This window comes from Candidatus Binataceae bacterium, from assembly GCA_035294265.1.
Classification (GTDB): domain Bacteria; phylum Desulfobacterota; class Binatia; order Binatales; family Binataceae; genus DATGLK01.
Genome location: DATGLK010000104.1, coordinates 1 through 57,671, shown reverse-complemented (window position 1 = coordinate 57,671; position 57,671 = coordinate 1). Strand labels below are relative to the sequence as shown.

General features: G+C 60.8%; 50 protein-coding genes, 1 tRNA gene and 1 pseudogene (1 of these 52 running past the window's edge). 43 read left to right on the top strand and 9 right to left on the bottom strand.

Annotation, left to right across the window (positions count from 1 at the left end; genetic code table 11):
- The 4 genes from VKV28_16735 to VKV28_16720 form a co-directional block, all read left to right on the top strand.
- Nucleotides 1-571: the final stretch of a hypothetical protein gene (locus VKV28_16735; protein ID HLH78448.1), read on the top strand. Its footprint begins 1,130 nt before the window's first position; 571 of the gene's 1,701 nt are visible here — the last part of the coding sequence; its start codon lies beyond the left edge, outside the window; the stop codon is at nucleotides 569-571.
- A gap of 95 nt (nucleotides 572-666) precedes the next feature.
- Nucleotides 667-945 (top strand): hypothetical protein, encoded by a 279-nt coding sequence (locus tag VKV28_16730; protein ID HLH78447.1) that lies wholly within the window; start codon nucleotides 667-669, stop codon nucleotides 943-945.
- Complete coding sequence (locus tag VKV28_16725) at nucleotides 946-1,296, top strand: hypothetical protein (protein ID HLH78446.1); 351 nt, start codon at nucleotides 946-948, stop codon at nucleotides 1,294-1,296. It abuts the gene before it with no gap.
- Between the two features lie 327 nt (nucleotides 1,297-1,623).
- Nucleotides 1,624-2,889, top strand: coding sequence for a Rieske 2Fe-2S domain-containing protein (locus VKV28_16720; protein ID HLH78445.1), 1,266 nt, complete (start codon nucleotides 1,624-1,626; stop codon nucleotides 2,887-2,889).
- Nucleotides 2,890-3,140: 251 nt separating this feature from the next.
- Here the strand turns inward: VKV28_16720 and VKV28_16715 are convergent, their stop codons facing one another.
- Entirely contained in the window at nucleotides 3,141-4,529 is a 1,389-nt protein-coding gene (locus VKV28_16715; GenBank protein ID HLH78444.1) for a dihydrolipoyl dehydrogenase, read from the bottom strand.
- A gap of 339 nt (nucleotides 4,530-4,868) precedes the next feature.
- On the opposite strand from VKV28_16715, the gene VKV28_16710 reads away from it, so the two are divergent.
- The 8 genes from VKV28_16710 (at nucleotide 4,869) to trxA (ending at nucleotide 12,329) form a co-directional block, all read left to right on the top strand.
- Nucleotides 4,869-6,269: a Rieske 2Fe-2S domain-containing protein gene (locus VKV28_16710; GenBank protein HLH78443.1), complete on the top strand. Its 1,401-nt coding sequence runs from the start codon at nucleotides 4,869-4,871 to the stop codon at nucleotides 6,267-6,269.
- Nucleotides 6,270-6,272: 3 nt separating this feature from the next.
- Nucleotides 6,273-7,316: an aromatic ring-hydroxylating dioxygenase subunit alpha gene (locus tag VKV28_16705; protein ID HLH78442.1), complete on the top strand. Its 1,044-nt coding sequence runs from the start codon at nucleotides 6,273-6,275 to the stop codon at nucleotides 7,314-7,316.
- Nucleotides 7,317-7,545: 229 nt separating this feature from the next.
- The gene (pstS, locus tag VKV28_16700) at nucleotides 7,546-8,589 is read left to right on the top strand and encodes a phosphate ABC transporter substrate-binding protein PstS (GenBank protein HLH78441.1); all 1,044 of its coding nucleotides are present in this window, start codon (nucleotides 7,546-7,548) and stop codon (nucleotides 8,587-8,589) included.
- Nucleotides 8,492-9,643 carry a phosphate ABC transporter permease subunit PstC gene (pstC, locus tag VKV28_16695; GenBank protein ID HLH78440.1) on the top strand — a complete coding sequence of 384 codons (1,152 nt, stop codon included), beginning with the start codon at nucleotides 8,492-8,494 and terminating at the stop codon, nucleotides 9,641-9,643. The genes pstS and pstC overlap by 98 nt, the downstream gene beginning before the upstream one ends.
- Nucleotides 9,644-9,660: 17 nt before the next feature.
- A complete protein-coding gene (pstA, locus tag VKV28_16690; GenBank protein ID HLH78439.1) occupies nucleotides 9,661-10,509 on the top strand; it encodes a phosphate ABC transporter permease PstA in 849 nt (282 codons plus the stop codon).
- A gap of 167 nt (nucleotides 10,510-10,676) precedes the next feature.
- Nucleotides 10,677-10,768 (top strand) — tRNA-Ser (locus VKV28_16685).
- 220 nt (nucleotides 10,769-10,988) lie between these two features.
- Entirely contained in the window at nucleotides 10,989-11,924 is a 936-nt protein-coding gene (locus VKV28_16680; protein HLH78438.1) for a lysylphosphatidylglycerol synthase transmembrane domain-containing protein, read from the top strand.
- 72 nt (nucleotides 11,925-11,996) lie between these two features.
- Nucleotides 11,997-12,329, top strand: coding sequence for a thioredoxin (trxA, locus tag VKV28_16675; GenBank protein ID HLH78437.1), 333 nt, complete (start codon nucleotides 11,997-11,999; stop codon nucleotides 12,327-12,329).
- A gap of 67 nt (nucleotides 12,330-12,396) precedes the next feature.
- Here the strand turns inward: trxA and VKV28_16670 are convergent, their stop codons facing one another.
- Entirely contained in the window at nucleotides 12,397-13,665 is a 1,269-nt protein-coding gene (locus VKV28_16670) for an MFS transporter (GenBank protein ID HLH78436.1), read from the bottom strand.
- Nucleotides 13,666-13,727: 62 nt separating this feature from the next.
- Nucleotides 13,728-14,942 (bottom strand): aminotransferase class I/II-fold pyridoxal phosphate-dependent enzyme, encoded by a 1,215-nt coding sequence (locus tag VKV28_16665; protein ID HLH78435.1) that lies wholly within the window; start codon nucleotides 14,940-14,942, stop codon nucleotides 13,728-13,730.
- A 220-nt stretch (nucleotides 14,943-15,162) separates the two neighbouring features.
- Here VKV28_16665 and VKV28_16660 point away from each other — a divergent pair, with 220 nt between their 5' ends.
- The 14 genes from VKV28_16660 to ilvD all read left to right on the top strand — a co-directional run bounded on the left by VKV28_16660 (nucleotide 15,163) and on the right by ilvD (nucleotide 33,868).
- On the top strand, nucleotides 15,163-16,425 hold the full coding sequence (locus VKV28_16660) for a Rieske 2Fe-2S domain-containing protein (GenBank protein ID HLH78434.1): 1,263 nt from the start codon (nucleotides 15,163-15,165) through the stop codon (nucleotides 16,423-16,425).
- 64 nt (nucleotides 16,426-16,489) lie between these two features.
- On the top strand, nucleotides 16,490-17,728 hold the full coding sequence (locus tag VKV28_16655) for a Rieske 2Fe-2S domain-containing protein (protein ID HLH78433.1): 1,239 nt from the start codon (nucleotides 16,490-16,492) through the stop codon (nucleotides 17,726-17,728).
- Between the two features lie 76 nt (nucleotides 17,729-17,804).
- The gene (locus VKV28_16650) at nucleotides 17,805-19,052 is read left to right on the top strand and encodes a Rieske 2Fe-2S domain-containing protein (GenBank protein HLH78432.1); all 1,248 of its coding nucleotides are present in this window, start codon (nucleotides 17,805-17,807) and stop codon (nucleotides 19,050-19,052) included.
- Nucleotides 19,053-19,075: 23 nt separating this feature from the next.
- Entirely contained in the window at nucleotides 19,076-20,329 is a 1,254-nt protein-coding gene (locus VKV28_16645) for a Rieske 2Fe-2S domain-containing protein (GenBank protein ID HLH78431.1), read from the top strand.
- Nucleotides 20,330-20,360: 31 nt separating this feature from the next.
- Nucleotides 20,361-21,617, top strand: a complete 1,257-nt coding sequence (locus VKV28_16640; protein HLH78430.1) for a Rieske 2Fe-2S domain-containing protein — start codon at nucleotides 20,361-20,363, stop codon at nucleotides 21,615-21,617.
- 48 nt (nucleotides 21,618-21,665) lie between these two features.
- Complete coding sequence (locus tag VKV28_16635) at nucleotides 21,666-22,907, top strand: Rieske 2Fe-2S domain-containing protein (protein ID HLH78429.1); 1,242 nt, start codon at nucleotides 21,666-21,668, stop codon at nucleotides 22,905-22,907.
- A gap of 28 nt (nucleotides 22,908-22,935) precedes the next feature.
- On the top strand, nucleotides 22,936-24,183 hold the full coding sequence (locus tag VKV28_16630) for a Rieske 2Fe-2S domain-containing protein (protein HLH78428.1): 1,248 nt from the start codon (nucleotides 22,936-22,938) through the stop codon (nucleotides 24,181-24,183).
- 150 nt (nucleotides 24,184-24,333) lie between these two features.
- The gene (locus VKV28_16625) at nucleotides 24,334-25,581 is read left to right on the top strand and encodes a Rieske 2Fe-2S domain-containing protein (protein ID HLH78427.1); all 1,248 of its coding nucleotides are present in this window, start codon (nucleotides 24,334-24,336) and stop codon (nucleotides 25,579-25,581) included.
- A gap of 61 nt (nucleotides 25,582-25,642) precedes the next feature.
- Nucleotides 25,643-26,896 carry a Rieske 2Fe-2S domain-containing protein gene (locus VKV28_16620; GenBank protein HLH78426.1) on the top strand — a complete coding sequence of 418 codons (1,254 nt, stop codon included), beginning with the start codon at nucleotides 25,643-25,645 and terminating at the stop codon, nucleotides 26,894-26,896.
- Between the two features lie 47 nt (nucleotides 26,897-26,943).
- The gene (locus tag VKV28_16615; protein ID HLH78425.1) at nucleotides 26,944-28,200 is read left to right on the top strand and encodes a Rieske 2Fe-2S domain-containing protein; all 1,257 of its coding nucleotides are present in this window, start codon (nucleotides 26,944-26,946) and stop codon (nucleotides 28,198-28,200) included.
- A gap of 20 nt (nucleotides 28,201-28,220) precedes the next feature.
- Nucleotides 28,221-29,483 (top strand): Rieske 2Fe-2S domain-containing protein, encoded by a 1,263-nt coding sequence (locus tag VKV28_16610; GenBank protein HLH78424.1) that lies wholly within the window; start codon nucleotides 28,221-28,223, stop codon nucleotides 29,481-29,483.
- 26 nt (nucleotides 29,484-29,509) lie between these two features.
- Nucleotides 29,510-30,784 (top strand): Rieske 2Fe-2S domain-containing protein, encoded by a 1,275-nt coding sequence (locus tag VKV28_16605; protein HLH78423.1) that lies wholly within the window; start codon nucleotides 29,510-29,512, stop codon nucleotides 30,782-30,784.
- A gap of 89 nt (nucleotides 30,785-30,873) precedes the next feature.
- Entirely contained in the window at nucleotides 30,874-32,157 is a 1,284-nt protein-coding gene (locus VKV28_16600) for a Rieske 2Fe-2S domain-containing protein (protein HLH78422.1), read from the top strand.
- Nucleotides 32,158-32,200: 43 nt separating this feature from the next.
- Complete coding sequence (ilvD, locus tag VKV28_16595) at nucleotides 32,201-33,868, top strand: dihydroxy-acid dehydratase (GenBank protein ID HLH78421.1); 1,668 nt, start codon at nucleotides 32,201-32,203, stop codon at nucleotides 33,866-33,868.
- A 78-nt stretch (nucleotides 33,869-33,946) separates the two neighbouring features.
- Here ilvD and VKV28_16590 read toward each other — a convergent pair whose 3' ends face one another.
- The gene (locus VKV28_16590) at nucleotides 33,947-34,807 is read right to left on the bottom strand and encodes an aldolase/citrate lyase family protein (GenBank protein HLH78420.1); all 861 of its coding nucleotides are present in this window, start codon (nucleotides 34,805-34,807) and stop codon (nucleotides 33,947-33,949) included.
- Between the two features lie 254 nt (nucleotides 34,808-35,061).
- On the opposite strand from VKV28_16590, the gene VKV28_16585 reads away from it, so the two are divergent.
- The gene (locus VKV28_16585) at nucleotides 35,062-36,081 is read left to right on the top strand and encodes an amidohydrolase family protein (GenBank protein ID HLH78419.1); all 1,020 of its coding nucleotides are present in this window, start codon (nucleotides 35,062-35,064) and stop codon (nucleotides 36,079-36,081) included.
- A 201-nt stretch (nucleotides 36,082-36,282) separates the two neighbouring features.
- On the opposite strand, the gene VKV28_16580 is transcribed toward VKV28_16585, so the two are convergent.
- The 3 genes from VKV28_16580 to VKV28_16570 form a co-directional block, all read right to left on the bottom strand.
- Complete coding sequence (locus VKV28_16580) at nucleotides 36,283-37,284, bottom strand: hypothetical protein (protein HLH78418.1); 1,002 nt, start codon at nucleotides 37,282-37,284, stop codon at nucleotides 36,283-36,285.
- A 201-nt stretch (nucleotides 37,285-37,485) separates the two neighbouring features.
- Complete coding sequence (locus tag VKV28_16575) at nucleotides 37,486-38,436, bottom strand: aldo/keto reductase (protein HLH78417.1); 951 nt, start codon at nucleotides 38,434-38,436, stop codon at nucleotides 37,486-37,488.
- Entirely contained in the window at nucleotides 38,437-39,762 is a 1,326-nt protein-coding gene (locus tag VKV28_16570; protein ID HLH78416.1) for a hypothetical protein, read from the bottom strand.
- Between the two features lie 211 nt (nucleotides 39,763-39,973).
- Here VKV28_16570 and VKV28_16565 point away from each other — a divergent pair, with 211 nt between their 5' ends.
- Both VKV28_16565 and VKV28_16560 read left to right on the top strand, forming a co-directional pair.
- Nucleotides 39,974-41,218, top strand: coding sequence for an MFS transporter (locus tag VKV28_16565; protein ID HLH78415.1), 1,245 nt, complete (start codon nucleotides 39,974-39,976; stop codon nucleotides 41,216-41,218).
- Between the two features lie 128 nt (nucleotides 41,219-41,346).
- Nucleotides 41,347-42,078, top strand: coding sequence for a hypothetical protein (locus VKV28_16560; protein ID HLH78414.1), 732 nt, complete (start codon nucleotides 41,347-41,349; stop codon nucleotides 42,076-42,078).
- Between the two features lie 83 nt (nucleotides 42,079-42,161).
- Here VKV28_16560 and VKV28_16555 read toward each other — a convergent pair whose 3' ends face one another.
- Nucleotides 42,162-43,472, bottom strand: coding sequence for a DUF1329 domain-containing protein (locus VKV28_16555; GenBank protein HLH78413.1), 1,311 nt, complete (start codon nucleotides 43,470-43,472; stop codon nucleotides 42,162-42,164).
- Nucleotides 43,473-43,741: 269 nt separating this feature from the next.
- On the opposite strand from VKV28_16555, the gene VKV28_16550 reads away from it, so the two are divergent.
- The 13 genes and pseudogenes from VKV28_16550 (at nucleotide 43,742) to VKV28_16490 (ending at nucleotide 56,580) form a co-directional block, all read left to right on the top strand.
- Nucleotides 43,742-45,358, top strand: a complete 1,617-nt coding sequence (locus tag VKV28_16550) for an FAD-dependent monooxygenase (protein HLH78412.1) — start codon at nucleotides 43,742-43,744, stop codon at nucleotides 45,356-45,358.
- A 46-nt stretch (nucleotides 45,359-45,404) separates the two neighbouring features.
- Nucleotides 45,405-46,118 carry a class II aldolase/adducin family protein gene (locus VKV28_16545; GenBank protein HLH78411.1) on the top strand — a complete coding sequence of 238 codons (714 nt, stop codon included), beginning with the start codon at nucleotides 45,405-45,407 and terminating at the stop codon, nucleotides 46,116-46,118.
- 39 nt (nucleotides 46,119-46,157) lie between these two features.
- Nucleotides 46,158-47,018 carry a hypothetical protein gene (locus tag VKV28_16540; GenBank protein ID HLH78410.1) on the top strand — a complete coding sequence of 287 codons (861 nt, stop codon included), beginning with the start codon at nucleotides 46,158-46,160 and terminating at the stop codon, nucleotides 47,016-47,018.
- Between the two features lie 368 nt (nucleotides 47,019-47,386).
- A complete protein-coding gene (locus VKV28_16535; protein HLH78409.1) occupies nucleotides 47,387-48,025 on the top strand; it encodes a peroxiredoxin in 639 nt (212 codons plus the stop codon).
- 683 nt (nucleotides 48,026-48,708) lie between these two features.
- Nucleotides 48,709-50,196 carry a trehalose-6-phosphate synthase gene (locus VKV28_16530; protein HLH78408.1) on the top strand — a complete coding sequence of 496 codons (1,488 nt, stop codon included), beginning with the start codon at nucleotides 48,709-48,711 and terminating at the stop codon, nucleotides 50,194-50,196.
- Nucleotides 50,180-50,980, top strand: a complete 801-nt coding sequence (otsB, locus tag VKV28_16525; protein HLH78407.1) for a trehalose-phosphatase — start codon at nucleotides 50,180-50,182, stop codon at nucleotides 50,978-50,980. The genes VKV28_16530 and otsB overlap by 17 nt, the downstream gene beginning before the upstream one ends.
- A 79-nt stretch (nucleotides 50,981-51,059) precedes the next feature.
- Nucleotides 51,060-51,254: a DNA-directed RNA polymerase subunit omega gene (gene rpoZ / locus VKV28_16520; GenBank protein ID HLH78406.1), complete on the top strand. Its 195-nt coding sequence runs from the start codon at nucleotides 51,060-51,062 to the stop codon at nucleotides 51,252-51,254.
- A 69-nt stretch (nucleotides 51,255-51,323) separates the two neighbouring features.
- Nucleotides 51,324-52,394 (top strand): RNA polymerase factor sigma-32, encoded by a 1,071-nt coding sequence (locus VKV28_16515; GenBank protein ID HLH78405.1) that lies wholly within the window; start codon nucleotides 51,324-51,326, stop codon nucleotides 52,392-52,394.
- Nucleotides 52,395-52,493: 99 nt separating this feature from the next.
- Nucleotides 52,494-53,231: a competence/damage-inducible protein A gene (locus VKV28_16510; protein HLH78404.1), complete on the top strand. Its 738-nt coding sequence runs from the start codon at nucleotides 52,494-52,496 to the stop codon at nucleotides 53,229-53,231.
- 40 nt (nucleotides 53,232-53,271) lie between these two features.
- Nucleotides 53,272-53,841, top strand: coding sequence for a hypothetical protein (locus VKV28_16505; protein HLH78403.1), 570 nt, complete (start codon nucleotides 53,272-53,274; stop codon nucleotides 53,839-53,841).
- Between the two features lie 49 nt (nucleotides 53,842-53,890).
- Nucleotides 53,891-54,193, top strand: a pseudogene (locus VKV28_16500) (ArsC/Spx/MgsR family protein).
- Nucleotides 54,194-54,345: 152 nt separating this feature from the next.
- Nucleotides 54,346-55,455: a cobalamin-independent methionine synthase II family protein gene (locus VKV28_16495; protein ID HLH78402.1), complete on the top strand. Its 1,110-nt coding sequence runs from the start codon at nucleotides 54,346-54,348 to the stop codon at nucleotides 55,453-55,455.
- A 468-nt stretch (nucleotides 55,456-55,923) separates the two neighbouring features.
- Nucleotides 55,924-56,580: a YceI family protein gene (locus VKV28_16490; protein HLH78401.1), complete on the top strand. Its 657-nt coding sequence runs from the start codon at nucleotides 55,924-55,926 to the stop codon at nucleotides 56,578-56,580.
- 9 nt (nucleotides 56,581-56,589) lie between these two features.
- Here VKV28_16490 and VKV28_16485 read toward each other — a convergent pair whose 3' ends face one another.
- Nucleotides 56,590-56,823, bottom strand: coding sequence for a hypothetical protein (locus tag VKV28_16485; GenBank protein HLH78400.1), 234 nt, complete (start codon nucleotides 56,821-56,823; stop codon nucleotides 56,590-56,592).
- Nucleotides 56,824-57,094: 271 nt separating this feature from the next.
- Here VKV28_16485 and VKV28_16480 point away from each other — a divergent pair, with 271 nt between their 5' ends.
- Nucleotides 57,095-57,436 carry a hypothetical protein gene (locus VKV28_16480; protein ID HLH78399.1) on the top strand — a complete coding sequence of 114 codons (342 nt, stop codon included), beginning with the start codon at nucleotides 57,095-57,097 and terminating at the stop codon, nucleotides 57,434-57,436.
- Nucleotides 57,437-57,671: the final 235 nt, after the last annotated feature.

Sequence of the window (57,671 nt, the reverse complement as noted above, 5' to 3'; positions counted from 1 at the left end):
CAACGCCGAAATCGAGCGCTTTGCGGAGATTGTTCATTATACAGCGGAAACCTGGGGCATTGCCTTCGAATATGATTGGGGCCGCAATGCCTGGAGCCCTGGCAACATGTTCTCGGCCTCTGGCCCGGCGGCCGTATTCGGACTTACTCCTAACCTGCCGGCACCGCTGGCCCTCAATTATGCAGCCTATTCCAACCTGGCCAATGCGCTACTCAATAACGGACGCTCATATCAGCAAGGTTTCAATTTCTTCGGCCATTACCATATCCCCAATAGCCGGGTGACTTTGTTCGGCTGGCTTGAACAATGGAATCCAAACACTAGTGTAAACACCAATCCGTTCGACTTCTACCGCGTTATCTTAGGTGCAGCTTATCAGTGGAATGAGTACCTGCGCTTCGCGATAGATACCCAAAACACGCTGTTTTTCCATAATCAGTACAACTTCCCTGTCAGCTACGCCAAGTCGTTCGGGTTTACCCCGCCAACCGGTTTTACCAGCGGGTCGATTCCCAACGTGGTGACGCGAGATACCCACGTCTTCATGCTTAACGTCGAGTATGTGTTCTAAGGTAATCGGCAATGGGTAACCACAATTTGTCGCATGTACAATCCGCGTCGAGTCGCTTAAGCAAGCGGCTCGGCCTAGGAAGGGCGACGCTGGGCGTGATACTTGGCGCGAGCCTGGCCGGCTGCGGCACCCTCGTGCCCTGGACGCCGCTAGGCCAGCCCACCGCGCCGCCGCAGGGCGGGGTTATAGCGCCGTCGGCTTTCATAGGAATGAAGATGAAAGACGTGATCGCCAAGCTGGGCCAGCCTACCAGCGTACAACCGCTGCAGGAAACCACTGGTAACCTCATGATCTATGCCCACGAGGGTGAACCCCATTACGTGTTCGAAACCGGCTCGCGGGGCGACGTCGTGAGCGCGACGGGAGGCGACTAGATGTCATATCCACCAATTCAGGGCGCAATCGTGCCGTCCTCTGCTGACCGCGGGCGCCGAGGTGCCAAAGCCTCGATCTTTCGCGGACTGCGCGCCGCCATCTTGATCGCCGGCGTGCTTGGCTGCCTGGTCACGCCGTTGGCGGCGGCCAGCGCCAAGCAACAGAACGCCAAATTCTGGATGGGCAAGAACATTGGCCAGGCAGTAAAGGCTCTGGGGCAGCCTACGCAAATGGTGCCAATCATCGAGACCGGCGGTGCGATGTACATCTATGCCAAGAAGAACGAACGCCACATGGTGTTCGAAACTGGTCCCGATGGGGTGATCAGCAAAGCAGTCAACGTGCAGTAAAACAGGGGCCGATTTCAAGTCGGCCGGCCCCTGTTTTCCCCCGGTGCGATTGGGTAACCGAGGTCGCGATAACACACGAGTTGGAGTGGGTGGCCGGCCTTGGCTCCGCTCGAGGTTCATCGTGGCATCTAGCGCAGAAGATCGATTTCCGCCGCGACCGACGGCGAAGCGTTCGCGGGTGCAAGCCGCTTAATCGTTCGGCGATCGCCGGTGGGTTGACCGCGGGCTCGTTGCCTCACGCCTGAGTGAACGGCGAAGAAATACTTTACGACGCAAACAAATCTCGGCTATACCTAAGCGGACTGCGCCATTAGTGAGGGTAAAGCGATGTTGAGCCGGGAAGACAACGAGCTATTGTGCCGGGTTGGGCCGGGCGCCCCGATGGGCGACCTGCTGCGCGAATTTTGGACCGTCGCTGTGCGCTCCCAGGCCTTGGAGGCCGACGGTGCTCCGGTACGGGTACGCCTGTTTGGCGAGAATTTCGTGGCTTTCCGCGCAAGTGACGGACGGGTAGGCTTCTTCGACGAAGGTTGCCCTCATCGTTGCACCTCGCTGGCCCTGGCCCGCAACGAAGACAATGCGCTTACCTGCATCTTTCACGGCTGGAAGATCGACGTCTCGGGTAAAGTGGTCGAAGTGCCCTCCGAGCCGCCCGAGCGACGCGCCGAGTTTGCCGCCAAGGTGCGGGTGCGCCATTACCCGGTACGTGAGGCCGCAGGCGCGGTGTGGGTCTATCTGGGGCGCAGCGAGCAGCCCCCGCAGTTCTACAACTTCGAGTTCGCCAAGCTCCCCGCCAGCCATTGCGTGCCGATGCGCGCGGTCGTTCACTGCAACTGGTTTCAGGCCTTCGAGCAGGTTTTGGACTCCGCCCATCTGGGCATCCTGCATCAGTCCTGGCTCAAGCAGATCGGAACCACGATGCGGCTGGCGACCCTGACCAGCCCCGTCTTCGAGACTTTGAAAAAGCCCTACGGCTTCCGCGAGGGGGCAATTCGCGACCTGGGCGATGGCACTTATTACGCGCGCATCCGCGAAGTGGTATTTCCCTACTTTTCCTTTATTCCCAACGATCCCCCGCAGCCCAACTTCATGATGTGCGCAGTCCCGATCGACGACGAATGGAACGCTCAATGGCTGTTCTGGTATGATCCTCATCAGCCGCTGGCCAGCTTTGACCATGTTCCCCATTCGCAAACCCAACGTGCGTCAGGGGCCAACCTCGACAACTTCTGCACCGATATGGGCGGTCCCGAAAACATGTGGAATCAGGATCGCAAGGCGATGAAGGAGGGGCACTTCACCGGCATCACCAAGAATTTCATCTACGAAGACTTTGCGATCGAGGAGGCGATGGGTCCGATCATGGACCGCAGCCGTGAGTTTTTGGGACGTAGCGACACCATTATTCTTACCGTCCGGCGGGCTCTCCTGCAGGCCGCGCGCGATTTTCGCCAAGGCAAACAGCCGAGCTTCATGGACCGCGCGATTGATTATGGCAGCGTGCGTGCGGCCGCCGTGCGCTACGATAAGTCGGTAGATTGGCGCGCCATGGATCCGCTCAATCCGCCGCCCGGCTTGTCAGTCCAATGGTAGGGCTTTTAAGCCCAGCTGGTCAGGCGGAGAGCAAGGCCTTTCCTACCCGCGAAGTTGTGTACAAGTTCGCTGGCAGCCGCTGCCAGTTGGCGTTGTCTGTCCAGGGCGTCGGGCGAGGTGCTTACCAGCTGGCGCAGGGCAGCAGGACGAAACCTTTCCCTCCGGTGGAAACTGCTAAAGTTGTCGTAGCGCCCACCGCGAATTGGGTCGAGCCGCGCTGCACGCTCGGGTAGGTAGGCGGGGGATTTCAGTCAGAGCACCGAACGAGCAGCCTTGGCGATGCTTTCGCTCGCCATCGGATGTTGACCGGGGAACTCAGCCAAGTCGCGCGCGGTCAAGCCGCGGGCGACCGCGAGCCCGATTTCACTGATCAAGTTTTCGGCATCCAATCCGACCACCCAGGCTCCTATCAGCCGCAGGTTCCCTGGGCTGAAAAAGAGGCGGACTTCGCCGCCCGTTTCGTCGAGAATCTGTGCGCGTGAGTCCTCACTTAGCGACGCCGCCGCTTCGATCAGCTTCACCCCCAACGGCGATGCGCTTGCTGGCACGATTCCCACGAAGGCGGCCGCGGGGAGCGTGAAGACCGTAAAAGGTACCGACCCGCGATCGAAATGGTCTACTGCCCTGCCCGCCAAGATGTTTGCTGCGGCGACCAGGGATTGACGCACCGCGGCGTGAAACAGTGGCGACTGGTTGTTAACGTCGCCACAGGCATATATCCCCGGAAGGTTGGTTCGCTCAGCCTCGTCCGCCTTGATCGCGCCGCCCTCCAGTTCAAGCCCGACGCGCTCGCAACCCTCGGGGATGACCGGGGTTCTTCCAACCGCCAGCAAGACCTGTTCACTTTCCGCGGATTTCTGGCGCCCGTCGTGCCGATACCAAATTTTGAAACCGCGCGCCGTCCGCTCGACGGCCTCGACTTTGGCTTTAAGCGTGATCGTAATTTCAGGATCTAGTAGCCGCTCGAGTTCTCCAACCATCCGCGGATCGAAACCGGGTAAAAGCTGATCGGTCATCTCAAGGACGTGAACGCGGGACCCAAAGGATCTGAAAAAGCTCGCCGTTTCCAGGCCAACATAACCGCCGCCCACCACCAACAACGTGTCAGGTAGCGAGCGAACGCTTGGATTGAGCTTGAAGATGCTCCGGCTGGTCAGACAATCCTTGGCGCCGGGAATCGGAGGAAGCGCAACATCGGCGCCGCTGGCAATGATAATCTGCTGCGCGCGGTACTCGCGATCGATGTTTGGCCCCTCGACCTTCAGCCTTCGTAGATCAAGGAAGCGGGCTACCCCTTTGACCAACTCCAGCCTGCCGCCGAGCGCTTTTAACTCCTCCTCATGCTGGGCGTAGCGGAGCCGCTGAACGGCGTCCTTATGAGCGACTACCTCGCCATAGTCAACTGCGGGTTTCCGCTGAATTCCAAAGCGGGCGAAGCGTTGCGCGCGATTCCACAATGCCGCGGCCTCGCGCACTGCCTTTGATGGCACGCAACCCTCCGCTAGACAGTTACCGCTCATGACTCCCTTTGGATCGACCATCACCACCTTACGTCCCGCACCCGCCAGCCGGAACGCCGCCGGATATGCGCCGCCGCCCGCGCCAATACAGATGACATCCACGTCTACGGTCGCGCTCATGGCCTCGCTCCCATCGGGCTTTCTTTCAACTTTTTTAGCAGGGTTGCCTCGAAGCGCCGGTGATAAGCCACAGCCGGCTCCTGTCTGCCTTTGTTCTTGAGGTGGACCAGTGCAGCCTCAGTGTACTCCATTTCACAGGCGGCTTGGCAAAGAGGCAGATTCGCTCTTGTGAGGCAGGGGCCAGGGGTGCTAGTCGATGGTAGCGAAAACTTGGTCGCGCCGGCCCGCTTGAAACAGCACCCTGCGTACGGGAGGGCGTGTTCCGCCGTGCTAACGCAGCCGTGCGCCTATGTAGCCTTCTGCCAGCGCGGCCACAACAGGTTGCGGACGTGAGGGCCGATGCTGTCGCATGATGACAACGAACTGTTGACGCGCGTGGGACGCGGCACGCCGATGGGCGAGTTGTTTCGGCGCTTTTGGCTGCCCGCGGCGCTCAGCTCGGAGTTGCCTGCGCCCGATTGTCCACCCCTGCGGCTACGCATTTTGGGCGAAGATCTGGTGGCGTTTCGCGATACCTTGGGTAGGGTCGGAATCCTTGAGGCCTACTGCTCGCACAAGCTGGCCCCGTTGTTTTTCGGCCGCAATGAGGAGTGCGGTCTGCGCTGCGTTTACCACGGCTGGAAGTTCGACGTCCATGGCCACTGCGTGGATGTGCCTAATGTGCCCAATCCCAAAGATGCCGAAAGCCTCAAGGCCAAGGTTGGGGTGACCGCCTATCCCGCCCGGGAAGCTGGCGGTGTCATCTGGATACACATGGGGCCACCCGACCAAGCAGCGCAACTGCCCGACTTTGAATGGGCCCGCCTGCCGGCCGGCTATCAGCACGTCACGCGCTGGCTCCAGCGCAGCAACTATGCCCAGGGGATGGAAGGTGAGATCGACACCTCACACATCGGATTTCTACACAGCTATCTCTCCGGTCAGCGCCCCGACAATCTTTGGCGCCAAGGGGTGCGCCCGGTGACCGACCCGGCTCCCGTGCTGACCCTGCGTCGCACCGATTACGGCTTGACCTATGGAGCTCGGCGCACCGCCGGGCCGGGTCAATATTACTGGCGGGTGACTCAGTGGCTGATGCCGATGTACAGCCTGATCGCTACGCCGGCCTTTCCCTTGCACGGACGGGCCTGGGTGCCGGTGGACGATTATCACACGACGACCTGGGGCATTCTTTACCGCAGCGATCGTCCCTTCAGTGCCCAAGAGCACGACTTCATCATGGAAGGCGCGTTCTTTCCGCCGCGCATGAAGGCGGGCGCGGTCGAGTTGCCGCACGGCTATGTAATTGACACCTTCGTGCCGAGCGCGAACCGCGGCAACGATTACCTGATCGACCGCCAGATGCAACGCCAGTACAACTTCACGGGAATCGCCGGCGTTAACGAGCAGGATCGCGCTCTGCAAGAAAACATGCCCAGCCGACAAGCCATGGCGTGCAGCCTGGTGGACCGCACGCGCGAACATCTGGTCTCCTCCGACGTACCGGTTATCACCGTCCGCCGGCTCCTGCTCGACCTCGCCCGTGACCTACGGCGTGGGCGTGGGCCGCGACCGGCCGCCGAGGGCAAGCTTTATGCGGTCCGCGCGCTCGACGTGCTATCGCCAATCGCCGAGTTCGACGAATTGATGCGCGTGCATGCCACGCAAGTCCGTGCCCCGCTGTACGACGGTACTCCGACCCCGGCGCAGTCAGCGCCGGCATCTATAACCGAGCCTTCGGTTCGAGAGGAGAGGTCTTAAGCGATGTTTGTAAACAATGCATGGTATGTAGCCGCTTATGCCGATGAATTGACCGACAAACCGCTGGCGCGGCGGATTCTCAACCAGCCGGTGGTTTTGTTCCGTTCTCCCGAGGGCACGGTGGCCGCCCTGGAGGATCGCTGCTGCCATCGTGGCGCGCCGCTGAGCTACGGCGCGCTGTGCGCCCAAGGGATCGAGTGCGGCTATCACGGATTGATCTACGACGTCCAGGGGCGATGCGTGCTGGTGCCCGGCGGCCATCGCATTCCGCCCAATGCGCGGGTGCGTAGCTATCCGGTGGTGGAAAAGGATGGATTCGTCTGGCTATGGACTGGCGACCCCACTTTAGCCCAGCGTATTCAGCCGATGGACTATCCCTGGTCTCACGATCCCGCTTGGTCGGAGCGCCATGACATGTATCCGATCCGCTCCAGTTACCTGATGATGGTGGACAATCTGATGGACCTGACCCATCTAGGCTACGTTCATGGGCGTACCATTGGCGGCACGCCGTCGGCGCATGTGGAGGCCCGGATGCGGGTGGAAAAGACCCCCGATGGGGTGCGCTTCGTGCGCTGGATGCTCAATTCGCCCCCGCCTCCAACTTACGTCAAGGCTGGCGGCTTTACCGGTCTTGTCGACCGCTGCCAGGAATTTCGTTTCGTCGCTCCCAGCACGGTTTTGCAATGGACGGGGGCGGTTGACGCCGGCGTGGGCGCCTATCAGCCCGCTAGTCCGCAGGTGAAATTCGCTTTCCGCCTCTTCCACGGCATGACCCCGGAGACCGAGACCAGCTGCTTCTATTTTTGGTCGATGGCGCTGCTTTCGCCCGACCGCCAACCCTGGGATGAGTTGTTCAATGACGTTGCCGCCACCTTCAAGGAGGACCAGGCGATCGTCGAAGCCCAGCAGGCACGCCTCAGCGAGTTGCCCGATCCCCCTTTAGTCGAAATTCATGGCGACGGGGCTACCCTTCAGGCGCGCGCCTTGATCGAGCGGCTGATCGCGCAGGAGCGCGCTCAACCACCCACCGCCGCGGTAGGCTGAGAGCTCGCTGTCGGGGCGGTCGCGCCAATTGATTTATTGTCGCCCCTCGGGGGCACTGCTAGGTCATGCCGGCAGCCCTTGGTAACCAGACGTACCGGTGTTGAGCATGGCTGCTCGATAAGCCGCGCAAGTTTAACAGTTTCGTAACAAACGAGACTCCTACGAGTAAAGTGCCGCTGCTACAGTTCGACGCGATCGATTTCGTGTCGGCTCGGGGAGGTACTTACACATGTGCGTCCGCTCCTATGCCCGCGTTGCCCTGCTCGCGGTCCTATCCGTAATAATCCCTATCGCGTCGCAGGTCGGCGCAGCCACCCAACTGACCGGAGCTGGATCGACGTTTGATTATCCCTTCTTTTCGCGGGCCTTCTATGACTACAGCCAACAGAACAACGACGTGACGGTAAATTATCAATCGATCGGCAGCGGTGGCGGAATTCAGCAATTTATCGCTAAAACTGTTGATTTTGGTGCGAGCGATGTTCCTGCTGATGAAAACGAGCTGAAACAGGCAGGACAGCCGGTCCTGCAGATTCCGGTGACCTTGGGAAGCGAGGCTATCGGCTATAATCTGCCAGGAATCGGCAAGGGCCTGCGCCTGACCCGGGAGTCGATTGCCGCAATCTATCTGGGTAAAATCACCCAATGGAATGATGCCGAACTCCAAAAGCTCAACCCTGATTTGAAGCTGCCGGCCCTGCCGATCGTGGTGGTCCATCGCTCGGATGGCTCGGGGACGACTTATATTTTCACCGATTTCCTCAGCGCGGTATCGCCCGAATGGAAGGAGAAAGTCGGGATTGGTAAAAGCGTGCAATGGCCGGTTGGAATTGGCGGCAAGGGCAACGAAGGCGTGGCCGGCCAAGTCCGCCAGACGCCGGGCGCGATCGGTTACGTCGAGCTTGCCTACGTCCTGCAGAATGATATGCCCTATGCTCAAGTTCGCAATCGGGCAGGCAGGTACCTGTATCCCTCGCTGGCCACGACCAGGGCGGCGGCAGCGACCAAGCCCAACGTAAGCTCCACCGATTTTTCGATTGTTGATGCTCCGGGCGCTAATGCTTATCCCATCGCGGGTTATTCTTGGGTGATGCTATATGAGACATCAAGCGATCCTAAGCGCGCCGCTTTGGTGAAGGCGGTCATGACTTGGCTGGTGACCAAGGGGCAGGCGGATGCGGCGGCGGTCGACTATGTGCCGCTGCCCGACAACGTGCAGCGACAGGCGCTCAAGATCCTCGGCGATACGAAAAGCGAGGGTGCTGTCCAATAAAATTTTGATGGCTAAGTCCGAGGAACTTCGGTCAGGCAGCGATCTCGGGTGTGCGCGCGTCTCGAAAGGCGCCGAGACGGCGCGCGCCATCGTTACGACCGCGCCGGTCCAGCCCCCGCCAAGCCGGTTGCCTGCGACCCGTCCGGCAGCCCATCGCGGGAGAGGATTTGCGGCCTGCGTCTACAGCGCGACCGCGATTTTTCTTGCCCTGGTGCTTGCTCTGTTCGTGGAGTTGTCGTGGAAATCGCGGTTGGCGATTGAAACCTTTGGCCTATCATTCCTGTGGACCAGCGCCTGGAACCCGGTTACCAACCAGTTCGGCGCCCTTACCTTTATCTACGGTACCGTGGTCAGCTCTTCGATTGCGATTGTGTTGGCCGCAGTTGTGGGAATCTTGGCTGGGGCTTTTCTGGCCGAGTTTGGTCCGGCTTGGTTTACCACTCCGCTCAGCTTTCTAATCGAGCTGCTGGCGGCGATTCCCAGCGTGGTTTACGGCCTGTGGGGTCTGTTTGTGCTGGCCCCAGTCATGCGCGACTACCTGGAGCCGTGGCTGCAAAAGTATCTGGGCTTCCTGCCGTTTTTTACCGGCGCGATCTATGGGATAGGCATGCTCACGGCCGGCGTGGTTCTAGCGATCATGATCGTCCCGACAGTCACCGCCATCTCCCGCGATGTGATGGCGGCGATCCCTCAAAGTCAGCGTGAAGCCATTTGGGCGCTGGGAGCGAGCCGCTGGCAAGGCTTCTGGATGGTGGTGCTGCCGGGCGCGCGCGCCGGGGTTTTCGGCGCTTGCGCGCTTGCGCTGGGGCGCGCGCTGGGCGAGACCATCGCGACCACCATGGTGATCGGCAATCGGCCCGCTATTTCAGTCTCCTGGTTTGCTCCCGCCTACAGCCTTTCCAGCGTCATCGCCAACGAGTTCACCGAAGCAACCAGTCAACTCTATCTGAGCGCGTTGATCGAGTTGGGATTGTTGCTGTTTGTCATAAGCGTGATCGTCAATGGACTGGCCCGGCTGTTGCTGTGGACCGTCTTCCGGCCGGCGGAAGACTGAGGCGGGAAGGCGCTGGGATGCATCGCTTGCGCAGTGCTTGCGGGATCTTCGCCACGGCTTTTTGCGCCGCCGGGGTAGCTATCGTGCTGCTGGTGATCCTGGGTTATGTGGTTCGCGAAGGCATCGGGGCGCTCTCGCTGGCTTTTGCCACCCAGCTCCCGCGTCCGGTTGGAATCCCCGGCGGCGGCGTTGGCAATGGCATTGTCGGTAGCGCGATCATCGTGGGATTGGCGGCCGTGGCCGCCATTCCTATCGGAGCCCTGACGGGAGTCTTCCTAACCTATTTCGGCCATGGTCCCTTGGCGGCTACGGTGCGCTTTCTCTCCGACGTGCTCGCCGGAATTCCGAGCATTGCGATAGGCCTGTTTGCCTACACACTTTTGGTCGCCCCCATGGGCCATTTCTCGGCCTGGTCGGCGTCTTTTGCCTTTGCCATCCTGATGTTGCCAGTGATTATCACGACCACCGAATCGGCGATAAAAGGCGTAGCGCGTGAACTCTACGAGTCGGCCATTGCGCTGGGCATCCCACCGCATCGGGCGATTGTGCACGTCATACTGCCTTCGGCGCGTGCCGGGATCACCACGGGAATGGTGCTGGCAATTGCACGCGTTACCGGGGAAACCGCGCCGCTGCTGTTCACCGCCTTTGGCAGTCAGTTTTGGGAATTCAACCCGAACAACCCGATGGCGGAGTTATCGTTGCAAGTCTTCACCTATGCGATTTCTCCCTATCGCTCCTGGCATCAACAGGCCTGGGGTGGGGCCCTGATCTTGATCTTTGTGGTGGTATTCATGAACCTGGCTGCCCGCGTGCTGCTCAGGCCTGGGATCGGTCGCCGGGTGCGCGCTCCGCTAGGCTCGTAAGTCGCCGCTGAAGGCCAAGCCTCACTCACAACGCATCAGCTTCCTTTTCCCCAATCTCTGCTCCGCGGGGGGGTGGGCGTCATCCCGCCGGTGGCGAGGCCGGTGTGAGCGTGGCATACTGCCTTGGGCGCAAATTTCCTCAGCTTTCGTGGCGCGCAACCCCGCGCGGAGAGGTGGCCGAGCCCGGTTTAAGGCGCACGCCTGGAGAGCGTGTAGACTCGAAAGGGTCTCGGGGGTTCAAATCCCCCCCTCTCCGCCAGCAGCTAAGGTCCAAGCCTATCCCGCCGAGCCAGCTGGGGGTCGTCCGCAATGATTTAGGGTTCGCGATGGGGTTCGAAGGGGCGACCCTGCTTAGGTACGGTCCGGTGAATTTAGGGCATAATGGGAGGATGCAACGCTTTTCTTGGCGGCCTCTGTCGACGGACCGCCTCCGGACCTGGACTCGCAACCCATGGATTCAAAATCTGGCGATTTATGGGTTGGCTTTCGGAATCATCTATTATTTGGCCCGTGATGTTCCAATCGACCAGCTTTTAGCCAATTTCCGCCTGGCGCATTTGTGGATTTTTATCCCAGCTTGCGTGGGTTCCTTTGCGATCTGGTTCGTGGGCGAGACCGTGCTTTATTCTCGTCTTTTTACCTATTTTCATTCCAAGACCACCTTCCGCGAAATGATCTGGCCCAATGCAGCGCAATACTTTCTACAGCTCGTTAATCTGGCGGTAGCCGGTAGCGCGCTGGTGCTCTTCGTTCATCGGCGTAAGGCGGTGCCCTGGCTGGCCGCCGGAATGACCTTGCTTTTTCAAGCCTTTATCGACCTGCAAATCCTGCTGTTCTTTGGCCTGATGGCGGGCGTCGCCGACCGTTATCCGCTGGTGCTGAAATATTGGTTCGTTCCTACCGCGCTGCTTGCTCTGATGTGGCTTGTCGCGTGGTTTTTCTCTCGCGGTCGACCGGCGTGGCGACCGTTGCGCTGGGTGTACGATCGTCCCTCGCTGGTGAGCTTCCGACAGGCAGGTTGGGCGGAATATGGCAAGTTGGCTGCAATTCGCGCACCGATCTTCGCCGGGCAGGGGGTGATGCTTTATTTTCAGATGATGGGTTTCGGCATTGCCGCGCCGGTCGCCAAGGTCCTCAGCTATACCCCAATTGTGCTTTTGCTGGGCGGGTTGCCGATAACGCCGGTGGGCTTAGGGCCCTTGCAGGCGGTTTTGGTCAGCGGTTTCCATGCCTTTGCCACCAAGGCCAACCTGCTTGCGATGGCCTTGTCGATAAGCTTCATGAACATCATTTTCCGTATTCCGATGGGGCTTAGTTCGGCCGGCAGCTTTGCGCGCGAGGTGGTGGAAAGCGAGCGCGAAGGGTTTACCGAAAAGGATTGGCCAGGCCAATGCCGGCAGGTTCGCCGCCAGTGAAGATTTGCCTTGACTAGGCGAGTAGGCGTACTTATGTTGCTTCAATAGGCTAGCTCTAAGAGGAAAAGCTAAATGGCCAGCGACAAGGTCTCTCATATCAGCGATGCTGATTTCGAACGCGAAGTGCTTAAATCCGAGACCCCGGTCTTGATTGACTTCTGGGCTCCGTGGTGCGGCCCCTGCCGAGCGATTGCGCCGCTGGTGGACGAAGTGGCCAACGATTATGCCGGTCGCCTGAAAGTGGTCAAAATCAACGTCGATGACAACCCGCAAACGCCCTCGCGTTACGGCGTGCGCGGCATTCCCAATCTGCTCATCATCAAGGGTGGTCAGGTCAAGGATCAAATTGTCGGGGCGGTTCCCAAGGGGCACTTGGTCCGCGCGGTTGACGCCGCGCTCGCCTGATCTGGGTTGACGTGGACTAGCTGAAGCGGCGCCGGCTGTGGGCCGGCGCCGCCTTTTTATCCCTGCTTCAGGGCGGCAGGGGCCGGAAAGCGCTCTCGCGCAAACTCAGGGTAAAGCCGGCCGACAGTAGCGCGGCACCCATCAGATACCAGGCGGGAATCAGTGCGCTGCCACTGCGCGCGATCAGAAAAGTGGCCGCCATCGGAGCAGTACCACCGAGTATGGCCATGCACAGGTTGTGGCTTATCGCTACTGCGCTACAGCGTACGCTGGCCGGGAAGGCCTCGGCCATCGCGGCGGGCGAGACACCGTCGAAAGTTCCCATAATCACGGCGAAGCCGAGTTGGGCGAGCAGCGGCGCGGTGAAGCCGCCCAGGCGAAAGAGCCCAAATAGCGGTCGCGCCAACAGCAGCGCCAGCAACGCGGAGCCCAGCAGCAGAGGCTTGCGCCCGCTCCAATCCGACAGCGCTCCCGCTGCTGGCAACACCATGAATAACAGCGCCATTCCCAGCGTATTGATCGCCAAGGCGGAGCCGTGGGCGAGGCCGCAAAACTGGGTTAGGTAGGTCACGCCGTAAATGAAGGCAAGATAAAAGCCCACTGCGTCGAGTGCTTTGAAGGCCGCGATTTGCAGCATCCCGGGCCAGTGGCGGCGCAGGATTGCGCCCAGCGCAGGAGCGCCAGAGGGAGCGGCGCGGTAATCACGTCGCAACCAATAGCCGATTAGCCCCACCACGATGCCGGTCAGAAAGGCGGCGCGCCAGCTATAGCGTGCCAGCTCAGCAGGCATCAGCCAGGCCAGCAGAGCGCTGACCGCCGAGCCGAGAAAGATGCCCACGAACGCACCGGCCGAGCCGAAGGCGCCGATCAGGCCGCGCCGATGCTGGGCGCAGCGCTCGATCATGAAGACCACCGAGGTGGTGTACTCTCCCCCCACCGCCAGCCCTTGGATTAGGCGCATTGCTACCATCAATACGGCGGCGGTCAATCCCCAGCGCTGATAAGAGGGCAACAAACCCATCGCGCAGGTAGGCAGCGCCATCGCCAGCACCGAGACTATCAGGGCGCGCTCGCGCCCGGCACGATCGCCCAGGTAGCCCAACAGCAATCCGCCCACTGGGCGCATCAGGAAGCCCACGGCAAAGACCGCGAAAGCCTCCAACAGGGAGGTGGCGGGATTGTGAGCGGGAAAGAAGGTTTTTGCGATAGTGGGAGCGAAGCAGCCGTAAACCGAAAAGTCGTACCATTCCAGAACATTTCCCGCCATTCCGGCCAACACCAGGCGGTGGGCCTGGGCGGAGGACGGGGAGGCGAACGAACTGGCGACTGCGCTCAAGCTAAAGGCTCCGCGACCTGCCCCCTGTGCTTAGCAGATGGCGGCGCGGCGCACGAGAGCGGCTAGCAGTGGTCGAGGGCCTGGAGGAAATCTTTCAATAGATCGCGCCAATGCTCGGTACCGATGGAAAGCCGTACCAGGTCCTCGCCGATCCCGAAGGCTTGCAGCTCCGCCGGCGCCATTTCGCTGTGAGTGGTGGTACGCGGATGGCACACCAGAGTTTCAATCCCACCCAAGCTGACTGCGTTTTTCGCGATAGTTAGATGGCGTAAAAACTCAAAGGCTGCGGCTTTGCCGCCGCGCAATTGCAGGCTTATCACGGAACCGGGAAAGTCGGTCTGCGCGTCGCGGATTCGGCATTGAGCGGGATCGCTGAACAGGCTGGGGTAATGCACCCGGGCCACGGCTGGGTGCTCAACCAGGCGCTGAGCGATACGCTGGCCATTTTTGCTTTGACGGTTCATTCGCAGATGCACGGTGGGCAGGCGCGAATCCAAAATCCAGCATTCGTCGGCCTGCAGAATGTTGCCCAACAGGCTGCGCAGTCCCATCAGCCGATCAATTAAGCCCTTCTCGGCCGCCAGCACCGCGCCAGCTAGCAAATCACTCATGCCGCCCAAGAATTTGGTCGCGGAGTAAATCACTAGGTCGGCGCCATGGTTGAGCGGATGCTGAAAAGTAGGACCCAAAAAGGTGTTGTCCACTGCCAGTAGCGGCCGCTCGGGATGACTGCGCACCGCCCGCGCGGCGGCGGCGATATCGGTCATCACCAAGGTAGGATTGGCCGGCGTCTCGATCAGCACCAGACGTGGCTGGACTGCCTGTGCCACTGCTTGCACCAGCCCCTCGGTGTCGCCCGCGGCAACCGGCTGCAACGCGACTCCCAACGGCTTGAGGAGGGTATGGAGCAAAGCATGCGTGCCGCCATAGATCGGCTCGGTATAGATTATCGTGCTCCCTGGCGACAGCGACGCTAGCGCCACCGTGGAGATCGCGGCCATTCCGGAATTGAAGACCGCGGCCGCCTGTGCGCCTTGTTCCAGCGGAATCAACTGCGCTTCCAGAATTTCGGCGTTGGGGTGGGATAAGCGGGCATAGATCAGCTCTCCGCCTGCCCCCGCGCTCCTGCCCAAGGCAACCGCGAAGGCCTGTTCAGCCGCCTCGGGACTGGAGAAAACGTAAGTCGAGCTGCGATAAACCGGGGGTCGAGCCGAGCCCACCGACAGGCGCGGGTCGAAGCCCCGAATCAAGATGGCGGTTTCGGGTCTCAGGTCCATCACAATTTAAATTGTACCGCGCCCGGATCGCTCCTCACTAGCCCCAAAAGTTTCCGCGGCCGCGCTCGATGTTCCCGCTGCTCCGACCCGGCCCTCCGCACGGCGGTTATCTTGTGCTAACTTTCGCGCTGGTAATTTGTCTTCCGAGTAAGTAACATGTTGCTTGGGCTCTGGCCCTGCGACAATCATCATTATATGTCGACTCTGATGGAGAACGGCGATGCTGACGCATGAAGACAACACACTGCTGACAAGAGTCGGGGCTGGCACGCCGATGGGGGAGCTGTTGCGCGAGTACTGGGCACCGGTGCTGCGCGCTGACGCGCTAGAGGCCGACGGGGCTCCAGTGAGGGTGCGGTTATTGGGAGAAAACTTTATCGCGTTTCGCGCGACCGACGGACGGGTCGGGTTTTTCGACGAAGGTTGCCCCCATCGCTGCACCTCGCTGGCGCTGGCGCGTAACGAAGACAACGCTCTTACGTGCATCTTTCACGGCTGGAAGATCGACGTCTCGGGCAAAGTCGTCGAGGTGCCTTCAGAGCCCGCCGAGCGACGGGCGGAGTTTGCCGCCAAGGTGCGCGTGCGTCATTATCCGGTGCGCGAGGCAGGCGGCGTGATCTGGGTCTATGTCGGGCGACGCGAACAGCCGCCCAAGTTTTATAACTTCGAGTTTAACGAGCTGCCTGCAAGCCACAGCTTTCCGATGCGTGCGGTAATGCATTGCAACTGGTTCCAGGGACTGGAAGCGGTACTTGACTCCGCCCACTTGGGAATTTTGCACGCCTCCTGGCTGCGGGGTAACGCGACCCCTGGCGCCAGCACCCTAGCCACCGCCAACACCGGCCCGGTGTTTGAAGTGGAGCCGCGGCCCTACGGTTTTCGCGAGGGTGCGCTGCGCGATTTGTTCGATGGCACCTGCTACGCGCGAATCCGCGAAGTCGTGCTGCCCTACTATTCCTTCATCCCCAGCGCGGTGACCCGGCCCAACTTCATGATCTGCGCCATCCCGATCGACGACGAATGGACCGCGCAGTGGTACTTCCATTACAACCCGGCCGCACCCCTGACTGCGGCGCAGCGGGCGGAATTGATGGAGGGCAGTTCGGGCGATCCGAACAACTTCTGCTCCGACATGGGTTCGATCGACAATCTCTGGCATCAGGACCGCAAGCTGATGCGCGAGGGCAACTGGACCGGTATTGCCCGCTGCATTCCGTTTGAAGATTTCGTGGTCGAGGAATCGATGGGCCCGATCGTCGATCGCAGCCGCGAGTACCTGGGTTCCAGCGATGTGATCATCATACGCGCCCGGCGCATGCTGCTGCAGGCAGTGCGCGAGCATGCCGCGGGTAAGGTGCCCTTTGGGGCAACCGAAAATTTGGACTACAGTCAGATACGGGCGTTGGCGATTCGCTACGACCAACAACTCAATTGGCGCCAGCTCGATCCACTCCGGCCGCCGCCCTCGCTGCCCACCAACTGATGCTGGCTTGCGCGAAACTGGGGCCGCGCACACAAACAGTTGTCCGTCCAGGGGAGACACCAAGATGATGACGCGCGAAGAAAACGAGCTGATGTGTCGAGTGGCGCCGGGCACGCCGATGGGACAGATGTTGCGCGAGTATTGGGCCCCGGCGCTACGCTCGCAGGCCCTGGAGGCCGACGGTGCGCCGGTGCGGGTGCGGATGTTGGGCGAGAACTACATCGCCTTCCGCGCCAGCGACGGGCGGGTCGGCTTTTTCGATGAAGGCTGTCCCCATCGCTGCACCTCGCTGGCACTGGCGCGCAACGAGGACAACGCGCTGACCTGCATTTTCCATGGCTGGAAAATTGATGTCTCGGGCAAAGTCGTAGAGGTTCCCTCCGAGCCGCCCGAGCGGCGGGCGGAATTCGCAACCAAGGTGCGGGTGCGCCATTATCCGGTGCGCGAGGCGGGTGACACCATCTGGGTGTACCTGGGCCAGCGCGAGACTCCGCCCAAGTTCTACAATTTCGAGTTCAACCTGCTGCCCTCCAATCAACTCGACGTCTACCGCGCCGTGATGCATTGCAACTGGGTGCAGGGGTTGGAGGCGGTGCTCGATTCCGCTCATATCGGCCTGATGCACAGGTCGTGGTTGCGCAATTTCAACCGCGGCAACGAGACCATGGCCAATAATTCCCCGATTTTCGAAGTCGTAGCCAAGCCCTACGGTTTTTGCGAGGGTGCCCTGCGTGACCTGTGGGATGGCACCTCCTACGCCCGCATCCGCGAAGTCGTAATGCCCTACTACTCATTTATCCCCACCGATCCGGGCGATCCCAATTTCATGATTTGCGCGATACCGATCGACGACGAATGGACCGCCCAGTGGTATTACTTTTACGACCTCAAGCAGCCGCTTAAAGGTGATTGCCTGGTCGGCCATTCCGGTGACAAAAACAACTTCTGCTCCAGCATGGGCAGCATCGATAACATGTGGAAGCAGGATCGCAAAGCCATGAAGGAAGGGCACTGGACCGGCATCACCAGTATCCTGCAGTTCGAGGACTTCGTCGCCGAGGAATCGATGGGTGCAATCGTTGATCGCAGCCGCGAATACCTGGGCTCCAGCGACAGCATCATCATTCGGGCGCGGCGGATGCTTTTGCAGGCTGTGCGGGAGTATCAACGCAGTGGCATCCCCCCCTTCGGCCTGCTCGACGAGGTCGATTACACCAAAGTCCGGGCCCTGGGCATCCGCTTCAAGAATGACATTTCCTGGAAGCAGATCGACACGCTCAATCCGCCGACCTGGGTGGAATAGCTTATGCCGGCGGCCGAGCCTTCGATGGCAAAACGCCGGCGCAGGTGAGCACGCAATTTGACCGCAACGAGATGGCATGCTGACGCGCGAAGACAACGAGCTGCTCTGCCGGGTGGGGCCGGGCACTCCGATGGGAATGCTGGGCCGCGAATACTGGGTTCCGGCGCTGCGCGCGGCCACCCTACAAGCTGACGGCGCGCCGATGCGGGTGCGGTTGTTCGGCGACAATTTCGTCGCCTTTCGGGCAACCGACGGGCGGCTCGGGTTTTTCGACGAGGGCTGTCCTCATCGCTGCACCTCGTTGGCGCTGGCCCGTAATGAAGACAATGCGCTGACCTGTATTTTCCATGGCTGGAAAATCGATGTTTCGGGCAAGGTGGTCGATGTCCCCTCCGAGCCACCCGAGCGACGGACCGAATTCGCCGCCAAGGTGCGGGTGCGCCACTATCCGGTGCGCGAGGCTGGTGGGGTGGTGTGGGTTTATCTAGGCCGCCGTCAGCCGCCGCCGCGCTTCTATGACTTCGAGTTCAATCGCCTACCTGCCAGCCATCTGATGCCTTTGCGCGCGCTGCTCCATTGCAACTGGTTGCAGGGTTTCGAAGCGGTGCTGGATGCCGCCCATGTTGGGATCCTTCACAAGTCGTGGTTGGTTCAGCCCGCTGGTAAGCTGGCCGGCCTGGCCGCGGTTACCGCGCCGACCTTCGAGCTGCTGGCCAAGCCCTACGGCTTTCGCGAAGCGGCGCTGCGCGATCTGCGCGACGGTACTTGCTATGCGCGGATCCGCGAGGTGGTGCTACCCTTTTTCTCGTTCATCCCCAACGATCCGCCGCTGCAAAGCTTGTGCATTGCCGCCATTCCAATCGATGACGAATGGACCGCGCAGTGGTACTTCTGGTACGACCCCGCCGCGCCGATCCAGCCGCCCGCGCGTGACTGGCAGCTCAGCCGGACTTCGGGCGATCCCGACAATTTTTGCTCGACCCTTGGCAGTGCCGAGAACAACTGGGGCCAAGACCGCGCCAAAATGAAGGACGGCCACTGGAGCGGGATGTGGACCTTCCATTACGAAGACTTTGTCACCCAGCTCTCGATGGGAACGCTGGTCGATCGCAGCCGGGAGTATCTGGGTTCGAGCGATAGCATCATCATTCGGGTACGACGGATGTTACTGGAGGGGATCCGGGCTTTTGAAGCTGGCCGCGCGGCGCCCGGATTCGATCAAGAGGTGGATTACCGCCAGATCCGCGCGCTGGGCATCCGGTATCCCAGGGAGCAGGACTGGCGCTGCTTGGGTGTCGCCAATCCGCCGACCCTGCCAGACTGAAGCTCGAAGAGGGAAAGCAAGCGATGCTGACACGCGAGGAAAACGAACTACTGACCCGGGTCGGGCCGGGTTCGGTGATGGGCGAATACCTGCGCGAACATTGGGTGCCCGCGGTGCGTTGCGCCAGCTTGGAGGCCGATGGCGCGCCGGTGCGGGTACGGCTGTTCGGCGAGAACTTTATCGCCTTTCGCGCCACTGATGGGCGGGTGGGTTTTTTCGACGAGGGCTGCCCCCATCGCTGCACTTCGCTGGCGCTGGCGCGCAACGAGGACAACGCGCTTACCTGCATCTTCCACGGCTGGAAGATTGATGTCTCGGGCAAGGTGGTCGACGTTCCTTCCGAGCCACCCGAGCGGCGGGCGGAATTCGCGGCCAAGGTGCGGGTGCGCCATTATCCGGTGCGCGAGGCCGCGGGCGCGGTCTGGGTATATTTGGGCAAGCGCACGCCGGCGCCGCCGCTGCCCAACTACGAATGCAATACCCTGCCGATGGAAAATACGCTGCCCCAGCGTGCGGTCTTGCATTGCAACTGGTTTCAGGGGCTGGAGGCGGTGCTGGACGCGGCTCACGTCGGTGTGCTTCATCGTTCCACTGTCCCCACCCTGGGCAACGCCGCCCAAATGGCGACCCGCAATACTGGGCCGGTGTTCGAGTTGATCATGCGCCCCTACGGGTTTCGCGAAGGCGCGCTGCGGGACTTGGGTGACGGTACCTATTACGCGCGCATTCGCGAGGTGGTGCTGCCCTTCTTCTCCTTCATCCCGCACGATCCCGGTGAGCAATGCCTGATGATCGGGGCGGTGCCGATCGACGACGAATGGAACGCGCAGTGGTACATCCGCTACCACCCCAGCGAGGTCCTGGCCGGCAAGCCGCGCCATCGCGACATGACCGACGCCTCGCCCAACCTCGACAACTTCTGTGATGACATGGGCAGCCTGGACAACCTCTGGCATCAGAATCGTCAGAAAATGAAGGAAGGGCATTGGACTGGCATCAAGGCCTTCCCCTATGAAGACTTCGTAGTGGAAGAGGCAATGGGGCCGATCTGCGATCGGACCAAGGAGTATCTGGGCTCCAGCGATACCATCATCATTAAGGTACGGCGCATGCTGTTTGACGCGTTGCGTGAGTTCCAGCGCAGCGGCCGGCTGTCTTTCGGAGTCGAGGAAAACATGGATTTCAGCAAGGTGCGGGCACTCAGCATTCGCTCTGCCAACACCCTCAATTGGAAGGACATCGATTCATTCAACCCACCGCGTCACCTCGCTGATTGAAGACTGGCCGCGCTGTTGAGGAGATGCAGCCATGCTGACACGCGAAGAAAACGAGCTGATTTGTCGGGTCGGGCCGGGCTCCGCGATGGGGGAATATCTACGCGAGCATTGGGTGCCCGCGATGCGTGCTGCCAGCCTGCAACCCGATGGCGCTCCGATGCGGGTGCGGCTGTTCGGCGAAAACTTTGTCGTCTTCCGCGCAACCGACGGCCGGGTGGGTTTCTTCGACGAGGGCTGTCCTCATCGCTGCACCTCGCTGGCGCTGGCGCGCAACGAAGATAACGCGCTGACCTGCATCTTTCACGGCTGGAAGATCGATGTTTCGGGCAAGGTGGTCGACGTTCCTTCCGAGCCGCCCGAGCGGCGGGCCGAATTCGCGACCAAGGTACGCGTGCGCCATTACCCGGTGCGCGAGGGCGCGGCGATGGTGTGGGTCTACTTGGGCAAACGCACGCTGCCTCCCGAATTTCCCAACTTCGAGTTCAATCAGCTTCCTGCGCAAAACTGTCGGCCGATGCGGGCGCTGCTGCATTGCAACTGGTTTCAGGGAATGGAAGCGGTGCTCGACGCGGCCCACGTCGGCGTACTGCATCGCTCCAACATCCCCAACATGGGCGATGAGATTAAGCTTGCCAGCCGCAACACTGGGCCGGTCTTCGAACTTTTAATGCGTCCCTACGGTTTTCGCGAAGGCGCGCTGCGCGACTTGGGCGATGGCACCTTCTACGCCCGCATCCGCGAGGTCGTGCTACCCTTCTTCTCCTTCATTCCCAACGATCCGCCGATGCCCAACCTGATGATCTGCGCCATTCCGATCGACGACGAATGGAATGCTCAGTGGTACGTCTGGTACAACCCCCAGGGGGGGATCGATGACGCGGTGATCCTGCGCATTTTGGGCAACCATGCGCAAAATGATGACAATTTCTGCGAAGACATGGGCAGTTTGGACAACTTTTGGCATCAGGATCGGCTCCGGATGAAGGAGGGACACTGGACCGGCGTGCGCTGTTTCGCCTACGAGGACTTCGTAGTGGAAGAGGCGATGGGGCCGATCTGCGATCGGACCAAGGAGTACCTGGGCTCTAGCGACACCATCATCATTCGGGTCCGACGTCTGCTACTGAATGGCCTGCGCCAATTCCAACAAACCGGCCGTTTGTCCTACGGCATGGAGGAGGGCTTCGATTACAGCCATGTGCGCGCGATTGGGATCCGTTATCGCAAGGAGCTGGATTGGCGCGAGATCGACTCCTTCAATCCGCCCGCCCGCTTGCAGGCCGACTGAGCGGCCGACACACAAACCGCATTTGGCGAGGCAGAGTGGGACCAGGAAATGCTGACACGCGAGGAAAACGAATTGCTCAGCCGGGTCGGGCCCGGCAGCGCGATGGGCGATTTTCTGCGTCAATACTGGATGCCGGCCGTCCGCGGCGTCGCGCTGCAACCCGACGGCGCGCCAGTGCGAATCAAGATGTTTGGTGAAAGTTTCGTGGCGTTTCGTACCGGCGATGGGCGAGTAGGCTTTTTCGACGAAGGTTGTCCCCATCGCTGCACCTCGCTGGCGCTGGCCCGCAACGAGGACAATGCGCTGACCTGCATCTTCCACGGCTGGAAGATTGATGTCTCGGGCAAGGTGGTCGAAGTGCCCTCCGAGCCACCCGAGCGACGGGCCGAATTCGCCGCCAAGGTGCGGGTCAAGCATTATCCCGTGCGCGAGGCGGGCGGCGCGGTGTGGGTCTATCTGGGCAAGCGCGAGAGCCCGCCGCCGTTTTATAACTTCGAGTTCAACGACCTGCCACCGGAGCGTCTGCTCCCGATGCGTGCGGTTATGCACTGCAACTGGTTTCAGGGCTTCGAAGCGGTGCTGGATTCCGCTCATGTCGGCTTCCTGCATCGCGCCTCGATGGCTAATTCGTCCAACGACAACCGCTTCGCCACCACTACCAGTCCGGTGTTCGAGTTGATGATGCGTCCGTGCGGTTTTCGCGAGGGCGCGTTGCGCGACCTGGGCGATGGCACCTTCTACGCTCGCATCCGTGAAGTGGTGATGCCGATGTTCTCCTTCATTCCGATGGTGTGGCCCGCGCCCTACCTGATGATCTGCGCGGTCCCGATTGACGACCAGTGGTGCGCCCAATGGTACTTTTGGTACGACCCAGACAAGGCCGTGCCGGCGGTGCCCTTCAGCATGGAGAACACCTCGGGTGACCTTGATAACTTCTGCTCAGACATGGGCAATTTCGGCAACCTGTGGAATCAGGATCGGCGCAAGATGCGCGAGGGGCATTGGAGCGGCCTGCGCAGCTTCGCTTACGAGGACTTTGTTTGCGAGGAGGCGATGGGGCCGATCGTCGATCGCACCCGTGAGTATCTGGGGACCAGCGATTCAATCATCATCCGGGTGCGGCGAATGCTGCTGGCGGCGCTGGCCGATTATCGACGTACTGGCAAACTTGCCTTTGGCCTGGACGACAACCTCGATTACAGCCGCATTCGCGCCCTGGCCATCCGCTATCGCAAGGAAATAAGTTGGCGCGATATCGATTCATTTAACCCGCCGCCTCCAGTGGAATAGTGCCGCGGATGATGGGTAGCCAAGTATCATGTTGACCAAGGAAGAAAACGAATTGCTGTGCCGGGTCGGGCCTGGCACACCGATGGGTGAATTTTTGCGCGAGTACTGGGTTCCGGCCCTGCGCTCGGAGGCGCTGGTCGCCGATGGCGCGCCGGTGCGGGTGAGGCTGTTTGGCGAGAACTTCGTGGCTTTCCGCTCAACCGACGGTCGGGTGGGTTTCTTTGACGAGGGCTGCCCCCATCGTTGTACTTCGCTGGCGCTGGCGCGCAATGAAGACAACGCGCTGACCTGCATCTTCCACGGCTGGAAGATCGATGTCTCGGGCAAAGTCGTAGAGGTGCCTTCCGAGCCACCTGAGCGGCGTGCCGAGTTCGCGGCCAAGGTGCGGGTGCGCCATTATCCAATCCGCGAGGGTGGCGGCGCGGTGTGGGTCTATCTGGGCAAGCGCGAGCGCCCACCTAAGTTCTACAACTTCGAGCTCAATATTCTGCCCGCCGATCGCGCCATCGGCCATCGCGGCCTGCTCCATTGCAACTGGCTGCAGGGTCTGGAGGCGGTGCTGGATTCCGCTCATGTGGGCTTTTTGCATCGCGCCTGGCTGGGTCAGGACGGTTCGCTGGATATGCGTTTTGCCGCAGCAGCCGCTCCCGTTTTCGAACTCTTGATGCGGCCCTACGGCTTTCGCGAAGGCGCGATTCGAGACCTGGGCGACGGTACTTATTACGCGCGTATCCGTGAAATGGTAATGCCCTTCTATTCCTTCATCCCTAACGATACTCCGCGTAACAACCTGATGATTTGCGCGATTCCGATCGACGATGAGTGGAACGCCCAATGGTATTTCTGGTACGACGCTCGCAAGCCGCTGGCCGCGGTGCAGCGCAGCATGCAGGGCAGCTCGGGTGATCCCGACAACTTCTGCTCCGATATGGGCAGCTTCGACAATCTATGGCATCAGGACCGCAAAAAGATGCGCGAGGGTAATTGGAGCGGGCTGCGCTGCTTCGTGTACGAGGACTTCGTGGTGGAGGAATCGATGGGTCCGATCGTCGATCGCACCACCGAATACCTGGGCTCCAGCGATACCATCATCATTCGCGTCCGGCGCTGGCTGCTCCAGGCGGTGCGAGAGTTTCAAAAGACCGGCCGGCTGGCCTTCGGCGCCGAACAGGATCTCGACTACAGCCGGATTCGTGCCTTGGGCGTGCGCTCGCGCAAAGAACTCGACTGGAAACAGATCGATTCGATGAATCCGCCGGCGCCCATTCCCGATTAAGGTTCGGTCTTGGCAAATCAGGCGCTCCGGAGTTATGATAGCCTGCGTCGATGTTTAGTCAAATGGTTAGAGATTGAAAAACGCCTCGGTCGCCTTAAGTGCCTGGGCATGCTAGACCGAAAATTAAGGTAACGGCGAGGAATACGCATCATGCTGACACGGGAAGAAAACGAGCTGTTAAGCCGGGTTGGGCCTGGGACTCCAATGGGCGAGTTGCTGCGCGAATACTGGACCATTGCCTGCCGCTCGGGTGCCCTGGAGGCCGACGGAGCGCCGGTACGAGTGCGTTTGATGGGCGAAAATTATGTTGCCTTTCGCGCCACCGACGGCCGGGTCGGCTTCTTTGATGAGGGCTGCCCTCATCGCTGCACCTCGCTGGCGCTGGCCCGCAACGAGGACAACGCGCTGACCTGCATCTTCCACGGCTGGAAGATCGACGTCTCGGGCAAAGTGGTCGAGGTTCCCTCCGAGCCGCCCGAACGGCGAGCCGAGTTCGCGGCCAAGGTGCGGGTGCGCCATTATCCGGTACGCGAGGCGGGTGGGGTGGTCTGGGTTTACCTGGGTAAGCGCGAGCAGCCCCCGGCCTTCACCAATTTCGAATTTGGCGACTTGCCGGCCAGTCACATTGTCGTGATGCGGGCCGTCATGCACTGCAATTGGTTTCAAGGCGCCGAGGCGGTATTGGATTCCGCCCACCTGGGTATCCTGCACAGCTCCTGGCTGAAGCGGGCCGAGGGTGGCGGGCGTCTCGCCACGGTGACCGCGCCGGTCTTTCAGATTATCGACCAGCCCTACGGCTTTCGCGAAGGGGCGCTGCGCGATCTCGGCGACGGTACCAGCTACGCCCGCATCCGCGAATATGTCTATCCCTACCACAGCTTTATTCCGTCCGACCCGCCCTTGCCGCCGGGCTTCCTGATAAGCGCCATTCCGATTGACGACGAGTGGACCGCGCAGTGGTACTTTTATTACGACCCCGAAAAGCCGCTCGATGAGGCCTGGGTCAAACAGCTATGGGCTGGGACTTCGGGCAATCCCGATAATTTCTGCTCCGACATGGGCGGCTGGGACAATATGTGGCATCAGGACCGCAAAGCCATGCGCGAGGGCAACTGGACCGGGCTGTCTCGTTGCATCCCCTTCGAGGATTTCGTGGTCGAGGAATCGATGGGCCCGATTGTCGACCGCACGCGCGAGTACCTGGGCTCCAGCGACCAAATCATTATCCGGGTGCGACGCACGATGCTGCAGGCGGCGCGCGACTATCAGCAGGGCAAACCGCCGCTGGGTTTGGCGCAGCGACTGGACTACAGCCGCATTCGCGCGCTTGCGATCCGCTTCAACAATCAGCGCGATTGGCGCGACCTGGATTCGATGAACCCTCCGCCGCGCCTGTAGTGCAGCTGTAGGGCGAATCGGCGGCGGCATTGTGCCGCCGCCGGTGGAAAGGAAGGTCCATTTGCTTACCCACGAAGAAAACCAGCTGTTGTGCCAAGTCGGCCCCGGCACGCCGATGGGTGAATTATTGCGCGAATATTGGGCCCCCGTGCTGCGCTCTCAAACCCTGGAAGCCGATGGCGCGCCGCAACGGGTCCGCCTGTTGGGCGAGAACTTCATCGCCTTTCGCGCCACTGACGGCCGCGTCGGCTTTTTCGACGAGGGCTGTCCCCATCGCTGCACCTCGCTGGCGCTGGCCCGCAACGAGGACAACGCGCTGACCTGCATCTTCCACGGCTGGAAGATCGATGTCTCGGGCAAAGTAGTAGAGGTTCCCTCCGAGCCACCCGAGCGACGGGCCGAATTCGCCGCCAAGGTGCGGGTCAAGCATTATCCCGTGCGCGAGGCGGGTGGGGTGGTGTGGGTATACATTGGCCGGCGCGAACAGCCGCCCAAATTCTACAATTTCGAATTCAATTCACTTCCCGCCGAGCAGACCTTTCCCCTTCGCGCGGTGATGCACTGCAACTGGTTTCAGGGCATGGAGGCGGTGCTCGATTCCGCTCACTTGGGGATTTTGCACAAGTCGTGGATGCAGGTGCACGGCGGCAGCCGTTTGGCCGGACTGCAAAGCCCGTTTTTCGAGATCGTCAATCAGCCCTACGGCCTGCGCGAAGCGGCACTGCGTGATCTGGGGGACGGCACGATGTACGCACGCATCCGAGAAGTAGTATTCCCCTACTTTTCGTTTATTCCCAGCGATCGGCCCTACCCGCATTTCATGATCTGCGCCATTCCGATCGATGACGAGTGGAACGCGCAATGGTACATCTATTACGACGACGAAAAGCCGATCGACGAGAAGTGGCGTGCCGAGCGGATGGAGGGTACTAGCGGCAGCTACGATAATTTTTACGACGATCAGGGTGGCTTTGCCACCATGTGGGGCCAAGACCGCAAGAAGATGCGCGAGGGTCACTGGACCGGTCTGCGCACTTTGCAGTACGAAGATTTCGTCGCCGAAGAGTCGATGGGTGCCATCGTTGATCGCAGCCGCGAATACCTGGGCTCCAGCGACAGCATCATCATTCGTTCTCGCCGCTTGATGTTGCAGGCCGCCCGCGCCCATCAGCGCGACGGCACGCTTGCCTTCGGCTTGGATACCAACCTGGATTACAGCCGAGTGCGCGCGCTGGCGATTCGCTATCCTCGCCAGCATGATTGGCACCAATTCGATTTGATTCATCCCCCGCCAACCTTGCCGCTGTACGAGTAGCGCGGTGTGAGGGGTGCGGCTGACTCACCGGGTGAGAGGTGCGTGGCATGTTGACGCGCGAGGAAAATGAATTGCTCTGCCGAGTCGGGCCCGGCACTCCGATGGGTGAAATGCTGCGCGAGTACTGGACGCCCGCGCTCCGCTCGCAGGCGCTGCAGGCCGATGGCGCGCCGCAACGAGTGCGCTTGCTCGGGGAAAACTTTGTCGCCTTTCGCTCAAGCGACGGCCGCGTGGGTTTCTTCGACGAGGGCTGTCCTCATCGCTGTACCTCGCTGGCGCTGGCCCGCAACGAAGACAACGCGCTTACCTGCATCTTCCACGGCTGGAAGATTGATGTCTCGGGCAAAGTGGTCGAGGTTCCCTCCGAGCCGCCCGAGCGGCGGGCCGAGTTTGCGGCCAAGGTGAGGGTACGCCATTATCCGGTGCGCGAGGGTGCCGGGATCGTTTGGGTTTATCTGGGCCGGCGCGCCAGCCCGCCGCAATTCTATGATTTTGAATGCAACAGTCTGGCGCCCAGCCATTATTTTTCCATTCGAGCTGTGATGCATTGCAACTGGTTCCAGGGATTGGAGGCCGTGCTTGACTCGGCCCACCTGGGCATTTTGCATCAATCGTGGATGCGCCGCGATGACGGCACGCGGCGGGTGGCAGCGCGCAACAACGGTCCGCGCTTCGAGGTGCTGTCCCGACCCTACGGCTTGCGCGAGGCGGCCCTGCGCGAGTTGGCCGACGGCACCTGCTACGCCCGCATCCGCGAGGTCGTGCTGCCCTACTTCTCCTTCATTCCGGCCGAACGGCCGCGCCCCTACTACATCATTTGCGCCATCCCCATCGACGACGAATGGAATGCGCAGTGGTACATCTACTACGACCCCGACAAACCGATTAGCCAGGAATTCATCGACGCCCGGATGAAAGACACGTCGGGCGATTTCGATAACCATTGCTCCAATATGGGCAACGCCGAAAACCTGTGGCACCAGGATCGGAATAAAATGAAGGAAGGGCACTGGACCGGCCTACGCACCTTGCAGTTTGAGGACTTCATCGTTGAAGAAGCGATGGGCCCGATGGTCGATCGTTCGCGCGAATATCTGGGCTCCAGCGACTCGATTATCATCAGAGTGCGGCGCATGATGCTCCAGGCCTTGCGCGATTACCGCGCGGGCAAAGTTAGCTTCGGTCCGGACCAGGACATCGATTATCGCCGCGTGCGCGCCTTGGCGATTCGCTATCCAGCGCGGGAGGATTGGCGTCAAATGGATACGTGCAACCCGCCCGCGACGCTGCCGCTCAACGAATAAGCGCGCAGGAGGTACGTTCCATGCTGACGCGCGAAGACAACGAGCTGATTTGCCGGGTCGGAGCAGGTACCCCGATGGGAACCTTCCTGCGCGAGTACTGGATTCCCGCTTTTCGTGCCGCGGGCCTGGAGGCCGACGGCGCACCTCAGCGCGTACGCCTATTGGGAGAGAACTTTATCGCCTTTCGCGCCACCGACGGGCGGGTGGGCTTCTTCGACGAGGGTTGCCCTCATCGCTGCACCTCGCTGGCGCTGGCGCGCAACGAAGACAACGCGCTGACCTGCATCTTTCACGGCTGGAAAATCGACGTCTCGGGCAAGGTGGTCGAAGTCCCTTCCGAACCGCCCGAGCGGCGGGCCGAATTTGCGGCCAAAGTGCGGGTGCGCCATTATCCCGTGCGCGAGGCGGGTGGCGTGATCTGGGTTTACCTGGGCCAGCGCGAGACTCCGCCCAGCTTCTATAATTTCGAGTTCAACGTTGCGCCGCCCAGCTATGGAATGGCTCAGCGGGCGGTGATGCATTGCAACTGGATTCAGGGGTTGGAAGCGGTGCTGGATTCCGCCCACTTGGGTATCCTGCATACCTCGTGGTTGCGTAAGTCCAGCGGTAGCGCCGCCTTGTCGATGGTCGATACCGGACCGGTGTTCGAGACCGTCATGAAGCCTTATGGCTTTCGCGAAGCTGCTTTGCGCAACATGGGTGACGGTACCTTCTACGGTCGCATCCGCGAGGTCGTGCTGCCCTATTATTCGTTCATCCCTAACGATTCGCCGCTGCCTCAGTTCCTGATTTGCGCCACTCCGATCGATGACGAATGGACCGCGCAGTGGTACTTCCACTACTATCCCGACCGGCCGATGGACGACGAAATGCGCAAGTATCGCGATCGGGGCCATTCCGGCGATTGGGACAATTTCTGCTCCGACATGGGCAATGAGAGCAACCTTTGGCGTCAGGATCGCAAGGCGATGAAGGAAGGACACTGGACCGGGATTACCCAGTGCCTGCATTACGAGGATTTTGCGGTGGAAGAGTCGATGGGCCCGATCGTCGATCGCACCCGCGAATACCTCGGCGCCAGTGATACCATTATTATTCGGGTCCGTCGCATGCTACTAAGTGCCGTGCGTGAGCATCAGCGCAGCGGCAAGCTCGCCTTTGGCGTCGACCAGGAGATCGATTATAGCAAGGTGCGAGCGGTCGCGATCCGCTTCTCGCCCAAGGACTTCAATTGGAAGGAAATTGATTTCACCGATCGGCAGGCGGCTGTGCCGCTAGTCTGATTGCGCGCACGCGGTTGGAGTAAGTAATGCTATCGACCGAGGATAACGAAACGCTGTGCCGGGTTGGCGCGGACACGCCGATGGGCCGGATGTTGCGCGAGTACTGGACCCCGGCGCTGCGCTCCGAGACCCTGGAGGCCGACGGTGCTCCGCGACGAGTGCGGCTTTTGGGCGACAACTTCGTCGCCTTTCGCGCAAGCGACGGGCGGGTAGGCTTCTTCGACGAAGGCTGCCCTCATCGCTGCACCTCGCTGGCGCTGGCGCGTAACGAAGACAACGCGCTTACCTGCATCTTTCACGGCTGGAAGATCGACGTTTCGGGCAAAGTGGTCGAGGTGCCCTCCGAGCCACCCGAGCGACGGGCCGAATTCGCCGCCAAGGTGCGGGTACGTCATTATCCAGTGCGTGAAGCGGGCGGGATTGTGTGGGTTTACCTAGGCGTCCGTGCGCAACCGCCACGGTTTTTCGATTTTGAGTTCACCCATCTTCCGCCCAGCCATGTGATGGTGCGCAAAGCGGTGATCCGACACAACTGGTTCCAAGGGATGGAAGGTCAATTGGACTCCGCCCACGTCGGCATCATGCACAAGAGCTGGGTGGAACTGCGAGGCGCGCGGCTGAAGACCGCCGACATGCCGCTGTCGCGAGTCAATACCGGTCCTAGCTTCGAGTTCATGCCGCGCCCTTACGGCTTTCGCGAGGGCGCCCTGCGGCCGCTGCCCGACGGCAGCGTGTACGCGCGCATCCGCGAAGTCGTGCTGCCCTACTTCTCCTTCATTCCGGTCAATCCCAATCGCTCGCAATTCCTGGTCTGCTCGATTCCGGTGGACGACGAATGGAACGCTCAATGGTATATCCATTACGATCCTTTCCGCCCTCTCGACGAGGAGACGCGTAGCCAAATCATGCGCGGCTGCGCCCCGGACTTGGACAATTTCGCCGCCAATCTGGGCGAGCTTGACACCATGTGGGGCCAGGATCGCAAGGCGATGAGGGAAGGACACTGGACTGGAATCGTCAAATCGGTCCAACACGAGGATTTCGCGGTCGAGTTGTCGATGGGCGTGATCGTCGATCGCAGCCGGGAGTATTTGGGTTCCAGCGACAGCGTGATTATTCGCGTGCGCCGCGCGCTGCTTAACGCGGTGCGCGATTTCGCCCAGGGCAAGCCCGCGCTGGGGCAGGAGGAAGACGTCGATTACAGCCGCATCCGCCCGTTGGCGATCCATCTCCCGGTGGGAACCGATTGGCGCACTGTAGACTCCTTCGATCCGCCCAATTTGGGCGAAGGATTGGCTTAAGCGGTGTGCCGCGGAATTTTCCCGCAGTGCGTTAGCTAAAACAGTTAATGCCGGTGGGCGGCTTAAGCCTGCCAGGAAGCGAGGCCATCGTGCTGCCACGCGAAGACAACGAGATTCTGGTACGCACAGGTCCGGGTACGCCGATGGGCGAGCTGTTGCGTGAGTACTGGACCCCTGCGCTGCGCTCGCAGACTCTGGAGGCCGACGGCGCCCCGGTGCGGGTGCGACTGCTGGGCGAAAACTTTGTGGCCTTCCGCGCCACCGACGGCCGGGTCGGCTTCTTCGACGAGGGTTGCCCCCATCGCTGCACCTCGCTGGCGTTGGCGCGCAACGAAGACAACGCACTTACCTGCATCTTTCATGGCTGGAAAATCGATGTTTCGGGCAAAGTGGTCGAAGTCCCCTCCGAACCACCCGAGCGGCGTGCCGAATTCGCCGCCAAGGTGCGGGTGCGCCATTATCCGGTCAGCGAACGTTCGGGGATTGTGTGGGTATACCTGGGCAAGCGCGAGCAGCCGCCAGCGTTTTTCGATTTCGAGTTTACCCGCCTGCCTGCCACCCATCTCAACATCGTGCGCGGCTTGATGCACGCGAACTGGTTCCAGGCCTTCGAGGGGCAACTGGATTCGGCCCATGTCGGCATCCTGCATTCTTCCTGGGTGCGTGGGCGGGAAGGACGCGGCGGGCGGCCCGACAACAATTTCGGCCAAATCCTGACCACCGTGACGGGCCCCAGCTTCGAGATGGTGCCCAAGCCCTACGGCTTTCGCGAAGGCGCGCTGCGCCCGCTGCCCGACGGCAGCGCTTACGCGCGAATCCGCGACGTGGTTCTGCCCTACTTCTCTTTTATTCCTAACGAAGCCGATTTTCTCTGTACCCTGGTGGCTTGCGTGCCAGTGGACGATGAATGGAGCGCGCAGTGGTATATCGCCTACCATCCTGACCGGCCGGTACCGCAGGAGTACCGCGATTTCCGTTTGCGGGGCACCTCGGGCGATTGGAATGATTTCGCTTCGGACCTGGGCGGTCCTGAGAAGATGTGGAGTCAGAACCGGGCGGCGATGAAAGAGGGGCATTGGAGCGGAATCGATCGCGGCTCCATCCCGTTGGAGGATTTCGCCGTCACCGAGTCGATGGGTCCGATTGTCGATCGCACGCGCGAATACCTGGGTTCCACCGATGCCGTCATCTTGCGCACCCGGCGAATGCTGCTCAAGGCGGTGCGCGATTTCCAGCAGGGGCTACCTCCTTTCGGCCAGGAGCAAGGGGTCGATTACGGCCAAATCCGCTCAATCGCGGTGCTGGTGCCGCGCGGGATGAGCTGGCGCGACGTGGATCCGTTTCACCCCCCGCAGCCCGCGCCACAAGTATAAGCTCGAAGTGGCGCGCGCGCGTGCGCTGCGCTATGAAAATGGCATGGCGCTAAGAAGCTCGCGTATTACCCAAGGCGTGGAGCGTACCCCCAATCGTTCGATGCTGCGCGCGGTGGGGTTCGCCGACGCTGATTTCAACAAACCGATCGTCGGGGTGGCCAACGGCTACAGCAATCTAACCCCTTGCAATCTCAGCCTTCAGTTGCTCGCCGAGCGGGCTCAGGCGGCCCTGCGGCGCGCCGGCGCGATGCCGCAGGTGTTCGGCACGGTCACGGTGAGTGACGGAATTGCGATGGGCACCGAGGGGATGAAATATTCCCTGGTTTCGCGCGAAGTGATCGCCGATTCGATTGAAACCGCTTGCAACGCCGAGTCGATGGACGGCGTTGTTGCCCTGGGCGGCTGCGACAAGAACATGCCCGGTGCCATGATTGCGATCGCCAGGCTCAACATCCCCGCCATTTTCGTTTATGGCGGCACGATCAAGCCCGGCCGTCTGAACGGGCGCGATCTGACCATCGTCAGCGCGTTCGAGGCAGTTGGTGAGTTTAGTGCCGGCAAGATCAGCGAGCAGGAGCTGCTCGAAGTCGAGCGCCATGCCTGCCCAGGGGCTGGCTCGTGCGGCGGGATGTACACCGCCAACACCATGTCCTCGGCGATCGAAGCCATGGGCATGAGTCTGCCCTATTCCTCGACCATGGCGGCCGAAGATCGAGAAAAGGCCGACAGTGCGGCGCAATCCGCGCAGCTCCTGGTCGAGGCGATCGCGGCTCAGCGCTTGCCCCGTCAGATCATGACCCGCAAGGCCTTCGAAAACGCTATCGCGGTGGTAATGGCCACCGGGGGCTCGACCAACGCCGTCCTTCATCTACTCGCGATTGCGCATGCCGCCGAGGTGCCGCTTACACTTGACGACTTCGACGCGATGCGCGGGCGGGTTCCGGTTCTATGCGACCTCAAGCCCTCGGGCCGTTTTGTTACCGTCGATCTGCACCGTCAGGGCGGAATTCCACAGGTGATGAAGATTCTGCTCGAACACGGCGTGCTACACGGTGACGCGCTCACGATCAGCGGTAAAACTGTGGCGGAGGTCCTCGCAGACGTGCCCTCCGAGCCGCCGGCCGGACAGGAGGTCATTCGTTCCTGGCATCAGCCGGTTTATAAAGAGGGGCATTTGGCAATTTTGCGCGGCAACCTGGCCCCTGAAGGCGCGGTGGCCAAAGTCAGTGGCCTCAAGCTGCCAGTCATGACTGGTCGAGCGCGGGTGTTCGAGAATGAAGAGCAAGCCTTGAGCGCGATCCTGGCCGATCGCATCCAGGCCGGCGACGTGCTGGTGATTCGCTATGAAGGGCCCAAGGGCGGACCGGGAATGCGTGAGATGCTCTCGCCGACCTCGGCGATTATCGGTAAAGGGCTGGGTGAGGCGGTGGGGCTGATCACTGACGGCCGTTTCTCCGGCGGCACCTACGGCATGGTCGTGGGTCACGTCGCCCCGGAGGCGCAGGTCGGCGGGCCGCTGGCTCTGGTCCACGAAGGCGACTCGATCACTATTGACGCCCATCGACGGCTGCTGCAGCTCAACATCAGCGAAGACGAAATGGCACGCCGGCGTGCTGCTTGGCGCGCGCCCCAACCCCGTTATCGGCGCGGCGTGCTAGCCAAGTACGCGGCCCAGGTTAGCTCGGCCAGCCTGGGTGCCGTCACCGACTGATCCGACACGCCAGCGAACGTATGGCGCTGCTGGCGTCCGGCCAGCAGCGCTTCGCATTGCTTTGAGCGATTCGGGCCGTCAGACGCGGCCAGCGAGCTTCAGCCCTTTGTCCAGCGCGGCATAGCTGCGCGTAGGTGCGGCCATCAGGAAGCGATAGCCTTGCTGAAGAATGCGCTCCACGTTGTTGGAATCGACGTGCGGATGGCCTACCGGGACGTTGTGCTCCTTGCAGGTCTTCACGATCTGCGCCATCGCCTCGACTACCACCGGATGCTCGTATTGGCGGGGATAGCCCAACTCCTGGCTCAAGTCGCCCTCGCCGATCAGGATCACGCCCACGCCCGGTACTTTCTTGAGAATGTCGGGCAGGTTGGCGATCCCCTGGGTATCTTCGATCATCAAAATGACCAAAATCTCGCCCTTGGGATCCAAGGGCCAGACGTCGGCACGGCTGTAATACTCCTGCTGGCTGATACCCCAGTAGCGCACTGCGGCCGTCGGACCGTCGCCGCGCAGGCCGGCGGGCTCGTAGCGCGGCGCGCTCTTGAGGCGCGGATAACGGCAAGCGGCGACCGCGTTGTGGGCTTGCTCGACGTTGCTGATATGGGGCCAGACTACTCCGTAAGCACCAAGGTCCAACGCCTGCTTGGCAAAGAATTGGTTCTTCTCGTCGCCGTTGGGCGGGATGCGCACGATCGGCGTTACCGCCGGAACCAGTCCCGCGCTGGCGATCTGGCGGCGGTTGAGCATGTACTGCAGACTGTCGCGCAGGGCGCGGATGTCCCAGGGATTGTGCTCCATCTCGAAGACGATCCCGTCGTATTGAGCGGTGGAGACTGCCAGCGCTGATTCGACGTCGGCGTTGACGAAGGCGCTGAAGGCCACTTTGCCTTGCTCGAAGGCTCGGATAACGCCATTTAGGCGGGGAATCTCAGCCATGATTTCTCCTCGTGCGCCCGCTGGCGGTATAGCCGCGCGGCATGGGTTGCAGCGCACCAGTCACAGGCCCCGGCATCCGGACTTGCCTGGCGGCGCGCAATGGTCGCTAAAGTGCGTCAGCATCGTACCAGAAGGGACACCTAGCGGGTAGAGAGCGCAGGTGGTTTGACAACCGCCGCCGCCCTTCCATAGCATCCAAAACGGTTGGCGTGCGGCAGGCCGCGCGCTTGGAATCTGCACAGCACGAGGGCGGCATGATCATCGATTGTCACGGTCACTACACCACTGCTCCGGCGGAGCTGGATAACTGGCGCAAGCAGCAACTGGCGGCGTTCGAACAAAACCCCGGCGCGACCCCCAAGATGGGTAAGCTCGCCATCAGCGATGCCCAGCTACGCGAGAGCCTGGAGGGAGCGCAGCTGAAGTTACAGCGCGAGCGCGGCACCGACCTGACTATCTTTTCGCCCCGTGCCTCAACCATGGGCCATCATCTGGGCAATGCCGCCACCAGTGCGCAATGGGCCGAGGAAAGTAACAATCTGATTCATCGGATTTGCACTCTGTATCCCGGCAACTTTGCCCCGGTCTGCCAATTACCGCAAAGCCCCGGTGTGCCACCCGCCAACTGCATCGCCGAGCTGGAGCGCTGCGTCAATCAGCTCGGCTTTATCGGCTGCAACCTCACTCCCGATCCTTCGGGCGGGTACTGGACCGATCCGCCGTTGACCGACCGCTGGTGGTATCCGCTGTACGAAAAGATGGTGGAGTTGGACGTGCCAGCGATGGTCCACGTCAGCGGCGCCAAGAATCCCAATTTTCATACCACCGGCTCCCATTACATCAACGCCGATACCACCGCCTTCATGCAGTTCCTGCTCTCCGATTTGTTTAAGGACTTTCCCACTATCAAGTTCATCATTCCCCACGGCGGCGGCGCGATTCCCTACCATTGGGGGCGCTACCGCGGGATCGCGCAGGATCTCAAACGACCGCCGCTCGGCGAGCTGCTGCTCAAGAACGTCTTTTTCGATACCTGCGTCTATCACAAACCAGGGATCGAGCTGCTGTTCAAGGTCGTCCCGCTGGACAACATTCTGTTCGCCTCGGAAATGATCGGCGCGGTGCGCGGCAAGGACCCCGACACGGGTTTTTATTTCGACGATACCAAGCGCTACATCGATCAGCTCGGGCTTTCCGAAGCTGCGCGCACGCAGATTTTCGAAGGCAATGCGCGGCGAGTCTTCAGCCGCCTGACGTCTCGCCTGAAAGTATGAAGGCGAGCACGTGCTGCAAACGGCTCGTCGATCAACCGCGTTCAGAACAAGCCGGATCGCTCGGCGATCAGAACTAAAGGGACCTTGGCGGGTTGCCCCGTAGGATCAAGAACACAGGGGCATCGGGTTTTCAGGCCTGATGCCCCTGTGTTTACTTTGCGGCCCCGCTGTAAAGCCGGCGGGCTAGCAAGGATGGCCCGCTCAAGGCCGCCAGTAGACGAACCCCATTGCGTTGCCGGTTCCAGCCTCGGAACGATAGCACGGAACGTAATCGACTAGGTTCATCTCGAAACCGAGATCGGCCATCGCGCCGGCTACTGGAATCCAGTTTTTGATCTCCGAGGTGCCGGCCTGGAAGGTCTCTTCGCCCAAGGCCGCGACCTTTTCGATCCGTCGGTTACGCATCGCGTCGATCACCGTTTGATCGACTTCCTCGTCGATTACCCAGTGGGTTAGACCACCCGAGGCGATCAGCGCCACGCGGGCGTTGCTCTCCCACGATTGGATTGCTTTGACTACTGATTTGCCGAATTCGTAGCAGCGTCGGACGGTGGGCTGATTGGGCGGGTAGAAGGTGTTGAGCACCACCGGCACGCTGGGAACAGGCTGGTCACTCATGATACGCCGATAGATGAAGCCAAAGGCGTGGGGTAGCGTTTCGTGACCGCCGGGCATCTTGGTCATGGAGGCGACATCGAACTGCTCGGCGATGGTGCGCTCCAGGATATGCTTACCCAGTGCGGGCAAGCCCTTATACACGGCACCCTGGGGTGGAATGTGGCCAGGCACCGAAATCGCAATCCCCGGCGGCATCTTCGCCATCCGCTCGGCGCTGTACATTTTGTTGGGCAGGCTTTCGCCCCAGTACACGCTGAAAGCCGGAATCAGATCGCTAAACATCTCCATCTGGTCATTGCCGAACAGCACCGCCACATCTGGCTTGACCTCGGCGAACACCGCCGCCAAGCGGTCCAATGCTTTTTGGCAGGCCGCGTGCCGTTCCGCCATTATCTCCGGAGTGATCTGACGTTCCAGCCGCTCGCCCTTGCGCCGCTGCGCGATTTCCTCGAAGGGGAGGGCCTTACCCTTGTAGAACAGATCGGGATTACCGCGGTCGGCCTTGACCCGCTCGTGCCAGGTACTGGGCGGCATCGTCAGCATCGGACCGTGAGAAGAGCCAATACCCAATACTATCTGCGCCATGTTTCAACCTCCGCTGTTAGCTTGAGGCGGACCGGTTTGTCACTGTAAGAGCCGCGCATCGGCTCCGTGGCCTGGCCGGCGCAAGTCAAATCCTCTGCAATCAACAATTTTAGCAAACCGTTTATCGAACAGCATAACCTCACCTTAAAACAGTGTCATCATTTACCCGTTTGGTCAAGTTCGAAGCTTAGCATGCCAGGTTCAGCCCTGGGAGTGAATGAACTCGATGATCCGCTGGCGCTGGCCGGCGTTGGGCAGCGGGCCGCGTCCGGCGCCCAGGTCGTCGGCCATGTGGGCGGGGTTGTTGGTGCCGGGAATGACGGCGGTGACTGCGGGGTTGCTCAGCACAAACTTCAGAAAGAATTGAGCCCAGCTTTGAGCGAAATCGCCGGCCCAGGCGGGCACGGGCTGCCCCATTACCTTGCGGAACAAGCCTCCCTTCACCAACGGTCGCGCGATCAGAGTCGCCACCCCTAAATCGGCGCACAGCGGCAGAATCCGTTGCTCCGCCTCGAGCGCATCCAATGAGTAATCTATCTCTACGAAGTCGGGCTTTTGCTGGCGTAATACCGCCTCGACCGCCGGATAAGCGCCGTGAAAAGTCGAGGTGATGCCGATGTAGCGGCATAATCCTCGCTCCTTCCACTGACGCAAAACAGCCAGGCTTTGGTTGGGAGCGGAGACATTGTGAAGTTGCATCAAATCGATCTGGCGGGTCTGCAGCCGCTTGAGCGAGCCCTCGATTCCGGCCTCAGTCAGCTCATCGGCCTCAAGCTTGGTAGCGATGAAAACACGCGGGCGTAGACCGCTTTGCGCCAGCAGCGCCCCGAGCACAGGCTCCGCGCTTGCGTAGGCCGAAGCGGTATCGACCACTTTGCCTCCGCCCGCGATCAGCGCCCGTAGCACCTTGAGCAGTTTGGCGCGCTGGGCGGCGTCCGTGCCGACGTCGAAGACTCGCGAGGTGCCCAACCCGACCACCGGCAGTCGCTCGCCAGTTTTGGGAATCGGTCGGGTCATGATGGGCGCGGTAACCGCCGCGCTGGCCACGGGGGCGCCGGCGCTTGGCAGCAAGCCGCACGCGGCGCTGCTTAACAAGGCTAGAATTTCTCGCCGCGTCAAGCCGCCAGTATGACGCCATTGCTGATTTTGCATTCAGCCTCCTACCACGAATTGAGTCTCCAGCACCTGGCCCTGGCGCTCTTGAACGCGTCCCAGGACCACGGCGATTAGCAGCCAAGCGACCGTCACCGGGACGGCCAACATTGCGATCGCCGCTACCGACAGGCCCATAGCGCGCATGCTGACGAATAGCCAGCCGTAAAGCGCATCCGAGCCCCGATAGACGACCAGGTCGATCATGTTTTTGACTTTATACTTGTCCTGGCGCGGGACGACTGTGAACAGCGCTTGGCGAGCCGGGGTGGCGATGGAGAAGTGGGCGGTGCGTTGGATGGCCTGAAAGGCAATCAAGGTTACCAGCCCCGGCATTCCAGCCAGGGCCAGGAAGCCCAGCGTAAAGATCGCGGGTAAAAAGCCGGTGGCAGTCCCCATCCCGAAGCGCAGGATCAGCGGCCCGGTGGCAAAGATCTGGGTGGCCAGGGTCAGCAGCGCGACGATGAAATCGATCGAGGCGAAAATCCTGGTTTGGAGCGCGCGGGAATGCGCCGCCGTGGCTACGATATGCGCCTGTTGGAAGTAGAGGATGGTGGCGGAGAAGGAGAGCAAACTGACCCAGGCTGCGATTCCCAACAGATAGGGCGAGCGCACCATTCGCGGCAGCGCGTCGAGGGCACCGCCGCCCAGGGCAGACCGCGCCTCGCGCTCCCCGGTTAGGGAGGTCGGCAAGCCGCTCGCCGCCGGCGCGAGCCGCGAAGCGCCCTCCAGCCTGCGGGCACAAAATATCGCTGCTTCCAAAAACAGCGCCGCGATCAGCAGGAGATTGGCCGCCCCCAGGGGGACCGCAAGGGTGACCGCGAGGCTGGGGCCCAGCAAACTACCAGCGGTTCCCCCGGCGCCGATGAAACCAAACAATCGGCGGCTCTGCTCGCTTGTGAATATATCGGCCATGAACGACCAGAACACCGAGACCACGAAGAGGTTGAAGACGCCGACCCAGACGAAGAAAATCCGAGCGACTTCAACCACCCGCAAGTGAAAAGTAAAGAGCACCCAGAAGATGAAAATATTGGCGACGAAAAAGTGGTACACCAGAGGAATGAAATAACGGCGCGAAAGGCGGGCGACCGCCACGCCGTAGGCCGGCTGGACCGCGATTAAGACCAGGAAGGTGGCCGTGAACAGCCAAGGCAGGTTGCGCACCCCGCCCGCAATCCCCATCGCATCGCGCACCGGTCGAATTAGGTAGTAACCGGCGAGCAGAAAAAAGAAATAGGCGAACGACCATAACAGCATCCGGCGCTCGCCCGCGCCGACCAGAACCGTGCGCGAAAGCAAGCGCTCAAACCTGAGGGTCGCCATCTTCAGTGGTTGCGATAAATGCTCGCGCGCTGGAAATTCAGGTGGCCGGCCATCCCTTAAGTCCGCGCCACTTTCGCTCAAGGCGGACTTTGAACTACGCTCGCCTCAAGCTTCGCACTTTGTCGAGGCAGTAAGCAAGGCGGCAAGTAGCCGCCCGACAATTTCCAACCCATAAGAGCGCGGCGACGCCGTCCCCGCAGGGAGCCATGGAATGAACGAACGCAAATCGGCGGCCGCAGTGGTAGTCGCGTTATGGCTGTGCCTGGCCTTGCTATGGGGCGCGACCATGTCCACCAACGGGATGTTTTATCGCCCCGTATCGGGTGCCTTTCACACCTCGCGCGCCACGGTTTCGATGCTTTCCAGTGTGCTCGCTTTCGGGCTATGCGGGGGTTCCTTGGTGTCGGGATGGTTGCTGGGACGGTTCGATGCCCGGCGCATTATGATGGCCGGCACGCTCCTGCTCGCAGCGGCCTACCTGTGCGCCAGCCAGGCGGCCAGCTTCCAAATCCTGTTGGCCTGCCACGTCTTGATGGGTTTGGGAGTCGGAATTTGCACCCTGATCCCGGTCTCGTTTGTAATCGGCGACTGGTTCGAAAAGGGACGAGTGGGCTTGGCGATGGGCATTACCATGACCGGAGCCGCGCTGGGCGGCAGCGCGATGGTAATGGTGGTGGGCTATTTCATCAGCAAGTGGGGCTGGCGATGGGCTTATTTTGCGGTCTCGATCCCGATGCTGCTGGTCGTCATTCCGATCCTCACTCGCTTGCAAAGCCGCCCGCCTTGGCAGACCAGCGCCAAGCGCAGCGATTCACGCCAAGCCGAGGGCGCTAGTGGCCTGGAAGTCGCGGCGGCGCTGCGTCGGCGGGAATTCTGGCTAATCGCGTTGACTGAGTTCCTCTTCGGCTTCGTCACCAATTCAATGATCAACCATCTCGCTCCGTATATCGAGGGGCTCGGTTATTCCACCCAGCGTAGCGCCGCTATCCTGGGCATGGCCTTCGCCTTGACTTCGGTGGGCAAAATCGCGCTGGGTCTGACCACGGATTGGATCGGCAGCCGCTGGGCGGTGGCGATCGATTTTCTGGTATACGCCGCCAGCATGGGGCTGCTCATGGGCGCGGCGCGCCCGGCCCTGCTGATGACAGGGATGGTCTGCTGGGGACTAAGCTTTGGCGTGCCCATCGCACTGTTGCCCTTGCTTATCATTCAATCGCTGGGGCTTAAGTGCTACGGCGCCATTTCGGCTCTGATCAGTCTTGCCTTTACCGCCGGCAACTTCATTGGACCGATCGTCGTCGGCCGTATCTTTGACCTCAGCGGCAGCTACACCATCGCCTTTGTGGTCAGCTTAGGATGCCTGATGCTGGCGGCTTTCGCGGGGTTGGCCTGCCGCCCATTGATTCAGACCCAGGCCGCGATCGCGCCGCTGGCGGCAAGCGTCTCCAGGGTCTGAAGATTGAACGAAGCGTGCATTGGTAAGTTGGCGCGCTCAAAACATTAGGGCTGAAATAGGCGATGGTTGATCCTAAGATAGTACGAGCGTGTCTCCGGAGCATGCTTAAACATAAAGGAGAAAAGCAGATGCGCAAGCTCGAATTGGCAATGCTGGGATCGATCGTGTCAATCGCAGTTTCCATGGCGTGGCTGCCGAGCGCCGCCGCTCAGAGTTCCTCGGTGCCGGCGGCCTCCGCGAGTTCACCGAGCGAGGGCGAAGCCCCGGGTGGGGCTAATTTGGTGGTTGTGCAAGAAGACGTGTTGGTGCCGCTGATCGGCGAGCCTGAGCAATTCTTTCGCCGAGCTCGGCGCGATTTCAACAGTGGGCGCAGGCGCGCGGCGGCGCGCGAGATTCGTGCCGCGGGCGCGCTCATCGAATTGGAAGCCGGCCGCCACGATGCCCAAAACAAGAGCGGGCTGGACCAATCAGCTAATCAGCTCAAGCAATTGGCGGCGGGCGTTCAGAACGGCAGCGTAAAGTCGGTCAATCAGCTCGATCGGGCGTTTGCCCAGGCCGATTTGGCGCTGGCACGCCATTATCACGATATGGCCGCCAACTATCAGGGCAGCGATCATGGCAAGGTGGGGCGCTGGCTGCAGGCCGCGGCCAACTCAGTCAGCGGCGCCGCCGCCTGGTCCAAGCAGAAGCTCAGTGCCGGCGGCAAGAGCACGGTCAGTGAAGCGCGCAAGCTCGGCAATCAGGTGGAAAGTGGGACCGGATGGGCGGCCGACAAGGTGGGCAAGTCCCTTTCCGATCTGGGTCAGGAAATCACTCATCTAAGTGGCGCGAGCGGGACCAGCAGCGCTTCGAGCAATTAATAGCACACGGGCCGTTTGGATATGCGCAAGAGCCCGCGGAGCGCGGCCTAACACCGGTCGCGCTCCGCGCTGCTGCTGGCTACTTATTGCATTACTTCCTGCAGGCCGGAAGGAGTACCCCAGCGATGGTAATTATTCCACTGCTGCGGCACTTTCTGGTTCAGGAAAGCGGCCTGCATGCCGTTGGTCGGCGGCATCAGTAGGCTCTGATGGTTGGCCTGGAAGTCGGGATTGTCGTGAGCCCAGATCATCGCGCTGGGCCAGTAGCTGCCATCGGGCTTCTTAAGCGGCGCCTCGAAGCCTATCACCCCGCGCCAGAACTTGTTGTTCTGGTCCCACAGATCGCCCCACCCCTTCCAGGTATAGGTTTGCGCATCCAGGTACATGACCCGGTTGGCATAGCAGTAACCGCGCGCATACTGGGGCAGACGCTGCAGTTGTAGTACATATTCATCGCGCGTTTGCCAGCTTCCCATCGAGGGTACCGGGAAGAGGGCGGCGCTCCCCTTGTAATAGTTGGCACGCTGGGCCGAGGCGGCCAGGCTCTTGGGGTCGTCGTTGAAGAAAAAATCGACCATCTTGCGCTTGCCCAGGTACTTGGCCTGGAACCAGGTCGGCGGCTGAGGAATGTTGGTCAGATCGTCGTTGGCGAAATCTTGACCCTGAAAAGGCGCGCAACGAGCCGCGCTGGACAGGCGCAGCACGCGGCGCAGGCTGGGGATGAAGACGTAGGCCTCGGGAAAGCGATTGGGATCGTCCCAGGTGATGTTGAGCGCGGTCAGATAGCGAATCTGTTCGGGGTCGAGCTGTTCGGCCATCGTGGTGATCAGGACGCCGTCGCCGGCGGCGGCCGGATTGGTCATCGGATAGCCGGTATCGGTGACGTGCATGAGCTGGTATTGGATCAGGAGGGCGTGGAGGAAGCTTTCATTGTCGTATTGATCGATGTCGATCACCTGCGAATGGTCGAAAGCGTAGGCGGCCGCGCTGTACTGATAGTAGAAATCATACATCAACTTGTAGCCAGCCAATGGATCCGACGTGGACAGATTGGGGAATGGAACTCCGGCGACATAGCCCTGGATGCCATAGCTGCCGTTGGCAGCTTTAACCAGGCGCACCTGCTTGCTGTACTTTTCGGTGGCGTCCAAAAACCCCTTGCTGATTGGATAGTTGCGCTGGTCGGCCACCACCATTTGCGCTTCGGGGGGGACCTCCACCGCTCGGTTGGTGCTCTGGAACATCATTTGCAGCGTGATTGGCATGAAGTCTTTGTATTGTTGCCAATTTTGCCGCGTAATTACGGTGCCGGCGGGAATAGTATCAGCCGCCAGCGCCTGCCCGGCGGCCATTGCCACCAGCAGCGCGATTGCCATTATGCGAGCCAGTTTCATCTCCAGTCCGTCCAACTCCAGAATAATTTAAAATGCCGAGAAAACCGCCAGTCCTTAAAAAGAGCTTGCCGCCTTGGGGCTGTCAAGGAGGCTCTGCGCAACGCCTCCGAGCAGCGGTGTGGGATTGGCTAGGAGTTAATCGGCCCGTCTGCTCGCACTAAGCGGCTGGATCGACTGGCCTGAGTGTGCTTGTTTGAAGTTGCCGACCGAGCGGGCGACGAGGTTTTTTGTCGCTCCGGGTGAATTGTACGACAAGGGAAAATAGTGCGGTGCTACAGACCGAAGTCTTAATCGTTGGCGCGGGTCCGGTGGGCTTGACCCTGGCGCTGGACCTGGGACGGCGAGGCGTACGCTGCACGCTGATCGAGCGCAATCTTACTTCCATCCAATTGCCCAAGATGGAGCGCTGTAACGCGCGCACCATGGAAATCTACCGCCGGCTGGGAGTAGCCGAGCGAATTCGCGACGCCGGGTTGCCACGCCAAGCGCCGATGGACGTGTTCCTGGCCTTCTCGATGGCCGATCCTGAACCGCTGGTCCATCTACCCTATCCTTCGGTGGCTCAAGCCAAAGCTGAGATCGCAGCCCACAACGACGGTCGCCCGTTGGAACCTTACCAGCTTATCTCCCAATACACCCTGGAGCCGCTGCTACGCGAAATCGTCGAGGGGCTGCCCAGCATTACCGTCCGCTTCGGCTGCGAGCTGGTCGAATTCGAGCAGGATGAACAAGCCGTTACCGCCCATCTGCGTACCAGCGAGGGGAGCGCGGAGACTCTGCGCGCGGCCTACCTGGTGGGTTGCGACGGGGGTTCCAGCACGGTACGAAAGCAACTGGGCATCGCGCTTCACGGCCAGGGCAATATTCGCAAACTGCGCCAAGCTCTGTTTTATTGCCCCGAGCTGTACCAGCGAATACCCATGGGCCGCGGCCGTCATTACCACATCGCCGAGGCGCCTTACTTTCCCTTCATCATACTACAGGACAGCACCCGCCATTGGACCCTGCATGCGCCAGCGCAAAGCGACGGTGAGATGGTGGAGATCTTCACCCGCGCCTTAGGCATGAGCGTGGAGGTCAAGCTGCTGTCGGTCAATGAATGGACCCAACATCTCTTATGCGCCGACCGCTACGGCCAGGGGCGAACCTTTATCGCAGGTGATGCCGCTCATCTGGTCATTCCCACTGGCGGCTTGGGGATGAACACTGGCGTGGGTGACGCTACCGATCTGGCTTGGAAGCTGGCGGCCCGCTTAGCGGGTTGGGGTGGACCTCATTTGCTAGCCAGCTACGAGGCCGAGCGGCGCCCCATCGGGTTGCGCAATGTCAAGGTTTCGGGCGCCGCGATGGAGGGACGGCTGGGATGGCGCGCGGCCTGGACCCCCGAGCTTCGCCAGCCTGGCGCAAAAGGCGAGGCTCTGCGCGCGGAAATCGCGCGGCGGTTCGACCGCGAACAGCGCAAGGTTACCGAAATTCTCGGCATCGAGGCCGGCTACCGCTATGTTGAGTCGCCTGTCATCTGGCCCGAGGAGGGCGAGGGTCCCGACCCCGACAATTATCACTACGTCCCCACCACCTGGCCTGGTGCCCGCCTGCCTCATGTCTGGCTGGACGACCGCAGCGCGCTACATGATCGGCTGGGGTTGGGTTACAGTTTGTTGCGTTTGGGCCGAACCAGGTTGGAGGGCGCCGAGCTGGTGCGAGCGTTCAAAGCTTACAATGCTCCGTTGGAGGTGCACACTATTGCCGACGCGGCGGCGCGCCAGCTCTATGGGTGTGACCTGTTGCTGGTGCGACCCGATCTCCATGTAGTATGGCGTGGCAACCAGGAGCCGGAAGATCCGGCGCGACTGGCCGCTATCGCCACCGGCCATGGCGCGGTTTGAAGCAGGCGGCAGGCGCAAACAGCTTATTAAAAAAAGGGTGAAACCGATGGCCAGCCAGTTCGATCTCGACGCCGCTCCGGTGCGGGCCTTGCGCGAGAAAATCGCGCTGGGATGCCGTATACTGGCCCAGCAACAACTGGTCGATTACCTCGGCCATGTCAGCGCGCGCATCCCAGGGCGCGATTTGGTGCTGATCCGCGCGCGCGGCTTCGAGCAAGGCAATCAACTCCACATGACCTGGGAGCAAGTCAGCCTGGTCGATCTGGAGGGACGTCACCTGGAGGGCAAGTTTCAGCCGCCCGACGAAACCAAGCTGCACACCGAGATCTATAAGGTCCGGCCCGACGTCAGCGCAGTGGTGCATACCCATCAGCCCATTGCCACGGTCTTCGGCGACGTGGGCAAGCCGATTTTGCCTATGCAAGGCGTGATGGCCTCAGTGGTTAGTCAGGGCACTATTCCCGTCTACCCCTCCGCGCGCAAGGTGACTACCACGGCGCAAGGGTCGGAAGTGGCGCGCGTGCTGGGGGATAAAAAGATCGTCCATCTGCGCAACCACGGCATCACCATCGTGGGCGCTAGCGTAGAGGAAGTGGTCATCAACGCCATCTGGTTGGAGCATCAGGCGCGGATGACAATGTGGGGTTGGACGGTCGGTACTCCGCGTGGAATGAGTCCGGAGGATTTGGCCCTCCAAGCCTCCGACGCCTTCGGGATCGAGGGGCGTTGGCGCTATTACGCAAGCCTGCTTGACGAATAGCAAACCAACCGGGCTGGTCTAACGAAAACCGGAGCTGGCATGGTCCGCTCATACCCGAGGAGGCGTGCCTTAATCGCAACGCAGGTAGGGCAGTACACGCTGGCCGTGGCGCTGACCTTTGTGCTCAGCACCCAATTGGCTGCTGCCGCCAGCGGTAAGCTTAAGCTGATGCTGCCCAATGTCCAGGGAGTTCCGGTGCAGCCTGCCGCCGCTATCATGACACCCGCTGGCCAGCAGGTCGGCCAGGTCGTCGCGGGCGGGGAAGTTAGCCTGCCACCGGGCGAGTATGAGCTTGTGTTGCCGGTGATCGGAGGCAACATTGAACGGGGCGGATTGCAGATCGCAGCCGGGCGCACGCTGACGGTTAAAATCGACAACGTCGCCGCGCTCCATATCACCGCGCTGGACGTAAACGGCCACGAGCGCAATTTTCCCGTCACCGTGACCGACTCTCGTGCCCCGCATCATCAGCTGGCACAATTCAAGACTGGGGGAACCTGGTTGTTCGCACCCGGCAAGGTCGATGTCGCGGTCGCGGCTCCCCCTCAAGGCTATTTCTGGCCCGGGGTTACCCTGACCGCCGGAGGAGTGGCGCACATTGCGCTCAAGCAGCAGATTCCCGCCCAACTGCGTGTGCTTACCACCGTGGATAAACAGCCGATCGATGGAAAAACTCGGGTTGTAATTTTCCACCATGGGACTCAGCGGCAGGTTGCCACCGATGGCCCCTCCCCCAGCCACCAATTCACTCTGGATCCAGGCGATTACGACATCTACGTGGAGAATCTCTCCGGCTACGGCCGGCCCTATATTCTGGACCCAGGAATCCATCTATCTTCGGGAGCCAAGGTCGAGCATCAAGTCACATTGGATAAGGAGGCAAGCAGTCATGGCAACTGAACGTCGGCGCGAGATCAAACGGCGGCGCAAGCGGCGCGAAAAGCGTTTGCGGGCCAATCGGCGCGCCGCCCGAGCGCAAAAGCGCCGGCGTAGCTAAGGGCTACTCTTCCGGCACTCGGTGGGATGGCCGCGCGCGCGACGTTGGGGCCCTGCGATTTGACCCGCCCTTGGAGAAGCGGCTTTGCGCCATGGTCTGGAGGTCTGGATCGATCGTGCGGCTGGGTAAATTTTAATTCTTGACTTAATAAGCCAACTTAGTTAGGTTTTCAATAGTACGAACGAATCGGTCTCGGTGCTCGCATTTTTTGTTCATTGATCGGTTGGTTTAGCCGCCAATCGAGTTTAGATTTGCACGGGAGGATCAACCAATGGCTCTGCACTTAGGACAGACGGTGCCTGATTTCACCCAGCAATCGACTGAAGGTCCGATTCATTTTCACGACTGGATCGGAAATAACTGGGCGGTTTTGTTTTCCCATCCCAAGGACTTTACTCCGGTGTGCACCACGGAATTGGGTTCGGTGGCCAAGCTTAAGCCGGAATTTGACAAGCGCGGGGTAAAAGTAATCGCCCTGAGCGTAGACGACGTGGATTCGCATAAGCGCTGGATAGGGGATATCGAAGAAACCCAGCATGCGAAGCTGAACTATCCGATTTTGGCCGACGCCGACCATAAGGTGTCGAGTCTGTATGACATGATCCATCCCGAGGCCAACGCCGCGGTCACCGTGCGCACGGTCTTCGTGATCGATCCGCAAAAGAAGCTGCGGCTAAGTATCACCTACCCGCCCAGCACAGGGCGCAACTTCAGCGAGATTCTACGGGTAATCGATTCGCTGCAGCTGACCGATAAGTTTCAGGTCTCAACTCCGGTGGATTGGAAACAGGGCGATGACGTGGTGATTTCGCCTGCGATCCAGGATCCTGCGGAACTTAAGCAGAAGTTTCCCAAAGGCTACAAGGAGCTGCGCCCTTATTTGAGAATGACGCCGCCCCCGGGCAAGTAGGTCCGCCGGCGGGCACGAGAAGTTTAAATCACGGCTGGTCTTCGAGCTTAAGACCAGCCGCGGTTTTGAGAAGCTTATGAGCTGCGCCGTTTTTCCGCAGGGATTAAGCCGAAAGTAACCCGAACGTAACGCGCTCCTCTTTCCTGAGCCGGCGGTACCACCGGCATGATGCTGCTAGTTCAGTTTGGGCGAGATGAGTGCGCCGCCTGAAATGGGATGCACATAACAACGGGCTCCTATCCTGTCTCATCCATCGGATCGCCCAGTTGGTGAATCCACCAGTCGGATTACCCCAATTACTACATCTTTCATGATGGACGCAATTTGGTCGGCGCCCATTGCGCGCTCGGCCTCAAGCGCTGGATTAGGGCATTTTTGCCACGAGATTGCGCGGCAATCTTTGGAACCATCCGAGCTATGGGGGCACTGGTCGGCGCGGATTGCAATAAACGTGGCTCTGGCACGACCCGTGCTGGTGACCGATCGGTGAACGCGTCCATCTTTCGGTAATTTGCGTCGATGGTGGTTCGGCCCGTGACAACATCGAGATTTAAGCTAGCGTCAGCAAGTAATTCGTTGTCGGTCCACCGCTCACGGATTAGAATTAAGACACAGTTAGCGCTTCGCTCCAGCCGAATTCCGCACAATTCCAGCAGGCTGCGTCCGGGCCGTCAGGCGGTGTCATGATGGTTGCACAGATAGCCAATGGGTTTCCGGCGGGCATTCCTAGCGGCGGTGGCCAAAGCGGAGATTCGCGTTTAGTGGTGCTGTCCAATCGGGCTCCGGTGCGGGTTATCGCTGAGGACGGAATGCAGCGCATCGAGCCGACCGTGGGGGGGGTGGGTGCGACCTTCATGCGGCTGCTGGAGCGGCGTGGAGGCTTGTGGATCGCTTGGGCGGGCAGCAACAAGACACCCGCGCCGCTGATGCTGCCGGCGGACGATCCGCGCTTCACCATGATGTTTCCCGCCTTGGGCGAGCGCGAAATCAGCAACTACTACTACGGGATGTGCAACTGCGGACTATGGCCGCTGATGCATCTAATGACCCAGAACTGTCGCTTCCGGGCTAGTTACTGGGGCAGCTACCGTCATGTCAACAGCCTTTTTGCCCAACTCGCCAGCACCCAGTGCCGGCCTTCCGATCAGGTCTGGATTCAGGATTTTCACCTCGCTCTGGTCCCCGCGTTGCTGCGTCAGCGTCGCCCCGAGTTACCAATTGGTTTGTTCTGGCACGTACCCTTTCCGCCCGAGACTATTTTTCGCATTTTCCCCTGGCGGCGCGAGTTGTTGGAGGGGATGCTCGGGGCCGATTTGATTGGGTTTCACATCGACGCCTACGCCGACCATTTTCTGGACTGCTGCGAAACTATCGCCGGCCTGGAGGTCGATCGGCGCAAGCGCGAGATAAGCTACCAAGGGCGCCGGATTCAGGTGGGGGCATTCCCTCTGGGGGTTCCCGCCGACCATTTTGCCACCCTCGCCACCAGCCCTAAAGTCCAGGCCCGTGCGGCCCAGATTCGGGCCGGATTGGGCACCCCCTATATCATTCTGGGCGTCGATCGGCTGGATTATACCAAGGGTCTGCTGGAGCGCATGCGCGCTTTCGAGCGTTTTTTGGAAATCTGCCCCGAATATCGCCGCCGCGTAGCCTTTGTCCAGATAGCGGTGCCCTCGCGCACCCGAATGGACGAATATGTCGAGCTCAAGCGCCAACTCGATGAGGCTATTGGGCGCACGTTGGGACGCTTCTCCACTGAAGGCTGGGTGCCCATTCGCTATTATTACGATCAATTCGAGATCGAGGAACTGACCGCCTTTTACAGCGCCGCTGATATCGCGCTAGTCACACCTCTACGAGATGGGATGAATCTGGTGGCCAAGGAATATGTGGCGACCAGAGTCGCGGAGGACGGCATGCTGGTGCTCAGTGAATTTGCCGGCGCGGCCCAGGAGCTGCGCGAGGCCCTGGTGGTTAATCCCTACGACGCCGAGGCGATTGCGGCCGCTTTGCGCCAGGGCCTGGGGATGGAGCCACGCGAGCAGCGGACGCGCATGCGGGCGCTTAGAGCGCGCGTATCAGCCAACGATCTCGACAGTTGGGCGCAAGGTTTCCTAAAGCTGTTGGCAGCGGCGCGACCCGCGTCAGACCGCTATGCCGCCGCCAACTAGTCTGCCCCGCCCACTTCCACCAGGCCTGCTGTTTGAACGCGCCGCTGGGCGTCACCTCCTAATTTGTCTGGATTATGATGGTACTCTGTCCCAAATTACCCCTGCCCTCAATCAGGCCTATCCGGTCGCGGGTGCACGCGAGGTAATCGAACGCCTGGTCGCCCGACCCCGGTGGTGCCAGATCGCGATTGTGAGCGGTCGCGACATCGATGTAGTGCGCACGCTGCTAGGCGTCAGCTCAGGATTGTACTTCGCGGGCAGTCACGGTCTGGAACTGATGGGACCCGACGGCCGAAGCCGCTTAGCTCCCAATCTCGCTCACGCCATCCCGGCGCTCGCCGAGCTGCGAAGTTGGCTGGCCGACCATGTTCCGGCCGGTCGCGGATTTGTTATCGAGCAGAAAAAATGGTCGGTGGCTCTTCACTATCGTTTGGCGCCAGCTCCGCTGGCCGAAGCGCTATGCACGGATCTGCGGGCCAAGATTGCCAGCCTGTCGCCGCCTTTACGCTTAAGTGAGGGCAAGATGGTACTCGAAGCGTTGCCTGCGGGAGCCGATAAGGGACAGGCGGTCCGGGCACTGCTTGCGCAGGTGCCCGACCAACCGCTGCCGATTTACTGTGGTGATGACCTGACGGATGAAGCGCCGTTCGAGTTGCTGCGCGAGCAAGGCATAACCGTCCTGGTCGGCAGCCCACAAAGGCCGAGTTGGGCACAGTATCGGGTGGCCGATCCGGAGGAACTGGTGAGCCGGTTGCGGGAGCTAGCGCAAGCGTTGGACACCTAAAAATCCTTGCGATTCATTATGTTTTGGTTAGATGTTTTGATGATTGACTTGCGCTTCAGGCCGTTGGACAATTAATTTTATGGCGCGAATTACGGTGGAAGATTGTCTCCAATCCGTTCCCAACCGCTTCGAGCTGGTCCTGGTTGCCGCTCAGCGAGCTAAACAGTTGCTTAAGGGCGCGCGCCCGTTGGTCGAATCGGACAATAAGGAACTGGTCACCGCCCTGCGCGAAATCGCCGCGCAGAAGGTGTTAGCTGAAAAGCCCTCGCGTTAAACCCATGGTATATCGGCCCCGGGCCCCCAGCCCGAGGCGATGCGGGTGGTATTGTACAGGGGAATCTGCGTGCCGAAGAAAAGGCTCGCGCGGCGGGTCGATGCTGCCGCCAAGGGGCGGGCGAAAATACATTCCAAACCCGAGATTGAGCTGACCGGCCAGGCCCAGGTCCTCGATGAAGAGGAGCTCGGGCCCGACTACGCTCCCGAACTCACGGTCGCGCAACCCCACGATGACGTGCTGCTGGAGGACGAAGAGCCAGGAGCGGAACCGCCATCAGCCGGTGGCGAGCTGGTGGTGTATGACCCGCTCAGTCGCTACTTGGCCGAAATTCGTCGCTTTCCCCTCTTGAGCCGCGAAGAAGAGGCCGAAATTGCCCGCCGTTATAACGCCACCCACGACCCTCAGGACGCATTGCGCCTGGTTACCGCCAATCTGCGCCTAGTGGTTAAGATCGCGCACGAGTTCGTGCGCGCCTCGCGTCTGCTGCTCGATCTGATCCAAGAGGGCAACGTCGGCCTGATGGAGGCGGTCAAGAGCTTCGATCCGTACCGGGGGATTCGCTTCCCGTCTTACGCGGTGTGGTGGGTTCGCGCTTATATCATCCGATATCTGATGAACAATTGGCGGCTGGTCAAGATTGGGACTACCCAGGCCCAACGCAAGTTGTTCTTCAACCTACGCAAGGAGAGCGCACGCCTGGAGGCCGAAGGTTTTGTACCGCAACCTCGCTTGCTTGCCCAACGTATCGGGGTGAAGGAGGGCGAGGTGCGCGAGATGCAGGAGCGAATGGGGTCCAGTGAGATGTCGCTGGAGCAGCCTACCGGTAGTGACGAAGATACCCGTTTACTCGACGTCCTGCCCGATACGGCGCGCAATCCCGAGGAAGCCACCGCCCATGCTGAATGGCAGGAGTTTGCCCGCGATAAGGTGGCTCAGTTTGCTGCAACCCTGCGCGACAAAGAGTTGGAAATCTTCAACCTTCGCCTGCTTGCCGAGCAACCCCTGACCCTTCAGGAGATCGGCGCGCGCTTCGGCATCAGCCGGGAGCGGGTGCGTCAAATCGAAACCAGACTCAAACAGCGCTTGAAAGATTTTATCAAGACCCAGGCTGCCGACATCGAGCAGGCTGGAGTCTGACGCAAATCGGAACAGGACGCGAGTCGGGCGCGAGATCGACAAGATCTTGCCCAAGTGGCGGCACGATTGCGATAATGTGCGTCAAGGGGCGGTGGTCGGGTGACACAAGAACGGACTTGCGCATTAGTCGTAATTGGCAACGAGATCCTCTCGGGCAAGGTCCGTGACAGCAACGCCTATTTTGCTGCGCGCGAGTTGCGCGCCTTAGGTGCCAGCTTGAGTCGAATCGCGGTGGTGGCCGACGAAGTGGACGCCATCGCCCAGGAAGTTGCCGCCTGCGCTCGGCTCTTTGATGTGGTACTGACTTCGGGTGGCGTAGGTCCTACCCCTGACGACGTGACGATGGCGGGCGTAGCGCGGGCCTTTGGCCGTCGCCTGGAACGTCATCCGGAGCTGGAAGAGCGCATTCGCCGGCGTGCCCATGGATCGCCCCTGCCCGCCAGTCTCAGGATGGCCGAGGTGCCACAAGGCGCAATACTCAATGCCGGTGGCGAAATTGGCTTTCCCACCGTTCAGGTCGAGAATGTCTTTATTTTGCCGGGAGTACCGCAACTTTTTGAGGCCAAGCTGCGCGCACTGAGCCCGCGCTTGGCCGCCGCCCCCTATTTCTGTCGGACAATCTACCTCGCTGTGAGTGAAAGTCTGATCGCGCCTCACCTCGACGACTGCCTGCGGCGCTTTCCAGCCCTGATGTTGGGTTCGTATCCGACCATGGGCGACGATGCACCCTATCGGGTGAAACTGACGCTGGAATCCAAGGATCAGGCGATGATGGCGGCGGCCTTTGACTACCTGGTCGAGCTGCTGCCGGCCGCGGCGATAATCAGAACCGAGTGACCTTAGAGCAGTTGTTGTTATAGCGGTGGAGGATAGAACAATGGCAAGTGGCAAATGGCGGATGGGTGCGGTGGTGGCGCTCAGCCTAACGCTGGTGGCACCGTGGTGCCAGGCCCAAAGTAATGGAACTCCGACCGAGGCTAGCAGTGCGCAAGTACCTCAGCCGGCCAACGGCGGCGTAGATTGGAAAGGCGTGGGAATTGGCGCCGCCACCTTGCTGGCCAATGTAGGCTACATCCCGGCCAAGGCGGTCTATGCCATCCTGGGCGGTTTGGGGGGCGGAGCCGGTTATGCTCTCACCGGCGGCAACACCCAGACCGCTGATACGATTTGGCGCAGTGCCTTGGGCGGCGATTACGTTTTGACTCCCGCCATGATCAGCGGCCAAACCCCGATTCACTTCAGCGGCCCCACCATGACTCCGCCCGACCCCAATGCTGTCGCCGCGAGCCCCCCGGCATCCTCGGCCGGCGCCGCTCCTGCCGGTGTTGCGGCCACGCCGCCAGCCTCCCAGGCCCTCAACAGCGCCCCCAGTCCCTCGCTCAGCGGGCTGGGTTCCACCCATATCACCACCGTGCCGGGTGATGCCGGCGCGGGGCCAGTGCACTGAGATGAAAAACGGGCAATTCTTTTGGCGCTCGACTTGAACTACCTGTCGGCAAGCGCGCAAGTTTGTGCGCTCCGAGTTGGGAGTGGAGTTGGCCGAGCGCGATTACGCCAAGACCGCGCTGACTATCGACGAATTGCGTGCCTTGTTCGCCGGTCATGACCCGCGCCTATACCTCAATCCCAAAAGCCCGGCCTATAAGGCTGCCGGTTTGGCCGAACGCACGCTGACTCCCGAGCAGGCGCTCGAATTGATGGCGCGCGATCCGCAACTCATCAAGCGCCCGCTGACCCGCGTGGGCAAGCACCTAGTCGCGGGTTTCGATCGCGAAGGGCTACGAAAGGCGCTGACCTAGTGGGGTAGCCACCAACCGCCTTGCGCCAGACATGGGCCCCTCGATAAAGTCGGCCGGTGTATGCTCTCACGGCCGTGCCGCGAGAGTTATGCGGTTGGATTAAGTAGGTTCAGGTTCGTCGCTATCAGGCGGCGGCTGCGAGGAGTCTTCAGTTGGTCACCATATACCGCGCTGAGGTAATTGGTTCGTTGATTCGCCCCGCATATCTCAACCAGGCGCGCGCCGCGCTGCGCGCGGGCTCGATGACGGAGCAGGAGTTCAAGCAGCTCGAAGACCGCGCGGTTGATCAGGCGCTTGCATTGCAGGAGGCCGCGGGGGTTGACGTCGTAACCGATGGCGAGATGAGGCGCGCGGTTTTCTACGCCCTCGGCTCAGGTGCGGCCCAGCCCGATCCCAAGGCGGCCCAACGCACTCTGCATTGGCGGCGTCAAGTCAATGGCATACGCCAGGAGCAGGAAACGATCTCGTGGGTGACGCCGATTACCAGCAAGCTAGTTTTCAACGGCTCGCGCGCAGTCGAGGAATTTAGCTACGCGCGCGCGCGCACTTCCAAGCCGCTCAAGATTGCCATTCCGGCGCCCACCGCGTTTTTGACGCGCTGGTCGCCCGAGCACTCGGCGGCCGTCTATCCCGATCCGGTCGAGTTGCTAGCGGACGCTACCGTGATGTTGCGCGAAGAAGTGCGTGCGTTGGCCGCCGTAGGTTGCAACTACGTTCAGATTGACGCTCCCGAATTGTGCGCACTTAACGACGAATGGCGCAGCAACTACGCCCTGGAACAGCATCCCAAGATGCGGGACTGGATGCGCAAGGAAGGGGTCGAGGCGCTCGACGCGTTGGCCACCGTCCCCGGCGTGACCTTTGGCTTGCACATGTGCCGTAGCAATCACAAGGGTTTCTGGATGAGCGAAGCGCCCTGGGAAAAGTTGGCCCGGGAGATTTTTCCGCGCACTCGCAACTACGACCTCTTTCTGCTGGAGTACGATGACTGGCGTGCCGGCTCCTTCGAGCCGCTACGCGAAATTGCGCCCGACAAGGTCGCGGTCCTGGGTTTACTATCTACCAAACGAGCGGCGCTGGAACCGAGCTCCGAAGTGATTGCTCGCATCGAACAGGCCGCGCGCTATTTTCCGCTTGAGCGGCTGGCTCTTTCCACTCAATGTGGTTTTTCGCCCGCAGCCGACGGTAGCGTTATGACTCAGGACGAAGAGTTGGCCAAACTCCGTCTGGTCGCCGAGATCGCTCGTCAAGTCTGGCGCTAACGCCTGAAATCAATCAAAGCCGGATCTTTTTCGAAAATGTCCGCGGTCCCAGCCGGCTCCCTGCCAACCGGGCCTCACTCCCTTGGATTAGATGACGACTCGCTCGACTCGTCATGATTGTCGAAGGAGTAAGCTTTTCGTTGACGGCGCCGCGTGCCCGCGGCTCACTGAAAATAAGTCTCCATGAATGAACTGGCGCTCACGCAGAGCTTGTGGTTGCGGCGCTCCGGGAGTTGGGCAGGGCTCGACTCTTGCCCGTGTGCCGGTACACCGCCCATGCCATGAGGGCGCCAGGCACAGACAAAATGCCCTTGTTGGTCGGACGGTTGCAGACCTGAAAGCGAACCTTTCCATTGCGGCGATCGAAGACGATCAGGCCCCCTTGCGCGACGCGCGGCGAATTCGCGATGTAGGCGCGCTATATCGAGATGCGTTCGATGTCGAGCAGGCCGGGTTTTCAAGCCAGCCGTGAGATACCGGATAGTTCCCGAGCGCTCGCGCCTGTGGGCGTGGGCACGCTCCAGCTTGCATCTGATCGAGGTCGAAACCGGCGCGATCCACGGCGTGATCGATGCTCAGATGACCAAGGAGGGTTTGGATCTGAGCTTCCCCACGCGCAGCGAAATCGAGGTGCCCAGCCAAGCCTTGAAAACCGGCAACTTCCTTTACGACCGCGAACTGGCGCGCCAGCTCGAAGTGACCCGCTATCCCACCGTGCGTGGAGTGCTGACGAGGGTGAGCGGCCTGGGCGGGTTACGTTATCAGGTCCGCGCGCGGTTGTTTCTGCACGGAGTTGAGCGCGAGTTGGAGGCGGCGGCCACGCTGTCCCAAGCACACGACCAAAGCTTGCTGCTGGAGGGCGAGCAAACCATCGACATGCGTGATTTTGCGCTCAACCCGCCGCGGTTCCTGATGCTGAAGGTCTATCCCCAAGTGCGGGTGAGAATGCGAATATGGCGCGTCCCGAGGGCTGAAGTTGTTTTGACCCCACATCGCGCTCACGGTGCCGAGGGGCGGTTCGAAACCACCACTATCGCCATCGCCGAATGGGTTGGCACACCGCTTGGCAATAGAGGCAAGTTTCCGTCAGTCGGCGGCGCGGCGCCGCCGACTGGCCCAGCGTAGCGTCTCGCTTCAGTCGCGATCCCAGTCATGTCCGCCCCAGCCATGTCCGCCCCAACCCCAGCCTGGTCCACCCCAACCCGGTCTACCCCAACCCCAACCCGGTCGTCCCCATCCGCCATAGTGGTAGGCGTACGGGGCCGGGCCCGGATAGTACCCGGGGCCGGCAAAACAACCGCTCAGCCCGATAATCGTTCCGCTCAAGAGCAGTGCCAATGCAATTCTAGTTATTCGCGATTTTTTCATTGCCTTGCCTCCGCGGTGCCCTTGCCAGCAAGAGCTGCGCACGGTCGGGGATTCCAGCGGCCGGGTTTCTACCTTTGTCACACCCTTTCAGACGTCGGTGGTTGGCGAACTGTTTACCCCTTCGACAATCTGCTCGGGTCCGTCAAGCTCCCGAAATTGTCGCGGAATTACGCGGAAAAAAGGCGTCTTGAAAGTTTGATACTTCGATCAAATTTATGCTAAGCAGATCAATCTCGGGTCAATTCTGTTCCCTTGGGGGTGAACAGGAGCGATGTCATTGCAGAAGCTTGCGCGATTGCTGCTGGGTCTAAGCTTGGTCAGCGTGCCGCTCGTTGCCAACGGCTGGAACCAAGCTGACGCCGTACTCACGCCCATCTCGGTGGCGGTAGCCACGGCCAGCAATTGTGCCTGGGGTAGCGATTTCGACCGCGGTCGGCCGCAAACCGAGTTGGCTTCAATGCCGGTTCAGCCGTTACCTGCGGACGCCACCCTGGACCATCGCGTCGTGAACAGGCCACGCGCGGAGGCCGAGTTATACCGCAATCCCGCCGACCTGCCGCGACTGGCACGCAAAATCGCGCCGCCCGGATCCGCCGACCTTCCGTTCTGTTAGTTTCGCCGCGCCCTTCTTCGAGCGGACTTTTACGCCATTTTTGGGGGACATACTTTCCTTTCGGGGGATTGAAAATGAGTAACCGATTCACGTTTATTTTTATTCTGGGGCTAGCCTCCCTGGGTCTGGTTAGCGCCGCGCAGGCGGATCCGTATGGCACCGTACCGGTGGGGACGGTCATCACCAAGGCCAACTGCCAGAAGTACCTGGACCATTTCGACGTCGGTTGGCAGCA

What these genes read in the sequence shown, in the direction of transcription:
- VKV28_16725 (HLH78446.1), top strand. Translation starts at nt 946, where the DNA reads ATGTCATATCCACCAATTCAGGGCGCAATCGTGCCGTCCTCTGCTGAC.
- VKV28_16720 (HLH78445.1), top strand. Translation starts at nt 1,624, where the DNA reads ATGTTGAGCCGGGAAGACAACGAGCTATTGTGCCGGGTTGGGCCGGGC.
- VKV28_16715 (HLH78444.1), bottom strand. Translation starts at nt 4,529, where the DNA reads ATGAGCGCGACCGTAGACGTGGATGTCATCTGTATTGGCGCGGGCGGC.
- VKV28_16710 (HLH78443.1), top strand. Translation starts at nt 4,869, where the DNA reads ATGCTGTCGCATGATGACAACGAACTGTTGACGCGCGTGGGACGCGGC.
- VKV28_16705 (HLH78442.1), top strand. Translation starts at nt 6,273, where the DNA reads ATGTTTGTAAACAATGCATGGTATGTAGCCGCTTATGCCGATGAATTG.
- pstS (HLH78441.1), top strand. Translation starts at nt 7,546, where the DNA reads ATGTGCGTCCGCTCCTATGCCCGCGTTGCCCTGCTCGCGGTCCTATCC.
- pstC (HLH78440.1), top strand. Translation starts at nt 8,492, where the DNA reads ATGCGGCGGCGGTCGACTATGTGCCGCTGCCCGACAACGTGCAGCGAC.
- pstA (HLH78439.1), top strand. Translation starts at nt 9,661, where the DNA reads ATGCATCGCTTGCGCAGTGCTTGCGGGATCTTCGCCACGGCTTTTTGC.
- trxA (HLH78437.1), top strand. Translation starts at nt 11,997, where the DNA reads ATGGCCAGCGACAAGGTCTCTCATATCAGCGATGCTGATTTCGAACGC.
- VKV28_16665 (HLH78435.1), bottom strand. Translation starts at nt 14,942, where the DNA reads ATGGACCTGAGACCCGAAACCGCCATCTTGATTCGGGGCTTCGACCCG.
- VKV28_16660 (HLH78434.1), top strand. Translation starts at nt 15,163, where the DNA reads ATGCTGACGCATGAAGACAACACACTGCTGACAAGAGTCGGGGCTGGC.
- VKV28_16655 (HLH78433.1), top strand. Translation starts at nt 16,490, where the DNA reads ATGATGACGCGCGAAGAAAACGAGCTGATGTGTCGAGTGGCGCCGGGC.
- VKV28_16650 (HLH78432.1), top strand. Translation starts at nt 17,805, where the DNA reads ATGCTGACGCGCGAAGACAACGAGCTGCTCTGCCGGGTGGGGCCGGGC.
- VKV28_16645 (HLH78431.1), top strand. Translation starts at nt 19,076, where the DNA reads ATGCTGACACGCGAGGAAAACGAACTACTGACCCGGGTCGGGCCGGGT.
- VKV28_16640 (HLH78430.1), top strand. Translation starts at nt 20,361, where the DNA reads ATGCTGACACGCGAAGAAAACGAGCTGATTTGTCGGGTCGGGCCGGGC.
- VKV28_16635 (HLH78429.1), top strand. Translation starts at nt 21,666, where the DNA reads ATGCTGACACGCGAGGAAAACGAATTGCTCAGCCGGGTCGGGCCCGGC.
- VKV28_16630 (HLH78428.1), top strand. Translation starts at nt 22,936, where the DNA reads ATGTTGACCAAGGAAGAAAACGAATTGCTGTGCCGGGTCGGGCCTGGC.
- VKV28_16625 (HLH78427.1), top strand. Translation starts at nt 24,334, where the DNA reads ATGCTGACACGGGAAGAAAACGAGCTGTTAAGCCGGGTTGGGCCTGGG.
- VKV28_16615 (HLH78425.1), top strand. Translation starts at nt 26,944, where the DNA reads ATGTTGACGCGCGAGGAAAATGAATTGCTCTGCCGAGTCGGGCCCGGC.
- VKV28_16610 (HLH78424.1), top strand. Translation starts at nt 28,221, where the DNA reads ATGCTGACGCGCGAAGACAACGAGCTGATTTGCCGGGTCGGAGCAGGT.
- VKV28_16605 (HLH78423.1), top strand. Translation starts at nt 29,510, where the DNA reads ATGCTATCGACCGAGGATAACGAAACGCTGTGCCGGGTTGGCGCGGAC.
- ilvD (HLH78421.1), top strand. Translation starts at nt 32,201, where the DNA reads ATGGCGCTAAGAAGCTCGCGTATTACCCAAGGCGTGGAGCGTACCCCC.
- VKV28_16590 (HLH78420.1), bottom strand. Translation starts at nt 34,807, where the DNA reads ATGGCTGAGATTCCCCGCCTAAATGGCGTTATCCGAGCCTTCGAGCAA.
- VKV28_16585 (HLH78419.1), top strand. Translation starts at nt 35,062, where the DNA reads ATGATCATCGATTGTCACGGTCACTACACCACTGCTCCGGCGGAGCTG.
- VKV28_16580 (HLH78418.1), bottom strand. Translation starts at nt 37,284, where the DNA reads ATGGCGCAGATAGTATTGGGTATTGGCTCTTCTCACGGTCCGATGCTG.
- VKV28_16575 (HLH78417.1), bottom strand. Translation starts at nt 38,436, where the DNA reads ATGCAAAATCAGCAATGGCGTCATACTGGCGGCTTGACGCGGCGAGAA.
- VKV28_16570 (HLH78416.1), bottom strand. Translation starts at nt 39,762, where the DNA reads ATGGCGACCCTCAGGTTTGAGCGCTTGCTTTCGCGCACGGTTCTGGTC.
- VKV28_16565 (HLH78415.1), top strand. Translation starts at nt 39,974, where the DNA reads ATGAACGAACGCAAATCGGCGGCCGCAGTGGTAGTCGCGTTATGGCTG.
- VKV28_16560 (HLH78414.1), top strand. Translation starts at nt 41,347, where the DNA reads ATGCGCAAGCTCGAATTGGCAATGCTGGGATCGATCGTGTCAATCGCA.
- VKV28_16555 (HLH78413.1), bottom strand. Translation starts at nt 43,472, where the DNA reads ATGAAACTGGCTCGCATAATGGCAATCGCGCTGCTGGTGGCAATGGCC.
- VKV28_16545 (HLH78411.1), top strand. Translation starts at nt 45,405, where the DNA reads ATGGCCAGCCAGTTCGATCTCGACGCCGCTCCGGTGCGGGCCTTGCGC.
- VKV28_16540 (HLH78410.1), top strand. Translation starts at nt 46,158, where the DNA reads ATGGTCCGCTCATACCCGAGGAGGCGTGCCTTAATCGCAACGCAGGTA.
- VKV28_16535 (HLH78409.1), top strand. Translation starts at nt 47,387, where the DNA reads ATGGCTCTGCACTTAGGACAGACGGTGCCTGATTTCACCCAGCAATCG.
- VKV28_16530 (HLH78408.1), top strand. Translation starts at nt 48,709, where the DNA reads ATGATGGTTGCACAGATAGCCAATGGGTTTCCGGCGGGCATTCCTAGC.
- otsB (HLH78407.1), top strand. Translation starts at nt 50,180, where the DNA reads ATGCCGCCGCCAACTAGTCTGCCCCGCCCACTTCCACCAGGCCTGCTG.
- rpoZ (HLH78406.1), top strand. Translation starts at nt 51,060, where the DNA reads ATGGCGCGAATTACGGTGGAAGATTGTCTCCAATCCGTTCCCAACCGC.
- VKV28_16505 (HLH78403.1), top strand. Translation starts at nt 53,272, where the DNA reads ATGGCAAGTGGCAAATGGCGGATGGGTGCGGTGGTGGCGCTCAGCCTA.
- VKV28_16485 (HLH78400.1), bottom strand. Translation starts at nt 56,823, where the DNA reads ATGAAAAAATCGCGAATAACTAGAATTGCATTGGCACTGCTCTTGAGC.
- VKV28_16480 (HLH78399.1), top strand. Translation starts at nt 57,095, where the DNA reads ATGTCATTGCAGAAGCTTGCGCGATTGCTGCTGGGTCTAAGCTTGGTC.